General features: G+C 61.6%; 31 protein-coding genes (1 of these 31 running past the window's edge). 8 read left to right on the forward strand and 23 right to left on the reverse strand.

Going from position 1 to position 43,504, the window contains the following annotated elements; all coding sequences use genetic code 11:
- The 5 genes from D1223_RS15270 to pdxR form a co-directional block, all read right to left on the reverse strand.
- Window positions 1-999, reverse strand: partial view of a serine hydrolase gene (locus D1223_RS15270; protein WP_119377298.1) — the 5' portion only. The gene continues 1,191 nt to the left of window position 1, outside the view; the window shows 999 of its 2,190 coding nt (coding positions 1-999); its start codon is at window positions 997-999; its stop codon lies off the left edge, out of view.
- Window positions 999-2,570, reverse strand: coding sequence for a tetratricopeptide repeat-containing sulfotransferase family protein (locus tag D1223_RS15275; protein WP_119377299.1), 1,572 nt, complete (start codon window positions 2,568-2,570; stop codon window positions 999-1,001). Before D1223_RS15275 ends, D1223_RS15270 begins: the two co-directional genes overlap by 1 nt.
- Window positions 2,571-2,615: 45 nt before the next feature.
- On the reverse strand, window positions 2,616-5,021 hold the full coding sequence (locus tag D1223_RS15280; protein WP_119377300.1) for a TonB-dependent receptor: 2,406 nt from the start codon (window positions 5,019-5,021) through the stop codon (window positions 2,616-2,618).
- A gap of 41 nt (window positions 5,022-5,062) precedes the next feature.
- Window positions 5,063-5,995 (reverse strand): carbon-nitrogen hydrolase family protein, encoded by a 933-nt coding sequence (locus D1223_RS15285; RefSeq protein WP_119377301.1) that lies wholly within the window; start codon window positions 5,993-5,995, stop codon window positions 5,063-5,065.
- Between the two features lie 148 nt (window positions 5,996-6,143).
- Entirely contained in the window at window positions 6,144-8,000 is a 1,857-nt protein-coding gene (gene pdxR, locus D1223_RS15290; RefSeq protein ID WP_147372868.1) for a MocR-like pyridoxine biosynthesis transcription factor PdxR, read from the reverse strand.
- A 458-nt stretch (window positions 8,001-8,458) separates the two neighbouring features.
- Between pdxR and D1223_RS15295 the strand changes: the two genes are divergently transcribed.
- Both D1223_RS15295 and D1223_RS15300 read left to right on the forward strand, forming a co-directional pair.
- Window positions 8,459-10,012 (forward strand): SUMF1/EgtB/PvdO family nonheme iron enzyme, encoded by a 1,554-nt coding sequence (locus D1223_RS15295; protein ID WP_158588508.1) that lies wholly within the window; start codon window positions 8,459-8,461, stop codon window positions 10,010-10,012.
- An 82-nt stretch (window positions 10,013-10,094) separates the two neighbouring features.
- Window positions 10,095-11,108, forward strand: coding sequence for a DUF4231 domain-containing protein (locus tag D1223_RS15300; protein WP_119377304.1), 1,014 nt, complete (start codon window positions 10,095-10,097; stop codon window positions 11,106-11,108).
- A 117-nt stretch (window positions 11,109-11,225) separates the two neighbouring features.
- Here the strand turns inward: D1223_RS15300 and D1223_RS15305 are convergent, their stop codons facing one another.
- The gene (locus D1223_RS15305) at window positions 11,226-12,200 is read right to left on the reverse strand and encodes an AraC-like ligand-binding domain-containing protein (RefSeq protein ID WP_158588509.1); all 975 of its coding nucleotides are present in this window, start codon (window positions 12,198-12,200) and stop codon (window positions 11,226-11,228) included.
- A gap of 192 nt (window positions 12,201-12,392) precedes the next feature.
- Between D1223_RS15305 and D1223_RS15310 the strand changes: the two genes are divergently transcribed.
- The 4 genes from D1223_RS15310 (at window position 12,393) to D1223_RS15325 (ending at window position 17,566) form a co-directional block, all read left to right on the forward strand.
- A complete protein-coding gene (locus tag D1223_RS15310; RefSeq protein ID WP_233353202.1) occupies window positions 12,393-14,033 on the forward strand; it encodes a long-chain fatty acid--CoA ligase in 1,641 nt (546 codons plus the stop codon).
- Window positions 14,034-14,052: 19 nt separating this feature from the next.
- A complete protein-coding gene (locus D1223_RS15315; RefSeq protein ID WP_158588510.1) occupies window positions 14,053-16,260 on the forward strand; it encodes a TonB-dependent receptor in 2,208 nt (735 codons plus the stop codon).
- A gap of 17 nt (window positions 16,261-16,277) precedes the next feature.
- Window positions 16,278-16,706, forward strand: a complete 429-nt coding sequence (locus D1223_RS15320) for a 2,4'-dihydroxyacetophenone dioxygenase family protein (RefSeq protein WP_119377308.1) — start codon at window positions 16,278-16,280, stop codon at window positions 16,704-16,706.
- A gap of 89 nt (window positions 16,707-16,795) precedes the next feature.
- Window positions 16,796-17,566: an SDR family NAD(P)-dependent oxidoreductase gene (locus tag D1223_RS15325; protein WP_158588511.1), complete on the forward strand. Its 771-nt coding sequence runs from the start codon at window positions 16,796-16,798 to the stop codon at window positions 17,564-17,566.
- Here D1223_RS15325 and D1223_RS15330 read toward each other — a convergent pair.
- From D1223_RS15330 to D1223_RS15400, 15 genes are all read right to left on the reverse strand, one after another.
- Window positions 17,556-18,269 (reverse strand): lipoyl protein ligase domain-containing protein, encoded by a 714-nt coding sequence (locus tag D1223_RS15330; protein WP_119377310.1) that lies wholly within the window; start codon window positions 18,267-18,269, stop codon window positions 17,556-17,558. The two genes, D1223_RS15325 and D1223_RS15330, sit on opposite strands and share 11 nt — an antisense overlap.
- Window positions 18,256-18,930, reverse strand: coding sequence for a 2-oxo acid dehydrogenase subunit E2 (locus D1223_RS15335; protein WP_119377311.1), 675 nt, complete (start codon window positions 18,928-18,930; stop codon window positions 18,256-18,258). Before D1223_RS15335 ends, D1223_RS15330 begins: the two co-directional genes overlap by 14 nt.
- Window positions 18,930-19,166 (reverse strand): biotin/lipoyl-containing protein, encoded by a 237-nt coding sequence (locus D1223_RS15340; protein ID WP_119377312.1) that lies wholly within the window; start codon window positions 19,164-19,166, stop codon window positions 18,930-18,932. Before D1223_RS15340 ends, D1223_RS15335 begins: the two co-directional genes overlap by 1 nt.
- The gene (locus D1223_RS15345) at window positions 19,159-20,187 is read right to left on the reverse strand and encodes an alpha-ketoacid dehydrogenase subunit beta (protein WP_119377313.1); all 1,029 of its coding nucleotides are present in this window, start codon (window positions 20,185-20,187) and stop codon (window positions 19,159-19,161) included. The genes D1223_RS15340 and D1223_RS15345 overlap by 8 nt, the downstream gene beginning before the upstream one ends.
- A gap of 8 nt (window positions 20,188-20,195) precedes the next feature.
- Window positions 20,196-21,149 carry a thiamine pyrophosphate-dependent dehydrogenase E1 component subunit alpha gene (locus D1223_RS15350; RefSeq protein WP_119377342.1) on the reverse strand — a complete coding sequence of 318 codons (954 nt, stop codon included), beginning with the start codon at window positions 21,147-21,149 and terminating at the stop codon, window positions 20,196-20,198.
- Window positions 21,150-21,383: 234 nt separating this feature from the next.
- Window positions 21,384-22,265: a LysR family transcriptional regulator gene (locus tag D1223_RS15355; RefSeq protein ID WP_119377314.1), complete on the reverse strand. Its 882-nt coding sequence runs from the start codon at window positions 22,263-22,265 to the stop codon at window positions 21,384-21,386.
- Between the two features lie 85 nt (window positions 22,266-22,350).
- Window positions 22,351-23,937 (reverse strand): carboxylesterase/lipase family protein, encoded by a 1,587-nt coding sequence (locus D1223_RS15360; protein WP_119377315.1) that lies wholly within the window; start codon window positions 23,935-23,937, stop codon window positions 22,351-22,353.
- A 36-nt stretch (window positions 23,938-23,973) separates the two neighbouring features.
- Window positions 23,974-26,208, reverse strand: coding sequence for a beta-glucosidase (locus tag D1223_RS15365; RefSeq protein ID WP_119377316.1), 2,235 nt, complete (start codon window positions 26,206-26,208; stop codon window positions 23,974-23,976).
- Between the two features lie 3 nt (window positions 26,209-26,211).
- A complete protein-coding gene (locus D1223_RS15370; RefSeq protein WP_119377317.1) occupies window positions 26,212-27,729 on the reverse strand; it encodes a tannase/feruloyl esterase family alpha/beta hydrolase in 1,518 nt (505 codons plus the stop codon).
- Window positions 27,726-29,015 carry a CitMHS family transporter gene (locus tag D1223_RS15375; RefSeq protein WP_119377318.1) on the reverse strand — a complete coding sequence of 430 codons (1,290 nt, stop codon included), beginning with the start codon at window positions 29,013-29,015 and terminating at the stop codon, window positions 27,726-27,728. Before D1223_RS15375 ends, D1223_RS15370 begins: the two co-directional genes overlap by 4 nt.
- Window positions 29,015-30,331, reverse strand: a complete 1,317-nt coding sequence (locus D1223_RS15380) for a serine hydrolase domain-containing protein (RefSeq protein ID WP_119377319.1) — start codon at window positions 30,329-30,331, stop codon at window positions 29,015-29,017. Before D1223_RS15380 ends, D1223_RS15375 begins: the two co-directional genes overlap by 1 nt.
- A 3-nt stretch (window positions 30,332-30,334) precedes the next feature.
- The gene (locus D1223_RS15385) at window positions 30,335-31,549 is read right to left on the reverse strand and encodes a CaiB/BaiF CoA transferase family protein (protein WP_119377320.1); all 1,215 of its coding nucleotides are present in this window, start codon (window positions 31,547-31,549) and stop codon (window positions 30,335-30,337) included.
- A 170-nt stretch (window positions 31,550-31,719) separates the two neighbouring features.
- Window positions 31,720-34,464, reverse strand: coding sequence for a TonB-dependent receptor plug domain-containing protein (locus D1223_RS15390; protein WP_158588512.1), 2,745 nt, complete (start codon window positions 34,462-34,464; stop codon window positions 31,720-31,722).
- A 681-nt stretch (window positions 34,465-35,145) separates the two neighbouring features.
- Window positions 35,146-37,440, reverse strand: a complete 2,295-nt coding sequence (locus D1223_RS15395; protein WP_158588513.1) for a TonB-dependent receptor — start codon at window positions 37,438-37,440, stop codon at window positions 35,146-35,148.
- Between the two features lie 9 nt (window positions 37,441-37,449).
- Window positions 37,450-39,099, reverse strand: coding sequence for a winged helix-turn-helix domain-containing tetratricopeptide repeat protein (locus tag D1223_RS15400; protein WP_119377323.1), 1,650 nt, complete (start codon window positions 39,097-39,099; stop codon window positions 37,450-37,452).
- A gap of 255 nt (window positions 39,100-39,354) precedes the next feature.
- Between D1223_RS15400 and D1223_RS15410 the strand changes: the two genes are divergently transcribed.
- Both D1223_RS15410 and D1223_RS15415 read left to right on the forward strand, forming a co-directional pair.
- Window positions 39,355-40,824: a jacalin-like lectin gene (locus D1223_RS15410; RefSeq protein ID WP_147372869.1), complete on the forward strand. Its 1,470-nt coding sequence runs from the start codon at window positions 39,355-39,357 to the stop codon at window positions 40,822-40,824.
- 149 nt (window positions 40,825-40,973) lie between these two features.
- On the forward strand, window positions 40,974-41,906 hold the full coding sequence (locus D1223_RS15415; protein ID WP_158588514.1) for an FG-GAP repeat domain-containing protein: 933 nt from the start codon (window positions 40,974-40,976) through the stop codon (window positions 41,904-41,906).
- Window positions 41,907-41,912: 6 nt separating this feature from the next.
- On the opposite strand, the gene D1223_RS15420 is transcribed toward D1223_RS15415, so the two are convergent.
- The gene (locus D1223_RS15420; RefSeq protein ID WP_119377327.1) at window positions 41,913-42,617 is read right to left on the reverse strand and encodes an IS6 family transposase; all 705 of its coding nucleotides are present in this window, start codon (window positions 42,615-42,617) and stop codon (window positions 41,913-41,915) included.
- Between the two features lie 23 nt (window positions 42,618-42,640).
- The coding region (locus D1223_RS15425) for an NAD(P)H-dependent flavin oxidoreductase (RefSeq protein ID WP_147372870.1) at window positions 42,641-43,504 on the reverse strand (864 nt) is incomplete at its 5' end.

Consider the following 43,504-nt stretch of genomic DNA (forward strand, 5'->3'; position numbering starts at 1 on the left):
GGTCTCGGACGCGACCTGCCAAAAGGCCGGCGAGGTGGAGCCATCACCCAGAATATCGAGAACAATCAGACCATTATGGACGCAATTTGCATTCTTTTCGACAAGCGCAAACGGCAGCACCGCGCGCAGGTCGCCCTGCTGGCCAGGCAAGCTCCAGACACGGCCGGTGGTCATAATCAGGTCCCAGTGAGGATTGCCGGTAAGGACCAGATGACGTTTTGCCGGAATGAGGTGGCCTCGAGACGTGACGAAATCGATGCTTATCTCGGGCAGCTCACGCTGCGGTGCCAATTCATCTGCATAGCCGAAGCGGTCAGCCAGGACGTTTGCCTGCACCGATTGCGCGTCCGGGCTGAGCGTCAGCCTGCCCTGCATGGATTCTGCGGGCTCGCCCGCTTCCGCAACTGGCTCAAATACGCTCATCGGAAGAAGACTGGACGGCGTCCCTTCTCCATCCAGAATTTGATCGAGGGCGGCGCGCGCATCAGCGTCGGAGGGTAAGGGCACCTGCCTGACCGCCCGGATATTGTCGGCCCAGCAGGTGTCGTTGATGGCATTCCCACCGCTTCGCACCCTGACCGCCATCTGGCTCAGCGGCCCGGCGATGTCTCCCGACACACCCGTCAGCGTGACGCCGTCATCCTGACCGTCGCCAACGCTGCCAATCGTCACCCAAGGCTGTCCGCCTGCGGAGAATTCGAGCAGGCAGGCGTCCGATTTCTCGAGTCCATTGGCTGCAAAGTCTGCCGAGACGACCAGTGTCTCTCCAGCTTCGATACTGCCTTGTATTGTTCGGCCCGCCCAAGCGTCGCGGCGAAGGCGGATCGAGTAGTTGCCTGCATACTCCGTCAGCTGGATATCGCCCCGCCCCGGGTCTCCGCGCCAGGCTCCGAGCTCACCGGACTGGAAGGTTTCGTCCAGCAGGGTCTGCGCACCGGCCGCCTGCACGCAGGCGATCACGGCAATCACAAGCACGAGACAGGAGAGGACACGCCGCATCAGGTCTGCTCTCCGAGCAGCGTCCTCAAGGGTTTGAGCCCTTCTTCGTAGCGCCGCCACTTGCCAACCGACGAGGCGTAAAGCGGCTGGCGGACCTGCGCTGCGCTCGCCGTTGCCGAGGGTGATGTGTTTTCGTGGAATGCCAGGCACGCCGGGTCCCAAGCCAGGCCAAGGAAGTCCAGCATGCGTTCGGTCTCAGACCGCAGGTCTGAAACCACCGCCTCATAGTCGATATCAAGGATGCGGCCCGGCAGCAGCGCCCTCCAATGGCGCATCAGCCGGTCCTTCGCATTCATGTAGGCGGCAAGATCATTGAAATCGTAGGAGAATGGATACCCCATCCGGAACAGCGTCTTGTACATCGCGAAGGCATTATCCATCGGATCACGCCGCATATGGATGATCCGGGCATTGGGCAGGGCCTTCGCGATCAGGCCGATATAGAGGTAATTGAGCGGGGCCTTGTCGATCATGTACCGGCACTTTCCCGAGGCCCGCTCTCCGATCCGCTTCAGATAGGCCTGCCCGAGCCGTTCAGGGTCGAGCTTTGCAGCGGCTGGCACAAGGTCTTCTCCTGGAAAGCCCTGCCGGCAAAGCGCTGTCAGCGCCATGGGAAAATCGGTCAGCTCACCGAGGCTCTCGACCTCTGCATGGGCGCTCAGAATACGATCGACAAGCGTGGAGCCACTGCGCGGCAGGCCGAGAATGAAGACCGGCCCTTCCGAAGTGTCCCCTTGTGGACCTTCCTGCAGAAAGTCCGCGTCGAAGACGGTTTCAATCTGCTGCATGCGCTGAACGTCACGCTCAACCTTGTAGGCCATTCCGGCACGGCGCGCGGCCGCCCCGGACTGAAGGGCCGCGAAACTTTCGGCATACCGGCCGAGCGCCTCCAGCTCGTGGGCAAGCGCATAGTTGAGCTGCACACGGCCCAGGCCCTTGGCGCGGCCGGATCCAAGTGCCGCGCGCATGGCGTCGACGTGATTGTCCTCTTCGGTTGGCTTGCGCAGCGTCGCCCGGTTGTACCAGGCATCAAAGTCATCCGGGTCGCGTTCGATGATGGCGTCGAGTTCGCAGGCGGCGTCTTCGAGCCTTCCGAGGGCTACGAGGGCTGACGACAAGGCGAAGCGGAAGGCGGTTTCGTTCGGCCGGAGCGCCACAGCCCGCCGCGCGCATCGCTCGGCGGCGGCAAAATCACCGCATTGAGACCACGCCTCGCTCAGCCGGCTCAGCCATGCGGCATCGTCAGACGCAGCCAATTCCATCTTCTTCAAGGCGTCTTGCGCCTCCAGGATACGCCCAAGATGGATGAGTGCTTCGGCCTTCATCAGGCCAACGAGTGGAGAGCCCGGTGCCAGCTCGTCCGCCTTCTCCAGGCTTGCGTGCATCGCCTCGAAATCAGCCAGCATCTGCGCGAGACGCGCCCTTGCAATCCAGCCGTCCACCTGGTCCGGCGACGATGCCAGCATTGCTTTGATCAGCTCATTGGCCTGGCCCAGCTGCCGCTGCTTGAGGGCCCTGTCTATGGCGGCAAGTGCGCGCTTGTCTGGTTCCGTGAGCATGGCTGAAGGCATGAAGGTTTCCGGCGTAGCGGAGCAAGTCCGCTACGCCGGCCCTGGCTAGAATTTGTAGCGCACCGTAGCACCAATCGTCCTCGGGAGCGCGATCAGTTGCTTGTTCGCGTTCCCGAAGTAACCGAGGCTTGGCGCCGTGCCCATATAGGCTTCTGTGAACACGCCGGTCACACCGTCTTCGTTCGCAATGTTCTTGATCCAGAGCGAGAGGTCGAAGGCATCATTCGACAGTGTCGTCGTGGCGTTCCAGATCGCAAAGCCATCAAGCGGAACATTGAATCTCGGCGATGTCGTTACGGCATTGCGCGTTTCGGACTGGTAGTAGCCATCGACACGCGAGAACCAGGTCCAGTCCGACCCGACCGTTGTGGTGTAGTCGAGCGCCCAGTTGAGAGCGTGCTCCGGCGTGCCCGGAAGCATGGCCCCGTCGAGCGCGATGGGCGCGGCTGGTGCTGGACGGTCCGGCGCATAGAAGTCGCTGGTCAGCTCGGCATTCACATAGGCATAGCCGAGCGAATAGTGCCAATTGTCGCTGAGATAGCCGTCGAGGGAGGCTTCAAGGCCATAGGTCTGGGCCTCCTCGCCGTTCTGGACCACGAAGAAGCCCCAGTTGGTCGTGGAGGTGTTCAGCTGCGGGTCCTGCCAGTCGACCAGGAAGGCGCTGACATCATAGCGGATATCGCCCCGCTGGCCTTTGATCCCGAGCTCGTAATTGGTCACGGAATCCGCGGTGTATATCTGCCAGCGCGGATCTTCCGCGAATGTGCCCGTCAACGGTACAGCATTGGAGCCACCCCGCCGGTACCCCTCGGAAATGGTCGCATAGAGCATGTCATAATCGTTGAAGTCCCAGGAGGCATTTACCTTGAACAGGATGTCGTCCTCGGAGGATTCGAAGAAGGCTTCGGTTGGCTCGGAAAACGAGGCGTATAGCGGCAGGTCGATGAAGGTGTCGTTCTCGGACTCGTTATCGAAGTAGCGTGCACCAACCGTGAGGTCGAAGTCAGGCGTTGCGTGCCAGGTCAGCTCGCCGAAGGCGGCCAGTTCTTCGAAGTTCTCCGTCCGGCGATAGGCGAAATCCTGGTCACCGGTTACCGCAGCGGCCGCTCCCGGCAGGAAGGCATCCCACCAGTTCTTGAAGCCGCGAAGATAGCTTTCCTGCGTCGATTGAAGCTGCTGCTTGCGATAGAAACCGCCGACCACATAGTCGAACGTATCATTGCCATCTGTGACGAGGCGCACTTCCTGGACGAAGGCTTCATCGGCATAGGTGCGCACGGCCGACGCCATTGGGCGCGGATAGTTGTAGTAGAAACCCAGGAAGCCGGCTTGTGCATAGAAGCCGGTATTCTCCGACACGCTGTCGCCGCTGTGGTCGTAGTGCGATGTCGACGAGGTTAGCGTCGCGAACCCGACATCGAATTCAGCTTCGAGCGAGGTTGAATTGACATCCCGGGACGACGGTTCGAGCTGGATCGAGCCGTTCTCATAATCGCCATAGGTGTCACCAAAGCCATCCTCGCCGACGGTGACCTGACGGCGCCCACCGATATCATCCGACTGGCGTGTGTGCACCAGTTTGACCCGGGCCGCAGAGGACGGCTCCCAGAGCAAAGTGGCACGGCCCATCCACTGCTCGACCGTGTCCGCATCCTCTACCGAGCGGTAGGATGCCGCCGGATCAAGCACACCGTTCGGCGCGACAGGAATGCCGTTCGCGTCGAGTTCATAGACGTTCACATAATCGACAAGGCCCGGATAGTCGGTCACGCTGCCCACGAGGCGAACCGCCATCGTGTCGCCGAGCGGGACGTTGAGGACGCCGTCATAGGCGAATCCGATATCCTCGCTGCCTTCGACGGAGGAGAGCGACGCGCTGACATTGCCGCCAAACTCACCGAGCACGGGGTCGCGGGTGATGTACTTGACCGTGCCACCAAGTGAGCCCGATCCATAGAGCGTGCCTTGAGGGCCACGCAGGACTTCAACGCGCTCAATGTCCTTGAGCATGAAGCCGGCGAAAATCGGCGTGTCGTTGACATAAGTGGACACCGACGCGACGGACGAGACCGCATAATCGCCGAGGGCGTTGCCATCGACAGCCAGGCCACGAATCCGGGCCGCGTTGAGCGTACCGGCATTGCGCGCGCCGCGGTCGACCACGGCGACACCTGGAACGGACCGCAGAAGCTCAGCTTCGTCCAGGATATTGGACGCCTCGAGTTCGTCGCCCGATACCGCCGAGATGTTGTATGGAACGTCAGTCAGGGACTCACTGCGCCGGGTGGCCGTCACGGTGACCGTCTTCTGCCGGCTGACCGTTTCCACGGCGGTACCATCGTCGGCATCCTGCGCGGCAGCAGCGAAAAAGGCCGGTGTCGCCAGTGCGGTCCCTGCCAGCAAGGCCGAGAAGATCTGAATCCTGCCGGAATGTCTTGAAACTCTGCTCATGTCTAAATCCCCTCTTTCGTATACTGATGATGATCGTCTGGTTAGTCCTGCCCGCCGCGGCGATTTGCCTGCGGGCGAATGTCATTGGTCCTGGATGGAGACGGCGCGCCTTGCGCCGCTGATGACGCTCGACCCGGAACGGCAAGCGGGCCGAGGCTTGAGAGCGCGTCCTGGCGCTCTGCAACGGAGGCGTGAAATGGAAACGCGACGGTGCTGTCGCGGAAACTCTTCATGACCTGGCCAAGACCGTGCCAGCCACGCTCTCGAACCTGCCGGACCTGCCCGAGATCCAGCTCGAGGGCGATGACATCGCGCCCTGTGCCGGCTTCGTAGATCAGTTCGCCGCCAGGGCCGAACACGACGGAGCGGCCGTTGCCTAGCTTTCCGGCCCCGTTCACAGCCACGATGTAGCTTTGCGAGATCGCTGCATTGGCGCGGGCAATGGATATCTCCACGTCGCGGTCGATCGTATTGGTCAGCGTCGGCGCCAGGATCACCTCTGCCCCCATGGCGCTCAGTGTCCGGATGACCTCCGGGAACCAGATGTCGTAACAGATGACAATCCCGATCCGTCCAACACCTGGAATGTCCACCACTCGATAGGCGGATCCGCATGCAACAGATGCTTCGTAAGGGCGGAACGGGAACATCTTGTCGTACCGGCTGACAATCGCCCCATCCGGCGCGATGACAGGCGTCATATTGAAGACCTTCCCGTCGCGCGCCTCGTAGATCGATCCTGGCACGAGCCAGATATCGAGCTCCCTTGCGAGGGACTGGAAACGCAGTTCGGCCGGCCCGCCCGCCGGTTCGGCTTTCTTGACTGAAGGACCATGCACGATCAACTCGCCGAAAGTGACGAGCTGGACCCATGGGAAGCGTTTGATCACGGCACGGATTTCTTTTTCGACGAGATCGAAATTATCGCTCGCATCAGCGTCGATCTGCAGGGCTGCCAGTCCTAGTCGTCCCATATCCCGTGTCGCCTCGCCTCATCTTCTGCCGGGACACTCACCCGGCTCAGATTCAAGCATGACGGCACGATGACAGATGATTTAGAGCCAGATGCGGCCAATCCTTGCGGCCAGATCGGGTCTGGTCTCCGCCCGCGCCGAGACCGGCCTATTCGTCGGACGGCTCAATGATGACCGCAGTATCGCGCACGATGCGGTCGCTATCGAGCCAGAAAATCTGGTGGTCATCGATCGCGACGTAGAAGCTTAGCGTTTCGCCAAAGGCCCATCGTTCCCACTGCCGAAACCATTTTCCGTCTTCCGTCCACCACCGGCCTTGATCGAAGTCTTCACCGGCTGAGCCGGCCCGCCCCTGCATGGTGCCATCGGGGTTGAGGCGGATGGTGCACGGCTCGCCATAAACCGTGCGATAGTGCAGCGTGAGCCCGCTGAGACGGGCCTGCATGTCTTCGTCCGCGAGAACCTGGAGGTGCCGCTCCTGCTCGCCCTCAGGACCTGTTGTCGCCAGCATTGCGTCGGACAGTGCGGCGATGCCGTCGCGAATACGCTTGGCCGGCAAGCTGGTGACGCCCAGGCGGAAGACGTTGGTCGGCGCCGCACCTGAGGTGTAGTAGTCCTCCACAGGCTCAATCAGCACGCCGCGCGACTGCGCCTGCCGGATCAGCTGGCGTGTCGACAATTCCGAGTCCGCCCGGATCCACAGCGTCGTGCCGCCCCGCACCGGGGCGACCGCGATGGATAGCGGCCGGTAATGATTGAGCGCATCCCGCAGCGCAATCAGCCGCTCTTCGAAAACGGCGCTCAGACGCCGAAGCATGGCGTCATAGTGCCCAAGCGACAAGAAGAATGCCGCCGCACGCTGATTGTTCGGGGACGGACGGCCCGAGGCTATACTGCGAAGGTGCCGGGCAGCGGCGATGAATTCTGGCGGCGCCACCATGAAGCCGAGCCCCACGCCGGGTTCGAGCACTTTCGAAAGGCTTGCCACGTAGACGACCCGGTTGGTCTCATCCATGCCCTTCAGCGCAGGAAGCGGGTCGACGAGATAGTTGAGCTCACACTCGAAATCGTCCTCGATGATGACGAAATCGTCTCTTGATGCCTGCGCCAGCAAGGCCTCACGACGAGCGCGCGAGAGGGTGACCGCCGTGGGTCGCTGCCGGCTTGGCGTTACATGCACAACATCGCATTCCGACAGGCTTTCATCGACAATGAGGCCATCATCATCCACCGGCAGGCTGACCCGCCGGCTGCCGCGCTGCTCGATCAGCGTGCGCATCTCGGGAAGGCCGGGCTCTTCCATACCAACCACGGTTCCCGACGACGCCAGGACGGACATGGCCAGGTGGAGCGCCTGCTGCTCGCCAGCCGTGATGAGGATCTCATCGGGCCTCGCGGCGATGCCGCGCCTGGGCAGCAGTTTGCTGCGGATCTCGTCCACTAGGTAGGGGTCATCGGCCTCACCCGACCCGATCGACCAGGTCGCGACTTCCTGGGCCGCGAGCGCCAGCCGGCTGGCTTCGCGCCACTCCACGATGGGAAAAAGCGACCGGTCGTAGCAGCCTTCCAGGAACGGGTATCGAAACGACTGCCAGTCGGGCGGAAAACTGAACTCCCTGCCCCTCTGGCCGGCCAGGTCTATCTGCCGAATGGCTGCGGCAGCGGTCGTGCTGCGCCGGGGTGAAATCACCTGCATGCCAAGATCGCTCACTGGATGGCCCGCCGAGGCGACAAACACGCCGCTGCGCTGGCGCGACTCCAGGTGCCCATCGGCAATGAGTTTCTGATAGGCAATCAGGGTCGTGTTCCGGGAAACGCCGAGACTGTCCGCAAGCTTTCTGGAGGACGGCAGACGGGTACCGGCCGGCAATATGCCCGAATTGATCGCGCCAACGACCGCGCGCCGTATCTGGTCCTGAAGGGAGAGATCATCGTGCCTGTCCAGCTTGCACAGCGGCGCAAGCGCTTCAGCGTCCATGGTTGCAGGAGCAGGTTGGCGTGACATGATCCCGGGATACACGCTGAGCGGGCGACACGCGTCAACTGCGACTTTCACCCGCCAGAGCAAACCGGGTGGTCCTGTGCGGTGCGGTCAGCCGGGTGAGATGCTGTCTGAAGCATCCCCCAGCTTCCGGCACCCGGCCATTTCGATTTCAGGCGAAATGTGACGGTCAGGGGCCGATTGCCGTGTTTGAGCGCAACCCGTCAGTAGAACAGTTGCGAGGGTGTTGGCCGTATAATGCGGATCCGTCTTCCAGCAGCTCCGGCCGCGCCGGCCCTAACCGCTTGGTCGTTCGGGTTTTTGACCACACCTTCGCAACATATTCGCTCTGGCCAACACAATTGGCCGGTCGCACTCGACGCCACCTCCGCCCGATATAAGTTTGCCAAAACTTAACACTGTGTAAGATGAACGCCGGGGAAGCGCGAACATCCTTGTGCACCCCCAAGGGGGAGGAGAACATGGCGGATCTTTTCTTGTCCTACAGCCGGGCCGATCGCGACCGGGCTGAGGTGATCGCAAAGGCGCTCGAAGCGGAGGGCTTTTCCGTCTGGTGGGACAAGGTGCTCAAGGCCGGGCAGACCTATGACGAGGTCACCGAGAGCATGTTGCGCGATTCATCCGTCGTCGTTGTGTTGTGGTCAAACGTGTCCGTGCAGTCGAAATGGGTGCGCGCCGAAGCGACGCTGGGCCAGAGAAGCTCCGTCCTGGTACCGGCGATGATTGATGATGCCGACCGTCCGATCATGTTCGAGCTGACTCAGTCAGCGGACCTGATCAACTGGTCCGGCGACCGCGAGGATCCCCGATGGAAGACGTTCGTCGCCGACATACGAAGCGCGGTGGACAGTGGTGCGAGCAAGACAGCCACTGCGCCCGCGCCAAGCCCCACGGCGACGCCGGACACCGATGCGACGATGGAGACGACATTCTGGAACTCGATCCAGGGAGGCGACGACGCAGCCGATTTCGAGGCCTATCTGAAGCGCTATCCGGACGGCCATTTCTCCGACCTGGCCCGCAACCGTCTGAAGGCCCTTTCGGCGCCCGCTGCCGCGGCAACTGCCTCGACAGCCGGGGACGCGGATACGTCACCACCAGGTGAGCCGCCTGCCGCCGAACAGGTCACCGCATCGCCAGCGGCGTCTGTTAGCGAGATGAAGAAGAGCGGCAGTCCAGGCTTGCTGATCGGCTCTGTTGCCGGCCTCGCTGCAGTGATCGTCGGCGGCTATTTCGCCTATGCGAACCTGTTCGGGACATCCACCGACGTGCCCGCTGCTGAAGCAGAACCCCAAGCCGCCGGCCCGTCGCGCTTTGCCGATTGCGAGACCTGCCCGACAATGGTGGTCGTTCCGGCCGGCGCCTTCGAAATCGGCTCCCCGCCCGACGAAGCCGCCCGGGTCGGCAATGAGGGCCCGCAGACAGAGATCACGTTCAGCGAGTTTGCGATCGGGGAAAGCGAAGTCACGCACGCACAGTGGTATGCCTGCGTGGACGCGGGTGGCTGCTCGCATACACCATCTCAGCGCGGATATGGCGGCGAAGACATGCCAGTCCTCGGCATCTCCTGGGCCGATGCGCAAACCTATGTCCGCTGGCTGTCGGAGGAAACCGGGCGCGTTTACCGGCTGCCAAGCGAATCCGAATGGGAGTATGCTGCCCGCGGCGGCACCACAACGCCTTATTGGTGGGGCTCGTCCTTCGATCGCTCGATCGCACCGACCGGCGCGCCGAAGCCCGCAAGCGCTCTCGCACCCAACCCGTTCGGGCTCAAAGGCATGCTGGGGAATGCGCGCGAATGGGTCGAGGACTGCTATATCAACACCTACGCGAATATCCCGCAGGACGGGCGCCCACAGACGAATGGCGACTGCTCCAGGCGGCTGCTGCGCGGTGGTTCCTGGGAGGAAGACGCAGGCACGCACCGCGCGGCCAACCGCGCGCGCTCGAGGCAAGACACCAGAGACGGCACCTACAGTTTTCGTGTAGCCAGTTCGGCAACCACAGCCAATTAGGATGTGCGAGCAGGCTGGCGGATGAGTTGATTGTAGCTAGAAGACGGACTCACACTCCGCATTGTTTGGGTCCGGAAGAGGCATGATGATCGCTGCGAACAGGGACGTGTTCCCGGACCTTGTGAATGATCCGGCCTTTTCGAGCATTGCGTGCCTGCTAACGAATCCGGCCCTCGACGCAGCGTTCCTAGAATACGAAGAGCGGGCGAAGACAGCAAAGAGACGGTTCCATACCTATGGACGCTGGGCCATCGCACTGATCACGCTGGCGGCGATCTACTCGGTCGTCGAAACGATTTTCATTCTCGAGTTCGCTGGCGGGTTCTGGCTCAGCCTCGCTGCTGCCTTGGGCGCAAGCCTTGGCATCGTGATCCAGCTCTGGATCTTCATATCGAAGCAGAAGGAGAAGTGGCTGCTCAACCGGTTCGCAGCCGAGCGCGTGCGAAGCCTGAAATTCCAGGCCTATCAGTGTGCGGCCCATGCGCGGGACCCGGAAGAACTGGAGCAAGCGGTCGAATCCTTCACGAAATCGAGCCTCAGCGAGCTCAAGGAAGAACTGAATGCCGGCGCCTCGGCAGCCTTCACGTTCACGCCCCGAAAAGGAATTTGCCGGTGGACGAAAGATGGGTCCGGTACATCGGACGAGCTCCTCGCCCTCGCGAGACAGGCGTTTCAGCGTCTGCGCATCAATTACCAGCTCCGATTTGCGCAGTCGGAGCTGGAGCGCATCAAGCGTGCACAGCGCCTGTTCTCGGGCGTTGAGGATTTCCTCTATATTGCTGCAGCCATTGCAGCTGTGATCGCGCTGGGCACAAAGTCCCTGGTCATTGCAGGGCTGGCCCAGCCTCTCGCGATCATCGACTTTGTCCCGATCGCCCTGTTCATCCTCGGCGCATCCGTGGCCATCATCAACAATGCCACGCTCGATGACCCGTCGGAGGTCCGCTTCGATGTCTATGTCCGCGACTTGGAGGATGGCTCGGCGAAGGCCGGCGACGTGCCGTTCGTTTCGCTGATTGAGGATATTGAAATCATCTGTCTCGACGAACTCGACAACTTCTGCCGTTCAATTGAAATGATCAGTTATCGCCTTTGAGCCGGCCGGCGAACACATCACCAGCTTCGCTGGACGTCCCCATCAGCCCAGTCGACGAACTCCGCAGACAATGTCCTCAGCTACCTTGACCGGACCAGACGCAGGATCAGGCGTTTCTCATTTGCCGGCTTCGCGCACCTGAAGACGTCTCGTATCACTCGGTGTATGATCATATTGCTGGCGATAGACACGCGAGAAGTAAGGCGCGCTGTTAAAGCCCCAATTGAAGGCGATTTCTGTGATCGTCATGTGGTTGAGCGCAGGGTCCTTCAGTGAGGAATAACAGGCCATCAGCCTGCGCCGCAGGATCCATTCGGAAACAGTATACTCCGTCGCCTCGAAGAGCTTGTGCAGATAGCGTGGGCTAATCCCGAACGCGTCAGCAATCTTGCCGGGCGAGAGCTCCGGATCGCGCAGATTGTTGACGATGAAGTCCTGGATGCGCCGATGCATCGTCTTGTGAATGGATGACTTGAAGTCGCCTGCCTTGTCGGGCCGGATGGCGGCGCTGATGAGGTCAAGCGTCGCCGCCTCAGTGCTCAGCTTCTCGGCCTCGTCCGACCAGGGCAGGACCTCGCTCAATGCTTGCAGGTGGGAGGCGAGCAACAAGCCGAGTCCGGACCGCCCGCTGATCCTTTGGGCACAGACGTCTTCGATACTGGACGAATAGAGCCTAAGCTTGTTGTGCGGAATGAGAAGGGAAATCTGGCGCACGGGTCCGTTCGAACTGAATTCGCAGGGCCGGCTCGCATCCCAGACCGAAAGGTCGCCTGGCTCGAGCAGCACTTCCTGCCCATCCTGAACCAGGCGCTGTCCGCCCGCTAGCATCAGGATGACACCGTAAAACGTGTCGCTGAGATGGCGGATGTGCGTGCTTGTCCTGTGGCCGGACAGTCCGAATCCGACCTTGACGTCCGTGAAGCCGACATCGCCGATACGTTCCTGCCGGAACCGGGCGTCAAACGCCTGTCCCTCCGGACGGTCCAGCGCCCAGTTGGAATGAACGGCGCACAGCCGCTCGCAGAAGTCCGAGAAGCTGGCCTTTTCGAGGCGCACTTCGCGATTGTCGATGGAACGATTGCTCTCCTGCATGTCTGTTACCGCCTCCCTTTTACATTTTCGTCTTGTTATTCCGGTCACCTTACCTGCAATCCACCGCCTTTCAAAACGCTCCAGGAACTTTGTGCACTGAGGGAAAAGACACCTGTCCCTCCAGGGTAAGCGCCCGTCCGGAAATCTGCGCGTAATCGGCATCATAAGAACATGGGGAGGAGGAAACCCGTTTTGTCTGATTACCTGATGCAGGACGTTCAGCTGCGCATTCCGGACATTCTCCGGTACGCCGCCGAGCAACATGGCGATCTCACAATGCCTTCACTCGACGAGGAGGGAAGCTGGAACCGGGACACGTATAGCGCTGCCTGGCAGAGAGCCAGACGGCTGACCGGCGCCATCGCATCGCTCGGCCTCGCCCATCAGAGCCGGATCGCCTCGCTCGCGCTCAATACGCGCCGCCACATGGAACTCTATTATGGCGTGACGGGCGCCGGGCACATCCTCCATACGATCAATCCGCGCTTCAGCGAGGAACAGATCCGCTTCACCGTCGAGCAGGCCGATGACGCGGTCATCTTCTTCGATCCGGCCTTTTCCAAACAGGCCGAGGCGATTGCGAAAGCCTGCCCGTCGGTCGGAAAATTCGTGGCGCTCTGTTCAGCAGACCATCTGCCCGATCTGTCCCTGCCGGGCCTCACCGACTATGAGAGCTTCATTGCCGCGGCATCCCCCGGCGATGGCCCCTCCGGCCTGTCTGAGCGCGACGGCGCCTTTCTTTGCTACACGTCTGGGACGACTGGAAACCCCAAGGGCGTTCTCTACTCGCATCGCTCGTGCATGATCCACGCCCTGGCCGCCAGCGCGCCTGGCAATTTCAACATTGGTCCGGGCGACGTCGTCCTGCCATGTGCATCCATGTACCACGCGACCGCCTGGGCACTACCGATGGTCGCCCCGATGAACGGTGCCCGGCTCGTCCTGCCCGGCAGCAAGCTGGATGGCGAAACGCTTCTGGACCTTTGCGCCCGCGAAGGCGTCACCCATGCCTGGGGCGTGCCGACCATCTGGAAGGCGGTCCTCGACGCAGCGCTGCAAGACAATCGCAAGCTGCCTGCGCTGCGCCGCATCTATATCGGCGGTTCCGCTGTGCCACCACAGCTCAAGCGCGACTTCGCCGACCATCTCGACGTGGAGATCGTGCAGATATGGGGCATGACGGAGACCAGCCCGCTCGGCGTGATCGGTACGCCCAGCGCAGCCCTCAAGCGCCAACCCCAGCAAAAGCAGGATGAGATCCTTCACGCCAAGCAGGGCCGCGTGCCCTTCGGCATAGAGCTCGACATCGTAGACGAGGCCGGCAAGGCATTGCCGCATGACGGCGCCACCAGCGGACGGCTGATGGTGCGCGGCCCTTGGGTCGTCAACCAGTACTTCGGACACGAGGCCCCGGTTACCGATGCGCACGGCTGGTTCGACACAGGCGATGTCGCAACGCTCGATCCGCTCGGCTACATGCAGATCACTGACCGGACAAAGGACATCATCAAGTCCGGCGGCGAATGGATCAGCTCGATCGAGCTTGAGAACACCGCCGTCGAGCACCCCGACATCACGTCGGCTGCCGCGATCGGCCTGCCGCATCCCAAATGGGACGAACGTCCGCTGCTCGTCTTCTCGAAGCGAGCCGGAAGCAGCGTGTCTTCAGCTGACGCCCTCGCCTTTCTGGCATCACACCTGCCGAAATGGTGGGTGCCGGAGGATGCGGTCATCGCGGACGAACTGCCACTCACAGCAACAGGAAAAGTCGACAAGAAGCAACTGCGGCAGATCCATGCCGGACACTACCAAGCACACGAGAAACAAGACTAGGATTCTGGGGAGGAATTCAGTGCACAAACATCTTTACTCATCAGTAGCGGCGCTCGCGATGGCCAGCGCCCTGACACTGCCGTCGGCCGCGCAATCAGCCCAGACGGACGAAAACGCAGGCCCGAAAAGGCTGCAGTCCGTCACGGTCACCGCGCGCAAGACGTCCGAGGACATCCAGGACGTTCCGCTGTCGGTTTCGGCTTTCGACGCCCAGGCCCTGGCCGATTACGGGTTCACCGATTCACTTGCGCTCGATGACCAGGTTCCGAACCTCGAAATCAAGACATTTGGCGGCAACCCGAACCTCTTCATCCGGGGCGTCGGCAACAATGACTTCAACGGCACGACCGTGTCGCCCGTCAGTATCTACAGCGACGACGTCCTGCAGGGCATGACCGGCGGCCAGCTCATGCAGATGTTCGATCTTGAGCGGGTCGAGGTTCTGCGCGGCCCGCAGGGGACCTTGTTCGGCCGCAATACGACCGGCGGCGCAATAAACTTTTACTCCCGAAAGCCCGGCAATACGCAGGAAGGTTATCTCCGCGTCGGCATCGGCAGCTACAATGCCCGAGAGGTTGAAGCGGCAGGCACGATCGTCGCGATCGAGGACAAGCTCGCCACCCGCATTGCCGGCAAGATGCAGGCCAATGACGGTGACCGCCGGAACCTGTTTGACGGCTCGCGCGCGAACGCCGCCGACCTCGCCGCGGTGCGCGCCATTACGCGGTACACGCCCAATGACGATGTCGAAGTGCTGTGGAACCTCCACTTCGGCCGCGACCGGTCCGACTACCATCAGGGCAAGTCGGTCGGCGTGATCAATGGCGGCAATGTGCTCGGCTATGTCGACCCGGTGCCGGGCGACGCCAAGTACATCAACGTCAACCGCACGGACAATCGCCACCACGCCGACACATGGGGCACCAATGTTGCCGTCACCTGGGACATTGGCGACTACACCCTGAAATCGGTCACCGCCTATGAGGATGTCGAAACCGATTATCTCGGCGATATCGACCAGAGCCCGCAGAGCCTCGATGAGCTGCGCTTCCAGCAGGATGGCGAGCAGATCAGCCAGGAGTTCAACCTCTCCTATGATGGCGGCGGCGACCTGACCTGGATCTCCGGCCTGTTCGCCCTCAAGGAGGATTTTGGCTACCGCACGTCCGGGCCGCTTTTCGGTGACGTGCCTGGGGCCGCGCTGCCACTCGATGCGCACTCGCAGCGCGATACCAAGACCTATGCGGTGTTCGGCGAGGCGACCTATCAGCTGACCGACGCGTTCAGCCTCACGGGCGGACTGCGCTACACCTACGAAGAAAAGGATGCGACGCTCGACAGCCTGCTGACCTATGGCGCCTTCGGCACCCAGCCGGCCGGTCTGACCATTCCGATCATTCCAGAGACCAGCCGCTCTGAAAGCTGGGACGCCTGGTCCGGGCGCATCCTTGCGAAGTATGAGTTCGGCGCCGACAGCATGGTCTATGGCAGCGTGTCGCGCGGCTTCCGGTCGGGCGGATACAATCTCGGCGCGTTCTTCGACCCGAACGAGTTCACCACCGTCGACCCGGAATTCCTGACCTCCTACGAGATCGGCCTGAAGACCACCCTGCTGGATGACCGGTTCCGCGCGAACATGGCCGTCTTCATGTACGACTATACCGACCTGCAGGTCTTCACCTTCACGCAAGGCTCAAGCACCGCCAACCCGATCGTGATCGCGCTGGAGAACGCTGCTGACGCCGAAGTCTCGGGCTTCGAGGGCGAGTTTACCGCCATTCCGGTCGACGGGATGCACCTGTCGCTCGGCATCGGTTATCTCGACGCGTCCTATGAGAACTACATCTCGCCCATCGCCGGCGACCTCAGCGGGAACAGGCTTCCCGGCGCGCCGGAGTGGAACATCAATGCGTCCGCGCAGCAGGAGTTCGCGCTGCCGAATGGATGGGTCCTGACACCGCGTGTCGAATACGTCTTCGTCGACCAGCGCTACTTCGACTCCAACCAGCTCGAGGCCATCAGCTCACGCGGATCGCATGAGCTCGTCAATGCGCGGCTTTCCCTCTCACCGGAGACCTCCGACTGGGAGATTGCCCTTTGGGCCAAGAATATCGGCGACGAGCAATACATCGTCGATGCCGCCGACCTCACAGCAACGATTGGCTTCATCCCGACCTATTACGGACCCCGTGAAAGCTGGGGCCTGGAAGCCCGGATCGAATTCTAGACAAACAGGAGACTGACATGCGCGAAGAAGAAGAACTGCTCTACAGCCCGAAGGATCTGAAATGGCACAGCCTCGGCAATGGTGCTCATTACCGCCTGCTGCGGGTGAGCCCGGAAACCGGACAGTTTTCCATCATCCTCAAGCTTGATGCCGGCGGCATGTTTGCCGGCCACTACCACCTCGGCGCGGGCGAGTTCCTGATGCTGAAAGGCGAGCTGAAATACAAGGACAGCACCGCCAAGGCCGGCGACTGGGGATATGAACCGCTTGGCGCGGTGCATGCCGACACCAATGTCGACATGGAAACCGAGCTGCTGTTCATCGGCTACGGCCCCATCGCCTTTACCGGCGAGGATGGCAGCATCGCCCAGATCCTCGACGCCAGGCTTCTCAGCGACGTCGCAGAAGGCAAGATCGAACCGGTCTCCTTCACGGTCGACGCCTGACAATCGATTTCCTCCCGGAAACTGAACCGGGATGCCGCGCCGCAAGGCATCACGGCATCCCGGACCCTTTTTTGACCATGAGGCGAAACATGCCAGCACTCGACGCAAAGATTGCCATCATTACCGGCGCCGCCAGCGGGATCGGGGCGGCGACAGCGCGCCTCTTCATCGCTGAAGGCGCATCCGTCGTCGGTATAGACCGCAACACTGCTGGCCTGGAGGCCCTGGGGGCCGAGCTTGGTGCCTCTTTCGCCTTTGTCGCTGGCGACATCACCCGGCGCACGACGCTGGATGATGCCGTGGCCAAAGCCGTAGACCGCTTCGGCGCGCCCAATATCGCCATTCTGAACGCCGGCATGGACGGGCCCATGGCGCCTCTGCTGGACATCGACCCGCAAGACTTCGACCAGGTTTTCAAGGTTAATGTCAGAGCGGCCTTTGAAGGCCTTCAGGTGTTCGGCCGCGCCATGCAGGAAAGCGGCGGCAGTATCGTGATCACCTCATCGGTGAACGGCCTGCGCGCCTTCGGCAATACGAGCCCGTACACCACCAGCAAGATGGCCGTGCTCGGCCTGGCCCGAGCTGCGGCCAACGATCTCGCCCAGTACGGCATCCGTGTGAACACAGTTCATCCGGGATTGATCGATACGCCGATGCTCAAGCGCGCCGAAGAAGGCCTGGCCCCAGGCGGGCAAGCGGCCCTGCGAGAGGCGCTGTCACAGACCGTGGCCCTGAAGCGCGTCGGATCGCCATCGGAGATCGCAAACACGATGCTGTTCCTGGCCAGTGACGCATCGAGCTATGTCACCGGCGAATCCATTGTCGTCGATGGCGGCTTCACCCGCCTTCTCAGCATGTAGGCATGAGTGCGGCCCGGTGCGCCGCCTCAGCAAACGCCCGGCTCAGATGGTTTAGGCTGCCCGTCCATGCCGTCGCTTCGGCCAGCGTCATGCAGGCATCGGCCCGGTAGCTACCGGGCAAGCCAAGCCGGCTTTCGAACTCGTTGATCGCCTCGATGGGCGCGTCCAGACGACCGTCCATCCACAGGCAGGCATGCACCAGGGACACTGTCCTGCCCTCCCGCATGCGTCGGCGCATCGCCAGTCCGGCCAGTTTGCGGCCGCCCACAAGCAGGTTGAACCGGCCATCGCAGGGCGCGTCAGGTGCCGGGCCGACCGACACACCGCTTGCCCCCATGGACGCGACCGCCGCGCCGAGCCCGTTCGCAAAATCCTCATACACCCGGTCGACCGGCGCGGCGTCGTGCTGGCTCGCCAGTATGCCGGACACGCACAGGACACCCGGCCCGTGAAAGACGCAGGCCCCGCCTGAGCGACGGAAGGTGACGGGCCAGCCCTCCGCAGCAGCGTGGGCTTGCGCGGCCTCGATGCCGGGCACTGACTGCCAGCGGTGCGGGACGACCAGGCATCGCGATTGCTGCCAGAAGGCCAGGCTAAAGCGCGCGGCGCCCTCATCAAAGGCTTGCTGGAAAAGCCGTTCTTCATGGGCGAGGCCGCCCGGCGCCTCAAACCGGACAATGTCCGGCGCGTCAGGGCGCAGCATCGAACGCCTCGAGCGCCTTGCAGAGGCTGTCCAGAAACAGGCCGGCCGGCTCTCCGTCGATGATGCGGTGATCGGCGGTCAGCGACAGCGGCAAAAGCTGCCTGACGGTCACAGCGCCTTCAGCATCAAGCGAGACCTGGTCTTCAAGCCGCCCGACGCCGAGCAGGGCCACCTGACCTGCATTCAGGATCGGCGTGAAATAGCGCACCCGCGTATGGCCGAGATTGGACAGGGTAAAACTGCCGCCCTTCATCTCCGACACGCTGAGCTTTCCGGACATGGCGCGCCCGATAAGGTCCCGGCGCTTGTCGGCGAGGGCCTTGAGGCTGTCATGGCCGATACCCTTGACGACCGGGGTCATCAGGCCGGCAGGCGTCGAGATCGCAATCGAAAGGTCGATGGGCTCACTGATGGTAATCGACCGATCATCGGCGGTTGCATTGAAGGCCGGAAATGCGCGAAGGGTCTGCGCGAGCGCAAAGATCACACAGGCTTCCAGGCTGACCGGCTCACCCTGCTCTTTCCAGCCTCGCCGCATCTGCATCAGCGCGGTGATGTCGGCATCTCCGTGATAGGTCAGCTGCGCGCTGCCCTGCAGGGACGCCATCATGCGATCGGCAATCACCTTGCGGACACCGCGAAACGGTTGGGCCTCGGCCATTACGCGCTCTCGATCGTCGCGATGGTGTCGCCTTTCCGCACGGCCGCCTCGGCGACAACCTTGATGGTCAGCGTTCCGCTATCGGGGGCTTCGATCTCGGTCGCGACCTTCTCATTCATGACCTCGCTGATCACGTCGCCTTTCTCGACAGTGTCGCCACTGTCGAAGAACCAGGTCGAGATCGCCCCTTCGCTATCGTCATCCCAGCAGTCCTGGGGGATACGGACATCAGACATGAGCGCGCGCCTCCAGCATGGCCCATACGGCGCTGACGACCTTGTCGCTATTGGGCAGGACGGCATGTTCCATTTCCGGCGCGAAGGGCACCGGAATATCCGGATAGGAAATCCGCTTCGGCGGCGCCTTGAGGCGGACCTTGTCGCTCTCCGCGACCGTGGCGATGATTTCCGCACCCACGCCGTAGGAATGATAATCGTCATCGACACTCAGCACGGCACCCGTTTTTGCGACCGACGCCAGGAGGGTCTCCCGGTCCAGCGGTGCGATGGAGCGCAGGTCGATCACCTCCGCATCTATGCCTTTCGCCTCCAGGGCAGCGGCGGCATCAAGGGCCACGTGAACCGTATGGCCAAGGCCGACAAGGGTGATATCGCCCCCGGCCCGGACCACCTCCGCCTTGTCGAGCGGCACGGTGTAGTGTCCCTCCGGGACGTGCGTGATCGACCGCTGGACGGTGCCGAGCCAGCCCATGCCCTGCAGCGCCTTGTGGTACATGAAGATGACGGGGTTCGGATCGGCGATCGCCGCGGCCATCATCCCCTTGGCGTCATAGGCATTCGACGGGATGACAACCTTCATCCCAGGCAGGTGCCCAAAGGTGGCATAGAGCGTCTGGGAGTGCTGTCCGGCATCGCCATAACCGCCGCCAACGGACGTCATCAGCACCATCGGGCAGGTCACATTGCCACCGGAAAAATAGCTCTGCTTGGCGGCGAGGCTGTAGATCGCGTCCATGCAGACACCGAAGAAGTCGACGAACATCAGCTCGACGACCGGACGCATGCCCGCCGCGGCCATGCCGACGGCTGTGCCGATGAAGCCGGTTTCGGAAATCGGCGTGTCGCGGACCCGCTCCGGCCCGAACTCGTCCAGAAGCCCCAGCGTATTGCCGAACACACCGCCGAGCTTGCCGATATCCTCGCCCATGACGAGCACATCATCGCTCGCGCGCATATCCAGCGAGATGGCTTCGGCCATGGCCTTCGCGATCGTCAGTTTGCGTTTCTTTTCCTGCATGTCGGTCCTCAGGCAAAAACTGTTGTGAATGCGTCTTCCGGCTTGGGTGGCGCGGACTGGCGCGCATGCTCAAAAGCGGCTGCGACCCGGCTTCGGGCACCCTCTTCAAGCGCGTCGAGATCGCCGGCGGCCGCGCCCGCACTTTCCAGCCGCGCGCGATACCGGGTGATCGGATCCTTCTCCTGCAGCGAGGTCTTCTCGCCTTCGGGGCGATAGCCTTCAGCGTCGCCCATGAAGTGGCCTTCAAGCCGGATCGTCTCGATCTCGATCAGGCTCGGCCCGCCGCCGCCGCGCGCGCGCTCGATGGCCTGCCCCGCGACCTTGAAGACTTCATCGGGATCATTGTCCGGCACAAAATGTCCCGGCATGCCGTATGCGGCGGCACGCTCGGCATTTCCCTCAACGGCCGTCGCCTGGCGCTTGGACACCGAGATGCCATAGGCATTGTCCTCGATGACGAAGATGACCGGCGCCTTCCAGACCGCCGCCAGGTTCAGCGTCTCATGAAAGGCGCCCTGATTGGCCGCGCCCTCGCCGATAAAGGCGACGGCGACATCATCGGTCCCGCGCAGCTTGGCCGCCATTGCGGCCCCGACGGCCGGGCCCATGCCCTGCGCGATGATACCCGAGCAGCAGAAGTTCACGCGCGGATCGAACAGGTGCATATGCCCCCCGCGCCCGCCGGACAGCCCGTTGGCCCGCCCGAAGATTTCCGATGCCATGTCCTTGAGGTTCACGCCCTTTGCGATGGCGATATGGTGCGGCCGGTGCGTTGCCGTGACGGCGTCGGCGGGCCGCAGATGCGCGCACACGCCGACAGCACAGGGCTCCTGTCCGTCCGACAGGTGCATCTCGCCCGGCAGTGGCCCTTTGGCCATGTTGAAGACGGGCTGCTTGCCTTCGAAATAGGCTGGCTTGATGAGGTCCTCGAAGTGGCGGCTGGCCACCATCGTCTCATACATCCAGAGCGTCTGTTCGCGTGTCGGTTCCACCCCATCCTCCAGGTCGCATTCTTCTTGCGAACAGATTGGCAGCCGATGTGGAACGTCGCTTTACCCAGAGCGAAAGCAGTCTGAACCTGATAGTAACCTGATGAACGCTTTCGGGATCCTGGCTGGCGCCGGTGTCAATCTGATGCGAACCCGTCTCCATCAGCGCTGGAGGTGCCCTACCCTATCCAGCCAGAAAGCATCGCCTCAGATATGACCATCTGCCATATGAGTGGCCAATGCCCGAGCTGCGGGGGCCAGTTCGGAAGACCGCAGCCGCATCAGGGATATTTCGCGGCGCATATTGGGGTTCACCAGCTCATACTGGGGAAGGTCCGCAAAGGAACTGCCGAACTGCTCGGAACTTGGCAGGATTGCGCAACCTAAGCCGCTGCGTGCGAAAGCCAGCGCGGTGGGGATGAGGCGGGGCGTGAGGACAATATTGAGGTGGATGCCCGCCTGCGCGGATGCCGCATCGATCAGTGATCGGATTGTCGTCCCGCTGGTCATGGCAATGATGGGTTCGTCGGCGAGCTGATCCCAGGGTATGCTCAGATCGATCGGCTTTGCATGCTTGAGCCGGCCAACGAGAACCAGCCGGTCATGGAAAAGCGGTATGGAATGGATATCCTTGCTTGATGTCGTCCGGCTCAGAGCGAGGTCGATACGCCTGGCCCGCAGCAGGTCAGCCAGTTCCTCCCCCGGTGCATCGATGATGCTAACGAGGATATCGGGATATTCCTCCTGAAACCTGGCTACGATGTCCGGCAATATGGTGGCGGCCAGGGACGGCAGCGCCCCGATGGTTACACGCCCGCGTTTCAGCCGTCCGTACTCGGATAGGGTCAGAAGCGCTTCGTCAAATTCACCGAGAAACTTCTTGACGATATCGTAGAATTCGAGCCCGATTGATGTCGGCTCGACCGAGCGCGTACTCCGGTCAAAGAGTTTGACGGAGAAATCCGACTCCATCTGCTGGATCAATGCGCTGAGCGCAGACTGCGAGATAAGCACCGCTTCAGCAGCTTTCGTGAAATGCTTGTGCTCGACCAGGGCAAGAAAAGCTCGCAGGTGGCGCACATTGATCATGTCAGATCCTCGGACTCATTCGCGGGTGACGCAATCATAGCGCACCTGAAGCGCCTGAGGGCAAGATGTCCGCTTTCCGGGCCGGTCAGTTCCCCGATGCCCCGCCCTGTTCAGCCAAAGCCTCGTTCACATCGAGCCGTGCCTGCCATGGATCTTCGCCCGCCTCGGCGTTCTCGAATGTAATGTTCATCACATTCGGATCATCGCTTTCAAAGGCCGGCCAGTCCGGCAGGCCGGGTCCGTTGGGATCGCCTGTGCGCGCAAAATTCACCAGATATGAATTGATCAGAGCGGCTGCGTCCCTATCGGCCTGCGTCAGCGCCTCTCCATAACGCGCTTCAACCGTGTTGAGAAAGAACGGGATTTCGTTGGCATGCGGCATGCCTGACCACTCGTCACGCATCGACTCGGCGACATAGCCGTAGCGGTAATGATAGGCCGGGAAACCCGCCTTGGCCTGTGCCTTGACGATGAACCGGGCCGGCTCCTGCATGAAGCGGTCGGCATACATGAAGCGGCGCAACTGGCCGGGCTTACTGGCAAGGTCTGCGTAAGCCGCACGGGCCGCGTCCGGATCGGGATATTGCGCAAACAACTCTTCCGGCGAAAGCTCCGGCCCGAAGCCAATATCCTCGCTGACCGCACCAGCCATGGTTGGCACCTTGATTTGCCCGCCTTGCGCCAGAACGCGATCGGCGCCCTGCAGGATCGTGCCGTCGATCATTGGGCCGCTAGCTGGCGCCACCGGCGTGTTGAACATGCCTGTGCCCGCCACAACGGTTTCAGCCGGAAGGGCGCGCAGGCCAGCCAGGGCATCGGCGCCGTGGCTGGTGACCCCTGCCCATTGCGCAAAGCCCGCTCCATCAGCTTCAGCATCCGGAACGCTGTCTGCCTGAAGCGGCTTCAGCATGGAATCCATTCTCGCGGGGGCCGACATGGCGAGCGCGCGATGGAACAGGCCGTAGGCCTGGCTGCTGGTCAGAAGATTCACAACCGATCCGCCGCCCGCCGACTCGCCCATGATGGTGACGTTGCCAGGGTCGCCGCCGAAGGCCTCGATGTTTTTCTGCACCCATTCCAGCGCGGCGAGCTGGTCCATATAGCCGTAATTGCCGAGCCAGCCGTCATCTTCATCGGCTGCGGTGAGCGCGGGATGGGCAAAGAAACCGAACCGGCCGAGGCGATAGTTGAAGCTGAGAAAGACAATCCCTTCGCGCGCCGTGGGCCCGCCGTCATAGACTGCGGGTGAGGAGCCGCCATTCACCCAGCCTCCACCATAGATCCAGACAATGACCGGCAGGTCGTCGCCCGGCCGCGCGGCTGCCGGCTTCCAGACATTGAGGTAAAGGCAGTCTTCTGACGGCTCGGTGCGAAGCGGGGCCGCATCGGCGGCAAAGGGCACCTGCATGCAATCGCTGCCATAGCTTTCGGCCGCGCGCACGCCTTCCCAGCCTTCAGCGGGCTGCGGCGCCCGCCAGCGAAGGTCGCCAACAGGCGGCTTGGCGAACGGGATGCCCTTGAAGGCGACCACTTCGCCCTCCACCACCCCGGAGACCATGCCCGACTGTGTCTCAACAAGCGCTGGATCGGAGGTCCTGACTTCAGCTGCTGGGCCTACACAGGAGATAAGGCAGCTCGTTGCCAGCGCGAAAGCCAGAACGCGAACACTCATGCGGAGTCCTTTCGACGTCTCTTGCGGTTCCGAGACTCAGTTTTTGACGACGGGATGTCCAGAGGCATCGAGACGGATTTCCGGCAGACCAAGCGATTGCACCGCGCCAAGCGCTTCGGCGCTGTGACCGAGAGCGAAGCGGTACTCGCCGGACGCGACATGCCAGCCGCCCTCCTCCCACTCGCCGAGCAGGCGGGGATCGAGCGTCAGGTCCACCGCTGCGGTTTCACCCGGTTCGAGGGCTTGCTTGGCGAAGCCTACGAGACGCTGCTTTGGACCTTCAGGACCGGAGATCAGGTAGAGCTGCGCGACGTCGGCGCCCGTGCGCTCGCCCGTATTGCGCATCTCAAACCGGGCAGTGATACCATCATCGCCGTGGGCGAGGGCCAGCTTGCCATGCTCGAAACTCGTATAGCTGAGGCCGTGACCGAACGGGAAGAGCGCCGCTTCTCCCTTTCGGGCAAACCAGCGATAACCGATGTCGGAGCCCTCGATCGTATAGTCGGCCTCAAGCGTCTGGCCAGGCTCCCCACGCCCGAGGAAGCCAGGCTCAACCGTCTCCGCGCCATCGAGCTGCGGCCGTGGAAGCTGGTCCAGCGACGCAGGGAAAGTGATCGGCAGGTGCCCCGAGGGATTGACCTTGCCAAACAGGATATCGGCGATGGCCTCACCACCACGCGCCCCGGCATACCAGGCTTCCACCACGCCCGCGACGTCGTCGAGCCAAGGCATGACCACCGGTCCGCCGGTCTCAAGCACCACGATCGTGTTTGGATTGGCGGCTGCGACCGCCGCGATCAGGGCGTCCTGGCCACCCGGCAGCGAAAGGTCCGGAACGTCGAAGCCTTCGGTCTGGTACTGCGTTGCGAAAACAATGGCGACATCGGCCTGCGCCGCTGCGAGAGCCGCTTCGGAGGGATAGCGGCCATCGCGGAAAGTGACTCGCGCATCCTTCGCCATTTCGCGAATGGCGTCGAGCGGCGCGGAGCCGTGATACATGCGGTCGAACAGGGCGGCAAATCCCGATCCGCCATCACGCAGGAAGGGAATGGCGATCGACGGGCCATCATCGCCCATCACACGTGACGAGCCTCCCCCGGAAGGCGTGCCGGCATCGGCATGCCCGCCAATGACGGCAATGCTGCCGATGTCCGGGGACAGAGGCAGGGCGCCGCCCTCATTCCTGAGGAGGACAATGCCTTCCTGCGCCACCTTGAGCGCAACCTCTCCCCCATTCGGGGCTTCCTCATCGGTTTTCTCCGGTACAGCGTCGCCAATACCAACGGCGTAGATGGCATGCAGGATGTTGCGAACCATCTCGCCGAGGCGTTCCCGATAGCGCGGGTCGCTGCTGGCCGCTTCAAGCAGCGGCTCGCCGAAGAACAGGTCTTCGTCGAGCTGCGCACCGGACTGCTGGTCGAGCCCCGCCAGGGCGAAATCGAGCGCTTCCACCGCGCCCCAGTCCGACATGACAAACCCCTTATAGCCCCAATCGTCGCGCAAAACGTCTGTCAGGAGAAACTTGCTGCCGCAGCTGAGCGGACCGTTCGTGCGATTATAGGCGCACATCAGGGCGCCCGGTTCGGCCCGCTCGATGGCAATCTCGAAGGCAAGCAGGTCGCTCTCGCGCAGCGAAGCCCCGTCGATCTTCACATTCATGAAGTGCCGTCCGGTTTCCTGCGGATTGATCGCGAAATGCTTCATCGTGGAGATGACGTTCTGCGACTGGATGCCCTTGACGGCGGCGGCGCCGAGGATAGCCGAGTGCCAGGGATCCTCGCCCAGATATTCAAACGTTCGCCCGTTACGTGGTTCACGCATAAGGTTGATGCCGCCTGCCAACAGGACATTGAACCCCTTGAGGCGCGCTTCCGCACCAATCGTCTGACCGCCAAGTTCAATCAGTTCCGGGTTCCAGGTCGATCCCTGGGCCGTACCTGACGGCAACGCCGTGGCACCATCGCCGCGGGCGCCGCCAATCCAGGTCACGCCAAGGCTTGCATCCGTCTCGCGCAGGGCTGGAACGCCGAGACGCGGCACACCGGGAACGTAACCGGCCCCCGGAATGGATCCCTCAGGAGATTTGACGCCTGCGAACTCCATGGCCATGAGACCAAGCGTCAGGTTCGTACGCTCCTCATTGGTCATCCTGCTCTCGGTTTCGGCCGCGCGCTCAGCCGCCGCGTCTTCCTGCACCTGGGCGTCAGCCAATGCCGAAACCGATGCGGCTGCGAAGAGTATGGATGTAATTGCTGTGCGTGTCCGTCCCATGGATCAATCTCCGTTTTCTGTGCTGTGCGAGCGTATGGAGAAAGGCCCGCCCGTGCCGGTCTCCTCATATGTCAGGTTCAGTGTGTCGGGGCTTTCGCCCCGCTCCACCCAGGCTTCGATGAGGGCTTGCCTGTCGAAGTGGAAGGGTCCCGTCCCGCCGCCGCAATGCTCGACACCGGGAAGCAGGAAAAGGCGGTAGAAATCGCTCGTCATCTCTCCGAGGCGGGCCGTGACCGACGCGTGATAATTGATGCTGTCGAGCGGACTGACCACAGGATCGGCCAGGCCGTGATAATGCAGAAGCTTGCCGCCGCGTGCCGCAAAGGCCGAGAGATCGGGATCTGTCGCATCGACCGTGTCGCCGAGCTTCTCGAGTGCCAAAGCTACGTCCCGCCCGAGGTCGGCGTCGCGCCAGGTCCAGCTTGGATCGTCGAAAACCCAGAACCGCCAGAAGCTTTGGCGCGCAGGTACATCGCCGCGGCGGGGATCGGCCCAGTAGAGGCTCCAGCCGGGAAAATGCTCCGGCACAGGTCCGCCCGCTTCACTGCCTGGCAGCCATGGAGGATAGATGAGATCGCCCGTCTCCGGATCACGGGTCCCGGCATACATCTTCCGTGCCACCTCGACCTGCCGGGCCGTCAGGCACTGATCAGCCTCGCTCCCGGCTTCGCAAAGCAGGACACCTGGATCGAAATCGCACGATAGCGGGTCATCGATATAGGGCGTCGAAGGATCGCTGTCGCAGGCCTTCTGCGAGGCGCTGGCCAAGAGCGGCAGGGCTTCCTTCGGAAGGATGGGCGTTGCTGGCGCGCCCGGATCCCGATTGACGAGAAACTGGCTCAGAAAGGCTGTGTTCAGCCGGATTCGATTGTGCCCGGGCGCGCCGGCAATCACTCCGTCGAAGTCATCGGGGTAGCGCTGGACTTCCGACAGGGCCTGATGCCCCCCGGTCGAACAGCCCTCGAAATACCGGTACCGAGGTGCCTCGGCATAGTAGGCTTCAGCCATGCCGCTCGCCGCCTGGAGCGTGACATGGACGGCCCGGTGGGCCCAGTCGGTCAGCGCTTCAGGATAACCCACAGCGAAGGCGGGATCGTCACCCTTGTGGCCGGTGTCCGTTGCGACGGTGACGTAGCCCTGCCCGGCCACGGTCTCCAACGCCTCAAGGGGCATGTCGGACGAGTAGCCGCCATTGCCAAACATCTTCAGGCGGCCGTTCCAGTTTTCACTGGACGGCAGAAACAGCAAGAAACCGATACGCGACCCCGGCACGGGCGTGACGACGCCTTCAACGCGGCAGAGCCCGGTCTCCGGATCTGCGGTGCCAACCTCCAGAACGGTAACGTCCTTGTCCTGATAGCGACGAAGGGATTCGCAGCTGCTATCCGTCGCAAGCGGGCGGGCCGGGTCGGCCTGCGTCCTGTCGGGTGCCGCACAGGCCGGCATACCGCAAAGCGCGGCGAAGGCTGCGATCATGCCGCCACTCATTGGGCCGGCAATCGATCGGCGCGCCCGTCTCATATCACCCCCAGCATGAGGCCCATCACAGTCATGATCAGACTGATGGCGAACAGGAGGGGGATCGAGTAGCGCTGGTGATCGGCGAGCTCAATGCGGGCCAGGCCGACCAGCAGAAACGTCGCCGGGGTCATCGGGCTGACCGGAAAACCCGCTGTCATCTGCCCCATCAGGGCGGCGTGCGCCACATTCTCGACAGGGACGCCGCCCTGCGAGGCGATGTCCGCGAGGACCGGCAGGATGCCGAAATAGAAGGAGTCTGGGTCGAAGAGCAGGCTCAGCGGCACAGACAGGACGGCGAGCCAGACCGGTATGGTCGAGGCTGCCCCGTCCGGCAGAATGCCAGCCCCGGCGGTGCTCACGGCTTCAAGCATGCCCGAGCCGCGCATGATCCCCGTGAACACACCAGCGGCAAAAAGGATCGCAACCATCGACACGGCGGCCGGCGCGTGGCGCTTCAAAACCTCATCCTGCTTCTTCAGGCCGGGCACATTGACCAGGGCAGCAATCACAAGCCCGATCATGAAGGCACCGGCTGGCGGCAGCACGCCGCTGAACAGGGCTGCAACCACAAGAAGTACGATCAGGACATTGATGAAGAAGCGGACCGTCAGCCGTTCTGCTCCCTGCGCTTCGGACTGGACCGCACCTTCATGCGATGCAGGCGTGCCAATCGCCGCAAGGCGGCGTTTCTCACGCTGGCCAAGCAGCCAGGCGATGACCAGCGCGCTTGCAAGTCCGGTCGCATATACGGGCAGAAGCGGCATGAAGAGATCGATGACAGAGAGGTCCAGCGCGGTCGCCGCGCGGATGGTCGGCCCACCCCAGGGCAGCATGTTGCCCACGCCCGCCGCCATTGCCACTGAGGCTGCCAGGAGGCGGCGATCCATGCCAAGGCTATCATAGAGCGGCAACAGTGCGGGCACAGCAATCATGAAGGTCGATGCGCCGGAGCCATCGAGGTGGACGATGCTCGCCAGCAGCACGGTACCCACGGCAATGCTGGCCGGATTGCCCTTGGTCGTCTTAACAATCAGGCTGACCGCCGGCTTGAACAGCCCGACGTCTGCCATGAGGCCGAAGAAGAGGATAGCGAACAGGAACATCGCCGCCATCGGCGCCACAGTGACGATCCCTTCGGCTATGTAGCCGCCCAGCGCCCCTGCTTCGCCCGCCAGCAGCCCACCGACCACCGGAAAGGCGATCAGGGCGATCATCGGCGATACCCTCTTGGAGAGGATGCCGGCGAGAACGGCAAGAATGGTCAGAAGGCCGAGCGCGGCAAGCATCAGCCATCGTCTCCCGCAAGCGCGTATGCCGCCTCATTGAGAGTCTGGCGCAGTGCCTGCGTGCGTTCGCTGAAGGGGGGCGGGACGATGACATGCGTCATCAGCAGAGCGACCAGGTCGCGGTCGGGATCAACGAAGAAGTAGGTATTGCCAGAGCCCGACCAGCTCACTGTACCGGCCGGCTGCATGTCGGCGGCCTCACTCTCTGGTGTGCCGAGCGAAAAGCCATAGCCAAATGAAATCGGTGTGTCGGACCAGCCTGAAATTTCAGCATGCGGCGCGAACATTTCCTGGATGCTCTCTTCCGACACGATCTGCCGGTCCTGAAATTTGCCTTCCTGGGCCAGCATGGTCGCGAAGTTCAAATAGTCATGAGCGGTGCCTGCGATCGCCCCGCCGCCGTCGAGCAGGCGCCCGGTATCCCGGTAGTCGGAAGTTTCGACGGGCTCGATCACGTCGAGACCGTCCTCGCTGGCGACATAGCCGGTCACAAAGCGATCAAGCGTCTCGTCAGTGATGAAGAAGCCGGTATCGGTCATGTCGAGCGGCTCGAAAACCTTCTCCTCGAGAAACACGTCGAGCGGCTGGCCCGAAGACGCCTCTATGACCGCACCCAGCACCGTTGTGGAGTAGCTGTACTCGAATTTCGTGCCGGGCTGGTAGAGCAGCGGGGCATCCCCGATCCGCTCGACGAGCTGGCCGAGGTCTTTCGCCGGCGGGCCATCCTCCGGCGTTCGGCCGACCGGTGTGTCACGCATGACGCCATGCTTGCGGTAATACTGGTGTACGGGCGTATCGCCGGTGAAGTGATAGGCGATGCCTGAGATGTGGCTGAGAAGATCGGCTATCGTAATGGACCGCTCGGCCGGCTCAGTCTGCATGTCCTCCAGCGGCCCGCTGACATAGACCTGCATATCGCCAAGCGCCGGCAGGTATTTCTCGACCGGGTCATCAAGGTTCAGCTTGCCCTCATCGCGCAGGATCATGATCGCGACACTCGTGATCGGCTTCGACATGGAATAGAGACGGAAGATCGCATCTTCGGGAAGCTCTGTGCCGGATTCGACATCGAGATAGCCGGTGCGTACATGGGCAAGCCGCTTTCCGCCCTGCTCGATAATGGCGATCGCACCCGGGATCTTCTCCTCCTCAACCAAGGCCGAGAGCGCATTTTCCAACTCGGCAGCTGCGGGCGCAGGTGCTTGCGTCCCGGAAGCGGGGTCTTCACCGGCTACCTGTTGACTATCTGTCTTCTGGCAGGCTGCGCTGCCGATCAGGATGCCCGCCAGAAGCGTCGTCAAAGCAATGCGTTTCATGATCTAGCCTGCCTTTCTTGCGCTGGCGTCGTCACCCACAATATTGTCATCGATCAGAGCGCGGATGTCGTCCGACGTATATCCGGCTTCCGCTAGCACCCTGCTGGCATCTGCGCCAAGACCGGGGGCCCCCTCGTCAGGGCCGGCCTCTTTCGTCAGGACACGGAAGGGCGAGCGAACAGAAACCATCCGGCCTTCCGTGGGGTGTTCGAGGTGTTCAAACAGGCCCGCTTCGGTGAGATGCTGGTTGTCGAAAAGGTCTTCCAGCTTGTTCACATAGGCGCACGGCACATCCCGCGCCTTCAGAAGCGTCATCCACTCTTCGGTTGTCTTGGTTGGAGTCAGCTCGTCGATGATGGAGTACAGATAATCGATATGCTGGCTTCGTTTCGACGGATTGAGGACTCGGTCATCACTGCACATGTCCTCGCGCCCGACCAGTTCGAAGAACTTCACCCAGTGCGCCGAAGTGTAGGGAATGACGCTGATGAAGCCGTCCGCCGTCCTGAAAGGTTTCCTGTATGGCGACTGCAACCGGTCGTAGCCGGTGCCTCCCATGGGCGGCTCGAAGCTGCGCCCGCCCAGTTGTTCCACCAGAAGGAAGGACACCATGCTCTCGAACATCGGCGCCTCGATACAGACCGACTCGCCCGTGCGCTGTCGGCTTGCATAACCGGCCAGAGCACTGAGGGCGAGATGCAGCCCACCAACTTTGTCGGCAATGATCGTGGGCAGGAAACGCGGTTCACCATTGGCGTTCGCATTGAGATAGGCCAGCCCCGACAAGGCCTGGATAGTGTCATCATAGGCAGGCTCATCGGCGCTTGAGCCGTTCTGACCGAACCCGCAGGCATAGCAGTAGACGAGGTCAGGCTTGACCGCCTTGAGCCGCTCATAGTCGATACCAAGCTTCTTCGCCGATTTCGGCCGCATATTGTGTATGACGATGTCGCAGTTTTTTACCAGCGACAGCACGACTTCCTGTCCTCGTTTTGTCGAAAGGTCGATCGCGAGGGAGCGCTTGTTGCGGTTACAGTTCATGAACCCCGCACCCATGGATTCACTTCGTCCGGGCCGGACATATCGGAAGACGTCGCCTCCGAGAGGCTCGACCTTGATGACATCTGCCCCCATGTCGCCGAGCAGCTGGGTCGCATAGGGCCCCAGGACAACCGAGGTGAAGTCAAGGATTCTGACGCCGCGCAGTAGTTCGATCACGCTTGTTCCCCGAGTATTCCAAGAGTTTCAGTTGACTGGGCGTCCAGCGAAGTTCTTCCGCCTTCCGTCCAGTGAGATGGGGCGCTCTCCGTGTCGCGGGCCTCGGCCGGGAGGAAGCAGGGATAGCCGAGGATCGCACCGCGGGAGAGCGCCGTGCACCACCTCCTTGATCACATGCGCAACGACAAGGAGACGTAGGCCTGCCGGCCAAGCGCATCGGCCAGGGATGGCAGGTATCCGGTGAAGGCGGCAGCAGGCGGCTCTTCATCGAGCACGTTAATCGCGCCGACCGCCAGCCGGTAATTGTCCGCTTCACCGAAGGTGTAGGAGTACTGGACATCATAAACCGTCCAGCTATCGACCTCGCCGCCGCCGATGTCGTCATCGACAGAGCTTGTGTGACGCATCAGGACATTGGCTGCATGCCTGTCGCGCTCCCAGCTGAGGCGCAGATTGTTGCGGAACTCCGGTGCCGGAGCCCCTGGATTGGTCGCGTTACGCCCGCCCAGGGCATCGATCACGGGCTGGTTCGGCCCGAGCTGGACATCATAGGTCGTGATAAATGTCGCCATATTGTCGATGGTGAACGTGTTTGCCCCGACATCCTTGGAGTAGTTGAGGCGCACATCGAACCCGTCCGTCTTGTTTGAACCGGCATTGAAATAGCCGATATCAACTGCCAGCAGACGCCCGAACTCGTCACGCTGGACACGCGGGCCGTTCGGGTCGGCATTGATGACCTGCTGGGCCGCTTCGAGCGCAATCCGGTCGGTGAAATCGAAATTGAAGTAATCCACCGAGAAGATCAGGTCGTCTATCGGATTCAGCGTCACGCCGAGATTGAAGTTTTCCGACTGCTCGGGCTTCAGATCCGGGTTCGAGACGGTGCGGATCGTGCGGAACGTGCCGGTATCCGTGGGGTCGAGCGGGTCGACCGTCTGGCCAACACCCGAGACGACCTGGTCGGAAACGGTTTCCTCGATATCGGGCGCTCTGAAGGCTGTACTGTAAGAGCCCCGCAGCGCCAGCCAGTCCACGGGACGCCAGTTTGCGGCGATCTTCGGGTCGGTCGTCGTGAAGCTTCCATAGTCCTCATGACGCACAGCCAGCTGGACATCGAGGGTGGGCAGCACCGGCAGGTACATTTCGGAGAACAGGGACTCGATCTGACGTTCACCCTGGCCTGGCGAGGATTGGCCGACAAAGCCGAACCGCGCGTTGACGATCCCGGAATCGACGAACGTTTCCTGCTTTTCTTCGCGAATCTGGGCCCCGAAAGCAACGCCGGCCGTGCCCCCCGGAAGCTCGAAGAGATCGCCGGTAATGACACCTTCCAGGTAGCGAAGCTCGCCGATCTCGCCGCGCTGATAAGGCGTCAGCACATTGTAGGATGCACGCGGATCGCTCTGGTTCTGATCGGCACCGAACGGGCTAAAGAAGACGCAGTTGCCTTCGCCCGGCACTTCGCTGCCGGCAGGCTCGCCGAACGGGCTGATCTGGCAGTCCGGACCACCAAATCCGTTCAGGGCGTTTTGCGCCGCAATAAGGTCGGTATCGCTCGTTTTGAGCACGAAGTCTTCGCGCGAATACGCACCGAACACATCGTAATTCCAGTTGTCCAGCCCGAAGAGTGGCCCGCGAGCCCCCCCGACGAGATGGATGGAATCCAGCTCGACACGCTCGACCCGGTCGGGAGACTGGTTGCCCAGAAGGCGGCCGGCAAACTGCGTATCCACGCCGAATGGGTTATAGGGGTTTTCGGCGGGCACGGTGAGCGTGCCGGTCGTGATCGGGAAGCTGGCGATGCCATACCGCTCGGTGCCCTGCTGGTGATAGCGGCCTTCGAAGTACAGCTCATGCTCGGGGGTCAGGTCGTAGCTGGCATCGGCATGGACCAGCGTGATGCGCGCCTTCGGCTTGACCGGATTGCGCTGCTGGTAGCTGAAGCGGCAGGATCCGTTCGGGAACTCGCCTGGCCCGGCATAGATGCCGCCCGTTCCTTCAACCGTACAATGCGGGTCGGCAAACTGGACGACGTTTGATCCGGTCTGCGCGGAAATCTGGTCGTATAGCTGGGAGTAGTTGATCGGCCCGTTGACGCCGTTGTCGATGATGACATCACCACCGTTAGGCCCGACCGGGCGGCTGCTGAGAATGTAATTGCCGGGCTGGGCCAGGCCGGACGTATTGTCGAAATTCGTGACGTCGCGCTCGAAGCCCTGCAGCTTGTCCTGGTATTCATGGCTGAAGGACAGGACGGCATCGAGCTTTTCACCCGACCCGCCAATCATGCCCTGCACGGTGTAGCCCGGCGCATCGGCAATGTGCGTGTACTGACCACTGAGCGCAATGCCCTCGAAATCCTTTTTGGTGATGACGTTCATGACACCGGCAATTGCGTCCGAGCCGTAGAGCGCTGACGCGCCATCAAGAACCGTCTCAACCCGGTCGACTGCGATCGTCGGTGTCAGGCCGACAAGGTTGGTATAGCCGTCGGTATTGGCGACCCGGCGCCCATTCAGCAGGACCAGCGTCGACTGGACGCCAAGGCCGCGAAGGTTTGCCGAGCGCGTCGCACGGTCATCCGCGCCGCCACCCGCAAGGTCCTGGGCCCCGCCGACCGAGCCGATATTGGCCGTGTTGAGATTCAGGACTTCTTCAAGGTTCGTCATGCCCGAGGCTTGGAGCGTCTGTTCGCCAACCGTCAGCGTGGGCGAAGCCATCTGGTCCTGGGACTGGCGCCCCAGATAACTGCCGGTAACGACGATCGTCTGTTCACGCCGCGTTTCTTCTTCCTCATCCTGGTCCTGGGCATGCGCGGCCTGGCCAACCAGCATCGACCCGCCAATCATGGCGAGGGACACAATGGAAACTGTTTTCAACAAATGACTCTTCTGACGTTCTGAAACGCTCATGAATTCCTCCCTAGTCATACCTTTTACCGGCGTTTCTCTGCTCGCCGTGGAACGGACGCTATAGGAGTTTTATTATTCAAAAAAATTCAAAAATCGGATCGATTTATCGGATTACAAGATAAATCGAGGGGGCTGAGGGCGAATCTCAAGCAGCCTTGCAGGAGGAAGCTTGTCAGGAGGACGACCTGACCACCCATCACTTCCCGGTACCGCGCGACCATTCATGTGGCGGCCAACACTCCCGATCTCTTGCATTTCAGCGCCACAGGATCCAAGCCGGGCCGCGATGATCGCTTCGGTGCCCCGTAACGCTTGATCGCCTTGCGCAAGAAACCTCAGAGCGGCTGATTCATCCTGCGTTTTCGTGGCAAAACTCTCCAGGGCTTCATCTTCGTGATCGGCGGCTCACCAGTGAATACGTGTTTCTCCTTTGATCTTCGCGAAGACCTCGGCCTGGCGTCAGCGCAATTGGGTGATCTGTTTCATGTAACCCGTTCGGCAGGCGCGGATTCTTGCCGGCGAACATTGATCCATGACGATTAAACGCACATCACGACCGCGAGCCGGATGATATCGGGCGTCGTCCTGTAACAGCGAAATGGATGTTGAGGCATGAGACCAAGCTGAGAGGGGCGCCCCATCAGCTTTATCCACCTGTTCCGCTGACAATGCTCTGAAAGCCTAAAATCGCGCCTTGATACCGACGCCCCACTTGCGGGGCTCGTTCACGGCGCCGTTCGGGAAAGACCCCAACTGGGTGACCTGGGTGACATAGCGCGCATTCGATACATTCCGGCCAAACACCGAAAGTTCGATGCGCTCATCAGGCGATACCAGGCTCACGCGAACGCCGAATTCTGCAAAGCCGTCGCCGCGAAAGGCATTGTCTCCCTGGTTGACCTCGAGAAAATAGGTTTCCGATTGCGTCTTCACATCGCCGCGGATCGAAAGCGTCCCCCATTGGGGCAGAAGGATCGAATACTCGGCTGCCAGATAGCCCTGCCACTCCGGAGCGCGGCTCAGCCGGTTGCCGGTGATCGCCTGGGACTCCAGCGCGACGGGCGCGCCGATCAGGAAAAGCTGGTCTGCCGGCACAGCGGGCAGGAAGCCTTCGGTGAACTCGGCATCAAGGACCGCGACGCTGCCATTCAATGTCAGGCTCTCGAAGGGCCGCACCGCAAACTCCAGTTCACCGCCGCGCACATCTGCTGCCGCCGCATTCTGGATATCGACACCGCCCGTCGGGATACCAATACGCACCTGCAGGTTCGAATAATCGTACTGGAAGACTGACGCATTGATCCGTACCTGCCCCTGCAGCCATTCGGTCTTCGCGCCGATCTCATAGGCATCAATCGTTTCGGGCTGAAAGGCTGGCGTCAGTCCGAAGGAATTGAAGCCGCCGGATTTGAACCCCTGCGCAAAGCTTCCATAGAGCAGAACGTTGTCGCTTGCCTGATATTCGAGAACGGCACGCGGAGACAGGTCATCGAATGAAGCCTCATCCTGGAACCGTACTTCCCGCGGCGCCCCGACCGGAAAGGGCGTGCCCGCCGTCAGTGTCAAACCAGCAAACGGGCCCGCAGCCGGGATATTCGGGATTGTGCCACCATTGAGGACGGACAGGGCAAATCCGGTGTTGAACGACTTCATCTCCCGGGTGTAGCGCAGCCCGCCGGTGAGCGCCCAGCGATCATTCAGCTGATACGTCGCATCGAGGAAGGCGGACCAGGAATCCAACTCATTGAATGCATTGAATTCGGCACGCGTACCAAGGCCGAACAGGCCGGATACATTGTCGACAATGAACGGGCTGAGGGCATTGTCCTCATGGATGTAGAAAACACCGCCGATCCACGACAATGGCCCTGAACCAGCTGCCGACAGGCGTATTTCCTGAGTGTACTGATCATTGTCCGAACGTCCGGTGTTTCGAAAAAAGCTAGCCCCGGTGCCATCGGAGTCCTGCGCGCCGTGGAACTCGTAGGCGCGGTAAGCCGTGACTGATGTCAGCTCTCCCCAGCCGAGATCATATTCTCCTGTCAGGCTCGCCGTGACGGCATCAGACCGGAAGAAATTCTCAGCATCATAGCTGAATGCGTTGGCTTCGATGATCGACTGAAGTCCCGGGCGCAGCCGAAGCGGATTGCCGGGACCGCTGAACAGGTCGGACAGCTGAAGCGTCGCAGGCACGGCGTCACGCTTCTGGTATTCGATGCTACCGAGCAGTTTCAGCCTGCTGTTTGCCTGCATCAGCAGCTTGCCGCGCGCCGTCAGGTCCTGTGAGCTTCCGACGCGCTCGCCATTGATCGTATTGGTCCCGAAACCGGAGCGGTCCGAGTATCCAATAGCCAGCCGGCCAAGCATGTCTTCGCCCGCAACCGGCCCCGAAAGGGCGCCGGCAAGACGATACTCGCCAAGATCGGTGTAGGCCGCTTCGGCATAGCCCGACGGGGTTTGCGTTGGATCAGCCGTTGCGACGAGGAGCGCGCCGGCCGTCGCGTTCCTCCCAAACAGGGTGCCTTGCGGGCCCCGCACAATCTGAATGCTTTCCACGTCGACAAGGTCGGCGGTGGAAAAGCTCAATCGCGCCAGGTAGACGTCGTCGAGATAAACGCTGACGGGCTCGTCGGCGAACAGGTTGGCACCGCCATTGACGCCGCCCACCCCTCGAATACTGAGCGGCGCGGCCCCGTAACTGACCGAGTCGGTTGCAACCAAGCCGGGGACGGCGGCTGTCAGGTCCTGCAGCGTTCGAATATCGTTTTCGTCCAGGAATTTCCGGTCAGCGGTCGTGATGGACGCTGGAACGCTTTGCTGGTCCTCCGGCTTTCTCTGAACATTGACGATCACGGTTTCCAGTGCGCGGGCACGGTCTTCGGGAACGCTCTCGGTCTGTGCGCTGGCCATTGATGGATAGGCTGAAAGACACAGGATTGCCCCGGCGACCGACTTGATATGCTCCGGCCTGAACACGGTCATTTCCTAGGCCCGAAGCAGTGTTACACCCGGCTCGGACGCGCTGAGATCAAGCAACTTGTCCAAAACGCGGGAAATTTCCTCCGCGTGGGGGGAGTTCGATGACCATTTGCGCATCTCATCGACGAACCGGATCGCAATATCCTCATCGCCAAAGGACTTCGCCTCATCGATCGCGGCTTTGGCGTCTACATACTGCCCCAGCCCACACAGTGCCCAGGCCAGCGAACAGCGTGGCTGGTAGTAATTCGGGGTCCGGATGATGGCATCACGGCATGCCGGCTCGGCCGCCTCGTAGTCCAGCATGAAAAGATGCGCCGTGCACCGATAGGTCGCCCACAGGCCAAACCTGGGATGGTGCGGCGCACGCATCTCCGATGTCCTGATCTTTTCCAGGCCGGTGGGATCGGCATGCCTCAGGCATTGCTGCCACCCGAGAACAGCGGCGGCGTGCGCGCTGATGGGGTCAAGCCTGATGACGCGATCCAGGTATCCGATGGCCGTGTCGGGATCATGGAACATGGTGCTGACAATGCCCGCGGCGGCGAGGACGTCAGGATCGTTGGGCTGAGCTGCGAGGGCCTCGGCAACGAGCCTGTTGGCCAGCGCTCTTGTCGCGTCTTCGTCATCGGTCCATTTGCTGACGACGTTCTGGCTGAGCTGAACCGCCAGCTCAGCCTTGATAAGGGGATTGTCCGGCTCAATCGCCAGGGCATCGACAAGCAGTGCCTCGATCTGTCTTGCTGTGGCGGGGCCGTAATTCGCTCGCAGGTTTTTTGCCTGCTGGACGCGTTCATAGGCGCCCAGCGAGAACTCCCTGAAAGAAAACTCGTCGGTTCGGTGGGAGGCCTTCACCTTGGAGGCCACAGCCGTCGATATATCGAGAACGATCTCGTCCTGAAGCGCGTAAAACCGCTTCATGCCGGCCGTGTACTTCTTGGACCAGACAAGTCGCTCGGACACTGAATCGACGAGTTCGACGCGAATGGTGATTTCATCTTCGAACACGGAGAAGGTGCTATTCACCAAGTATCGCACGTTTAGCGCCTGCGCGATTTTACTAAAAGCGACCCTGTTCGCCGCAAGATACGCGGTCGAGCTCGGTGCGGCGACCTCTAGTGCAGAAGATCGCGACAGGAGCGCTGACAGGTCGCGCGTGATGCCATCGCACAGCAGCGTGTAAGCCTTTGTGTCGCCGATTTCCGTTACCGGCAGAACGCATAAGGAAAAAGGTGAAAGGTCCTGCGCCCGCGACGGCATGACCGCCGGGCGCGCCGCCCCGGGGATCTCCCCTGCCTGACTGACGGCCTCGCGGTCGACTGTGGCAGAAAGATAGTAGCCCTGCTTGGGCACAGTCTTGACCAGGTCGTGAACCTGGTGGGTATCAGCGAAAGCCTTGCGCAGAAGGTAGGCCAGCCGCGTCAGGCTTTCATCGCCGCCATCAGACTGCGGCCAGATGCGTTCGATCAGTTCGGCCCTTGTCCAGGTTTCCTGCGGGCGTTCGGCAAGCACTTGCAGCATTGCCATGACTTTCGGTTCGACCGTGCAAACGCCGTACTGACTTTGAATTTTCAGCGCTGCCGGCTCGACCAGGCACGATTTGATCATCAGCCGGTCGAATGAAAGCGAGCGATCGAAGTTCTCGTTTATTGTCAAAACCTTCTCCACCGCGGGAGCGGCCTTGAAGGTTAGTCGGTCACCGGAAGTTTCTCAATTTTTTTCTCACCCCATCATATTTCCATCAGGATTTCTGGGTTTAGCCGCGCGAACCTCTCCAGCAATTCCAGCCATAGGCGGCGGTTCCAGCAGCGCCTGATTTTCCAGGTCCTGCGCTTCGTCTGCGCCTCCCGTCGGCTGGCCATCATTATCGCCAGGGGTACCGGGCGACCTAGAACAGAGGGAACGACAACCATGTCTCGTCAGTCTTGCAATGGCAGCTTTCTATCAAGCGCAATTACGGTTTCGGTGATCGCACTGATGGCTGCTCCAGCAGCCGCTCAAAACCTTCCGCAAAAAATCTCCGCCGGCGACGAAATTTCCTTCAGCAACACCATGACCGTGGGCGACACGGTCGGTGGCGGCGCATGGGTCAATGAAACCGACGCAAACTGGAAGCGCGGCATCATCACCGCCATCGAGGTCTGCGCGGGCGCTTACGTGAACAGCATCACCCCCTACTATAACGGCCTGCGCGGCACGACCTTCGGCGGTCCCGGCGGGAACTGCGACACATGGACAGTCCCGACGGGACAGTTCGTCCAGTCTGTCGAAGTCTGGTCGGGCGCCTGGATGAACAAGATTGTCTTCACGACCAACAAGCTCGAAAAGTCGCCGGTCTATGGCGGCGATGGCGGCAATCGAAAGGTCTGGGAAGATCCCGAAGGCGGCTCGCTTCGAAAGATCGACGGCAAGTTTGGCGACTATGTCAACGGCCTGCGGCTGGGCTTCACCTATCCCTACTATATCGAGAACTTCCAGTATCCGATGCTGACCGAGCCCGACAAGCTGAAGGAGTTCCTGCATCCGCGCCCGCCAGAACGGGTGGATTATCAGGAAGTTTCGGCCTGCCGCGACACCGCGGACGGCTATGCAGAGCAAAAGGTTACCGTGACGGTCAATGAGAAGGAGAGCCACAGTTTTTCGTTCGGTGGCTCGGCCACGATCGGCCTGGAGACCGAAGTGATGGTCGGCGTTCCTGACGTCGCCTCAGCGACGGTTCGCTCGAAGGCCGAATTCTCGGTGTCCTTCGAAGAGACGAATTCGATCGAAAAGGACTATGGCTACAGCGTCGAGCGGCCGGTCCGCGCCCCTGGCGGACAGAAGAAGGCCGTTATCACGACGATGAAAAAGGCGGACGTGTCCATGCCGTTCACCTACGACCTCGTCCACTACAAGCAGGGCAACAAGTCCCGTATCGTCTCCAGACAACCCTATAGCGGTGTTTACAGCGGTGTGCGCGTCGCCTCGGTCACGACCGACCAGATCGCCATCGATTGCGCCACCGGCAAGCCTCTGATTTCCGTGGCAGAGCAGACCGCCCCTGCCCCGAGCGTTCAGACAGGCGGCGCAGCCACGGCTGCGGTCTCCACAGCGTCTACAGAAACACCTGCCGCGGTGACGCCCTTCACCGTCAGCCAGGTCGTCACGTCGAGCGGGGGCATCTTTGAAAAAGGCGATGAGGGATACTGGCACGAACTGTCGGAAATGGGGGACGTACGGTTCACCTTTGAAGTCATCGACCGCAACGAAGACTGCATCTACCTGCTCGACGTGGCACGCGGGATCCTGATCGTGCTGAACCTGGCGAGGGACAAGGTCGAGTATGCGGCCAGCGTCGATGAAGAGCCCTTCGATCTCTACGACATCACCAGCAAGTCCTGAGTTCCAGCACACCGGAGACCACCGCCATGCGCCTGCAATCCATCATGAGCTCGCTTGTGCTCCTGCCCATCGCAGCAATCGCTACACCGTCGGCCGATGCGCAGAACTTGAAGGCCTGCCAATGGGGAAGCGCTGGATATTCCTGGCCCATGAAAACGACCAACGGGACCAGGGTCGCCACCGCAATTTCCGGCAATGTAATCCTTTATCCGCTCGCCAACCTGGTTCCCGGCAAGGTGGAGCCGGTCGGAAACTTCTGGAGCAGCTCAGGTTACAACTGGGTGGACGACTTCAATGGCGACGGCTTCGACGACATCGCATCGGCCAACGGGACCACGATCCATATGCGGTTTCAGGCGAAAAGCGAGGAGATGTATGAATGCCGGCACGAGGTCTACAACGGCCAGTCGACCTACAAGGCCGAAATCTACAGGCTGGCCGGCTTCCAGCGCGATTCCGTCCCGGTCTCCGGATTTTGGGGGGCGGCCGGCTATTCGTGGACAGGCGACTTTGACGGTGATGGGCGGGCCGACATTGCGACGGCCTCCGGCAACCAGGTCCGAATTCACTTTTACGACTTCACCGGTTACACCGAGCCCCGGACCCAGTGGCTGTATGACCGCGACCAGGACCCGATTGTCTTCAGGCGCGAGCCCAGCAATTCCCGGTGTACGACGTTCGCTAACGATTACGGAAAGTTCGTAAGCCAGACATGGACGGTATCGGGCGGCTGGGGCGCTTCGGACTATACCTGGGCAGCCGACTTCGACGGCGATGGCAAGACTGACATCGCGACCGCGAATGGCAGCAATATCAAGGTGCACAGCCCGAAGGGCGGACGCACGGGCGGCTTCAACAGCAAGGACTTCTCGGTGCCGATGCCTTGGGGCAGCGGGGGCTATACCTGGGCAGCCGATTTCAACAGGGACGGGAAAGCCGATATCGCATCGGCCAGCGGCGGGACGGTCTCCATTGCGATCGCCCAGCCGGTGAACCAGCCAGGCGTCCTGACAGGATTTTCAGTAGACCAGCAGGGGTGCTGTCAGTCTAATGCGAACCCGTCTCCAGCATCGCGATTTTGAGACTCTCTAGGCGGCCAGAAGTTGGCGCCATTCGAACATCGCGGCGTCGCGTTTCGCTTTGAAGGTCTGTCTATGGTTGATGTGCCGGTCGAGATTGAAGTGATTGTGAAACGAGGCGTGGGTCGAGGCGAATTTCTGTAGGTTCGACATCCGCCTGAACCTCAGCATCGCCCGCTCTCTTCGCCGGAACGGCAGATGACTATTCTCCGCCCGATTGTTCAGGTGACGACCGACCTCCTGGCGGTCGTGATTTCCGATCATTTTCATGGCTGCGCCGTAGGATCGAAGCCGGTCAGTCACCACAGTCTTTGGTGACCCATAACGCTTCATCGCTTTCTTGAGAAACCTCAAAGCCGCTGATTTATCTTGGGTTTTCGTGACATAGCTCTCAAGGACTTCGCCCTCGTGATCGACGGCACGCCAGAGGTAATGGGTCTCGCCGTTGATCTTCACGAACACCTCGTCGAGGTGCCACTGCCATTGGGTGACCTGGCGCATGTAGCTAGCTCGGCGAACGCGAATTTTACCCGCGAACATCGGACCGAACCGATCGACCCACAGCCGGATGCTTTCGTGGCAAACGTCGACGCCGCGCTCGTGGAGAAGATCTTCGACATTCCGCAATGAGAGCGGGAAGCGGACGTACATCATGACCGCCAATTGGATGATCTCGGGCGATGTCTTGAAATAGCGGAACGGATTTCTTGGCATTGGACGACATTAGTCGCACCGCCCTACCCGCTCAATCGGCCGGTTCCGTTGACAATACCAACGCGCATCTTCGCCAGCCGCTCATCCATGATCTTTTCGGCATCCGCGATAATCCGGTCGATCAGCTCCTTGACGGTCGGAATATCGTGGATGAGGCCCTGGATCATGCCGGCGGACCAGATGCCGTCGTCGGCATCGCCCTTCTCCATCGCCGCACGCCCGCGCACACCGGCAACGAGGTGCTGGATATCCTCGAACTTCGCCCCGCCCTTGGCCTCGATGGCAACGACTTCCTCACTCACGGCATTCTTCATCACACGCGCTGTGTTGTGGAGCGTCCGGAAGATGAGCTTGGTGTCGCGCTCGTCATTCTCGACCATCTGCTTCTTGAAGTTCTCATGAATCGGCGCCTCTTTCGTGACGCAGAAACGGGTGCCCATATTGATGCCGTCCGCGCCGAGCGCGAGCGCCGCGACGAGGCCGCGCCCATCGCCAAAGCCACCGGAGGCCAGCATCGGTACTTTCACCTTGTCGGCAGCCGCCGGGATGAGGATCAGGCCGGGAATATCGTCCTCGCCAGGGTGGCCGGCGCACTCGAACCCATCGATGGAGATCGCATCGGCGCCCATGCGTTCGGCCGACAGCGCGTGGCGAACCGCGGTGCATTTATGGATCACCTTGATGCCATGTTCCTTGAAATGGTCGATATGCTCCTGCGGCTTGTAGCCAGCCGTCTCGACGATCTTGATCCCGCCCTCGATGATGGCCTGGCGGTATTCGGCATAGGGCGGCGGCTTGATGGCCGGCAGGATGGTCAGGTTCACGCCGAAGGGCTTGTCGGTCATTTCCTTCGTGCGCGCGATTTCCTTGGCGAGGTCCTCAGGCGT

Source organism: Henriciella mobilis (genome assembly GCF_003576285.1).
Taxonomy (GTDB): Bacteria; Pseudomonadota; Alphaproteobacteria; order Caulobacterales; family Hyphomonadaceae; genus Henriciella; species Henriciella mobilis.

Coding starts and splice junctions, on each gene's coding strand:
- D1223_RS15275 (WP_119377299.1), bottom strand. CDS start 2,570: ATGCCTTCAGCCATGCTCACGGAACCAGACAAGCGCGCACTTGCCGCC.
- D1223_RS15280 (WP_119377300.1), bottom strand. CDS start 5,021: ATGAGCAGAGTTTCAAGACATTCCGGCAGGATTCAGATCTTCTCGGCC.
- D1223_RS15285 (WP_119377301.1), bottom strand. CDS start 5,995: ATGGGACGACTAGGACTGGCAGCCCTGCAGATCGACGCTGATGCGAGC.
- pdxR (WP_147372868.1), bottom strand. CDS start 8,000: ATGTCACGCCAACCTGCTCCTGCAACCATGGACGCTGAAGCGCTTGCG.
- D1223_RS15295 (WP_158588508.1), top strand. CDS start 8,459: ATGGCGGATCTTTTCTTGTCCTACAGCCGGGCCGATCGCGACCGGGCT.
- D1223_RS15300 (WP_119377304.1), top strand. CDS start 10,095: ATGATGATCGCTGCGAACAGGGACGTGTTCCCGGACCTTGTGAATGAT.
- D1223_RS15305 (WP_158588509.1), bottom strand. CDS start 12,200: ATGCAGGAGAGCAATCGTTCCATCGACAATCGCGAAGTGCGCCTCGAA.
- D1223_RS15320 (WP_119377308.1), top strand. CDS start 16,278: ATGCGCGAAGAAGAAGAACTGCTCTACAGCCCGAAGGATCTGAAATGG.
- D1223_RS15325 (WP_158588511.1), top strand. CDS start 16,796: ATGCCAGCACTCGACGCAAAGATTGCCATCATTACCGGCGCCGCCAGC.
- D1223_RS15330 (WP_119377310.1), bottom strand. CDS start 18,269: ATGCTGCGCCCTGACGCGCCGGACATTGTCCGGTTTGAGGCGCCGGGC.
- D1223_RS15335 (WP_119377311.1), bottom strand. CDS start 18,930: ATGGCCGAGGCCCAACCGTTTCGCGGTGTCCGCAAGGTGATTGCCGAT.
- D1223_RS15340 (WP_119377312.1), bottom strand. CDS start 19,166: ATGTCTGATGTCCGTATCCCCCAGGACTGCTGGGATGACGATAGCGAA.
- D1223_RS15345 (WP_119377313.1), bottom strand. CDS start 20,187: ATGCAGGAAAAGAAACGCAAACTGACGATCGCGAAGGCCATGGCCGAA.
- D1223_RS15350 (WP_119377342.1), bottom strand. CDS start 21,149: ATGTATGAGACGATGGTGGCCAGCCGCCACTTCGAGGACCTCATCAAG.
- D1223_RS15355 (WP_119377314.1), bottom strand. CDS start 22,265: ATGATCAATGTGCGCCACCTGCGAGCTTTTCTTGCCCTGGTCGAGCAC.
- D1223_RS15360 (WP_119377315.1), bottom strand. CDS start 23,937: ATGAGTGTTCGCGTTCTGGCTTTCGCGCTGGCAACGAGCTGCCTTATC.
- D1223_RS15365 (WP_119377316.1), bottom strand. CDS start 26,208: ATGGGACGGACACGCACAGCAATTACATCCATACTCTTCGCAGCCGCA.
- D1223_RS15370 (WP_119377317.1), bottom strand. CDS start 27,729: ATGAGACGGGCGCGCCGATCGATTGCCGGCCCAATGAGTGGCGGCATG.
- D1223_RS15375 (WP_119377318.1), bottom strand. CDS start 29,015: ATGCTTGCCGCGCTCGGCCTTCTGACCATTCTTGCCGTTCTCGCCGGC.
- D1223_RS15380 (WP_119377319.1), bottom strand. CDS start 30,331: ATGAAACGCATTGCTTTGACGACGCTTCTGGCGGGCATCCTGATCGGC.
- D1223_RS15390 (WP_158588512.1), bottom strand. CDS start 34,464: ATGAGCGTTTCAGAACGTCAGAAGAGTCATTTGTTGAAAACAGTTTCC.
- D1223_RS15410 (WP_147372869.1), top strand. CDS start 39,355: ATGTCTCGTCAGTCTTGCAATGGCAGCTTTCTATCAAGCGCAATTACG.
- D1223_RS15415 (WP_158588514.1), top strand. CDS start 40,974: ATGAAAACGACCAACGGGACCAGGGTCGCCACCGCAATTTCCGGCAAT.
- D1223_RS15420 (WP_119377327.1), bottom strand. CDS start 42,617: ATGCCAAGAAATCCGTTCCGCTATTTCAAGACATCGCCCGAGATCATC.